The sequence below is a fragment of the Thermoactinomyces sp. DSM 45891 genome, assembly GCF_900119485.1.
Classification (GTDB): domain Bacteria; phylum Bacillota; class Bacilli; order Thermoactinomycetales; family Thermoactinomycetaceae; genus Baia.
In genome coordinates this window covers 1-57,671 of sequence record NZ_FPJZ01000009.1, presented here as the reverse complement: position 1 = coordinate 57,671, position 57,671 = coordinate 1, and the positions used below count along the sequence as shown (strand labels likewise).

The 57,671-nt window shown below is 39.7% G+C and carries 65 protein-coding genes and 1 pseudogene (1 of these 66 running past the window's edge); 53 read left to right on the top strand and 13 right to left on the bottom strand.

Going from position 1 to position 57,671, the window contains the following annotated elements; translation table 11 throughout:
- Positions 1 to 330, bottom strand: partial view of a tyrosine-type recombinase/integrase gene (locus BT147_RS09040; RefSeq protein ID WP_072333945.1) — the 5' portion only. It extends 222 nt beyond the left edge of the window; the window shows 330 of its 552 coding nt (coding positions 1-330); the start codon lies at positions 328 to 330; the stop codon falls past the left edge of the window.
- Positions 331 to 418: 88 nt separating this feature from the next.
- Here BT147_RS09040 and BT147_RS09035 point away from each other — a divergent pair, with 88 nt between their 5' ends.
- The 4 genes from BT147_RS09035 (at position 419) to BT147_RS09020 (ending at position 5,255) form a co-directional block, all read left to right on the top strand.
- Positions 419 to 853, top strand: a complete 435-nt coding sequence (locus tag BT147_RS09035; protein WP_072333942.1) for a phBC6A51 family helix-turn-helix protein — start codon at positions 419 to 421, stop codon at positions 851 to 853.
- Between the two features lie 15 nt (positions 854 to 868).
- The gene (gene terL / locus BT147_RS09030) at positions 869 to 2,626 is read left to right on the top strand and encodes a phage terminase large subunit (RefSeq protein ID WP_072333940.1); all 1,758 of its coding nucleotides are present in this window, start codon (positions 869 to 871) and stop codon (positions 2,624 to 2,626) included.
- Positions 2,627 to 2,842: 216 nt separating this feature from the next.
- Positions 2,843 to 4,330, top strand: coding sequence for a phage portal protein (locus BT147_RS09025; RefSeq protein ID WP_286119283.1), 1,488 nt, complete (start codon positions 2,843 to 2,845; stop codon positions 4,328 to 4,330).
- The gene (locus BT147_RS09020) at positions 4,308 to 5,255 is read left to right on the top strand and encodes a phage minor capsid protein (protein WP_072333934.1); all 948 of its coding nucleotides are present in this window, start codon (positions 4,308 to 4,310) and stop codon (positions 5,253 to 5,255) included. The genes BT147_RS09025 and BT147_RS09020 overlap by 23 nt, the downstream gene beginning before the upstream one ends.
- 56 nt (positions 5,256 to 5,311) lie before the next feature.
- Here BT147_RS09020 and BT147_RS09015 read toward each other — a convergent pair whose 3' ends face one another.
- Both BT147_RS09015 and BT147_RS09010 read right to left on the bottom strand, forming a co-directional pair.
- Complete coding sequence (locus BT147_RS09015) at positions 5,312 to 5,833, bottom strand: GNAT family N-acetyltransferase (RefSeq protein ID WP_072333932.1); 522 nt, start codon at positions 5,831 to 5,833, stop codon at positions 5,312 to 5,314.
- 74 nt (positions 5,834 to 5,907) lie between these two features.
- Positions 5,908 to 6,225, bottom strand: a complete 318-nt coding sequence (locus BT147_RS09010; protein ID WP_072333929.1) for a hypothetical protein — start codon at positions 6,223 to 6,225, stop codon at positions 5,908 to 5,910.
- A 172-nt stretch (positions 6,226 to 6,397) separates the two neighbouring features.
- On the opposite strand from BT147_RS09010, the gene BT147_RS09005 reads away from it, so the two are divergent.
- The 43 genes and pseudogenes from BT147_RS09005 to thyX all read left to right on the top strand — a co-directional run bounded on the left by BT147_RS09005 (position 6,398) and on the right by thyX (position 44,390).
- On the top strand, positions 6,398 to 7,033 hold the full coding sequence (locus BT147_RS09005; RefSeq protein ID WP_072333926.1) for a phage scaffolding protein: 636 nt from the start codon (positions 6,398 to 6,400) through the stop codon (positions 7,031 to 7,033).
- A gap of 56 nt (positions 7,034 to 7,089) precedes the next feature.
- Entirely contained in the window at positions 7,090 to 8,199 is a 1,110-nt protein-coding gene (locus tag BT147_RS09000) for an SU10 major capsid protein (RefSeq protein WP_072333923.1), read from the top strand.
- A gap of 54 nt (positions 8,200 to 8,253) precedes the next feature.
- Complete coding sequence (locus BT147_RS08995) at positions 8,254 to 8,457, top strand: hypothetical protein (RefSeq protein WP_072333921.1); 204 nt, start codon at positions 8,254 to 8,256, stop codon at positions 8,455 to 8,457.
- 167 nt (positions 8,458 to 8,624) lie between these two features.
- Complete coding sequence (locus BT147_RS08990; RefSeq protein ID WP_072333918.1) at positions 8,625 to 9,023, top strand: hypothetical protein; 399 nt, start codon at positions 8,625 to 8,627, stop codon at positions 9,021 to 9,023.
- Positions 9,023 to 9,343, top strand: coding sequence for a hypothetical protein (locus BT147_RS08985; protein WP_072333915.1), 321 nt, complete (start codon positions 9,023 to 9,025; stop codon positions 9,341 to 9,343). The genes BT147_RS08990 and BT147_RS08985 overlap by 1 nt, the downstream gene beginning before the upstream one ends.
- Positions 9,340 to 9,768 carry an HK97 gp10 family phage protein gene (locus BT147_RS08980; protein ID WP_072333912.1) on the top strand — a complete coding sequence of 143 codons (429 nt, stop codon included), beginning with the start codon at positions 9,340 to 9,342 and terminating at the stop codon, positions 9,766 to 9,768. The genes BT147_RS08985 and BT147_RS08980 overlap by 4 nt, the downstream gene beginning before the upstream one ends.
- A 47-nt stretch (positions 9,769 to 9,815) precedes the next feature.
- On the top strand, positions 9,816 to 10,142 hold the full coding sequence (locus tag BT147_RS08975; protein WP_143187963.1) for a minor capsid protein: 327 nt from the start codon (positions 9,816 to 9,818) through the stop codon (positions 10,140 to 10,142).
- A 30-nt stretch (positions 10,143 to 10,172) separates the two neighbouring features.
- Entirely contained in the window at positions 10,173 to 10,700 is a 528-nt protein-coding gene (locus BT147_RS08970; RefSeq protein ID WP_072333909.1) for a hypothetical protein, read from the top strand.
- Positions 10,701 to 10,754: 54 nt separating this feature from the next.
- Positions 10,755 to 11,126, top strand: coding sequence for a hypothetical protein (locus BT147_RS08965; protein WP_083426479.1), 372 nt, complete (start codon positions 10,755 to 10,757; stop codon positions 11,124 to 11,126).
- A gap of 83 nt (positions 11,127 to 11,209) precedes the next feature.
- Complete coding sequence (locus BT147_RS08960; protein WP_143187962.1) at positions 11,210 to 11,413, top strand: hypothetical protein; 204 nt, start codon at positions 11,210 to 11,212, stop codon at positions 11,411 to 11,413.
- A gap of 19 nt (positions 11,414 to 11,432) precedes the next feature.
- Positions 11,433 to 14,438 (top strand): phage tail tape measure protein, encoded by a 3,006-nt coding sequence (locus BT147_RS08955; protein ID WP_072333901.1) that lies wholly within the window; start codon positions 11,433 to 11,435, stop codon positions 14,436 to 14,438.
- Positions 14,432 to 15,973 (top strand): distal tail protein Dit, encoded by a 1,542-nt coding sequence (locus tag BT147_RS08950; RefSeq protein ID WP_083426478.1) that lies wholly within the window; start codon positions 14,432 to 14,434, stop codon positions 15,971 to 15,973. The genes BT147_RS08955 and BT147_RS08950 overlap by 7 nt, the downstream gene beginning before the upstream one ends.
- A gap of 34 nt (positions 15,974 to 16,007) precedes the next feature.
- Positions 16,008 to 18,995 carry a phage tail spike protein gene (locus BT147_RS08945; protein WP_072333895.1) on the top strand — a complete coding sequence of 996 codons (2,988 nt, stop codon included), beginning with the start codon at positions 16,008 to 16,010 and terminating at the stop codon, positions 18,993 to 18,995.
- Positions 18,996 to 19,005: 10 nt separating this feature from the next.
- Positions 19,006 to 19,347 (top strand): hypothetical protein, encoded by a 342-nt coding sequence (locus BT147_RS08940; protein WP_072333893.1) that lies wholly within the window; start codon positions 19,006 to 19,008, stop codon positions 19,345 to 19,347.
- Positions 19,348 to 19,351: 4 nt separating this feature from the next.
- Positions 19,352 to 19,495: a CD1375 family protein gene (locus BT147_RS15995; protein ID WP_353640710.1), complete on the top strand. Its 144-nt coding sequence runs from the start codon at positions 19,352 to 19,354 to the stop codon at positions 19,493 to 19,495.
- Between the two features lie 199 nt (positions 19,496 to 19,694).
- The gene (locus BT147_RS08935) at positions 19,695 to 19,880 is read left to right on the top strand and encodes a hypothetical protein (protein WP_072333891.1); all 186 of its coding nucleotides are present in this window, start codon (positions 19,695 to 19,697) and stop codon (positions 19,878 to 19,880) included.
- Positions 19,881 to 19,886: 6 nt separating this feature from the next.
- Complete coding sequence (locus tag BT147_RS15860) at positions 19,887 to 20,621, top strand: peptidoglycan recognition protein family protein (protein ID WP_143187967.1); 735 nt, start codon at positions 19,887 to 19,889, stop codon at positions 20,619 to 20,621.
- Positions 20,622 to 20,654: 33 nt separating this feature from the next.
- On the top strand, positions 20,655 to 20,885 hold the full coding sequence (locus BT147_RS08925; RefSeq protein WP_072333886.1) for a hypothetical protein: 231 nt from the start codon (positions 20,655 to 20,657) through the stop codon (positions 20,883 to 20,885).
- Between the two features lie 521 nt (positions 20,886 to 21,406).
- Positions 21,407 to 22,369: a hypothetical protein gene (locus BT147_RS08920; protein WP_072333883.1), complete on the top strand. Its 963-nt coding sequence runs from the start codon at positions 21,407 to 21,409 to the stop codon at positions 22,367 to 22,369.
- A 147-nt stretch (positions 22,370 to 22,516) separates the two neighbouring features.
- A complete protein-coding gene (locus BT147_RS08915) occupies positions 22,517 to 23,539 on the top strand; it encodes a ParM/StbA family protein (RefSeq protein WP_072333880.1) in 1,023 nt (340 codons plus the stop codon).
- 16 nt (positions 23,540 to 23,555) lie between these two features.
- Positions 23,556 to 23,813 carry a hypothetical protein gene (locus tag BT147_RS08910; RefSeq protein WP_072333875.1) on the top strand — a complete coding sequence of 86 codons (258 nt, stop codon included), beginning with the start codon at positions 23,556 to 23,558 and terminating at the stop codon, positions 23,811 to 23,813.
- A 129-nt stretch (positions 23,814 to 23,942) separates the two neighbouring features.
- Positions 23,943 to 24,233, top strand: coding sequence for a hypothetical protein (locus BT147_RS08905; RefSeq protein ID WP_072333872.1), 291 nt, complete (start codon positions 23,943 to 23,945; stop codon positions 24,231 to 24,233).
- A 526-nt stretch (positions 24,234 to 24,759) separates the two neighbouring features.
- Positions 24,760 to 24,828: pseudogene (locus BT147_RS15855) on the top strand (helix-turn-helix domain-containing protein); the annotation flags it as partial.
- Positions 24,829 to 24,843: 15 nt separating this feature from the next.
- Positions 24,844 to 24,975 (top strand): hypothetical protein, encoded by a 132-nt coding sequence (locus BT147_RS15850; RefSeq protein WP_286119295.1) that lies wholly within the window; start codon positions 24,844 to 24,846, stop codon positions 24,973 to 24,975.
- Positions 24,976 to 25,172: 197 nt separating this feature from the next.
- Positions 25,173 to 25,547, top strand: a complete 375-nt coding sequence (locus BT147_RS08890; protein WP_072333866.1) for a hypothetical protein — start codon at positions 25,173 to 25,175, stop codon at positions 25,545 to 25,547.
- Positions 25,548 to 25,557: 10 nt separating this feature from the next.
- Positions 25,558 to 26,343: a P-loop NTPase family protein gene (locus tag BT147_RS08885; RefSeq protein WP_072333862.1), complete on the top strand. Its 786-nt coding sequence runs from the start codon at positions 25,558 to 25,560 to the stop codon at positions 26,341 to 26,343.
- Between the two features lie 11 nt (positions 26,344 to 26,354).
- On the top strand, positions 26,355 to 27,701 hold the full coding sequence (locus tag BT147_RS08880; RefSeq protein ID WP_072333859.1) for a P-loop NTPase family protein: 1,347 nt from the start codon (positions 26,355 to 26,357) through the stop codon (positions 27,699 to 27,701).
- Between the two features lie 11 nt (positions 27,702 to 27,712).
- On the top strand, positions 27,713 to 28,708 hold the full coding sequence (locus BT147_RS08875; RefSeq protein ID WP_072333856.1) for a toprim domain-containing protein: 996 nt from the start codon (positions 27,713 to 27,715) through the stop codon (positions 28,706 to 28,708).
- A gap of 572 nt (positions 28,709 to 29,280) precedes the next feature.
- Positions 29,281 to 30,012, top strand: coding sequence for a hypothetical protein (locus BT147_RS08870; RefSeq protein WP_072333853.1), 732 nt, complete (start codon positions 29,281 to 29,283; stop codon positions 30,010 to 30,012).
- Between the two features lie 90 nt (positions 30,013 to 30,102).
- A complete protein-coding gene (locus BT147_RS08865; protein ID WP_072333850.1) occupies positions 30,103 to 30,840 on the top strand; it encodes a hypothetical protein in 738 nt (245 codons plus the stop codon).
- 64 nt (positions 30,841 to 30,904) lie between these two features.
- On the top strand, positions 30,905 to 32,716 hold the full coding sequence (locus BT147_RS08860; RefSeq protein ID WP_286119275.1) for a DNA polymerase: 1,812 nt from the start codon (positions 30,905 to 30,907) through the stop codon (positions 32,714 to 32,716).
- Positions 32,713 to 33,810, top strand: a complete 1,098-nt coding sequence (locus BT147_RS08855) for a DNA polymerase (RefSeq protein ID WP_072333847.1) — start codon at positions 32,713 to 32,715, stop codon at positions 33,808 to 33,810. Before BT147_RS08860 ends, BT147_RS08855 begins: the two co-directional genes overlap by 4 nt.
- On the top strand, positions 33,811 to 34,428 hold the full coding sequence (locus tag BT147_RS08850; protein WP_072333845.1) for a 3'-5' exonuclease: 618 nt from the start codon (positions 33,811 to 33,813) through the stop codon (positions 34,426 to 34,428).
- 261 nt (positions 34,429 to 34,689) lie between these two features.
- Positions 34,690 to 34,998 (top strand): hypothetical protein, encoded by a 309-nt coding sequence (locus tag BT147_RS08845; RefSeq protein ID WP_072333842.1) that lies wholly within the window; start codon positions 34,690 to 34,692, stop codon positions 34,996 to 34,998.
- Between the two features lie 70 nt (positions 34,999 to 35,068).
- On the top strand, positions 35,069 to 35,755 hold the full coding sequence (locus BT147_RS08840) for a DUF5819 family protein (protein WP_083426476.1): 687 nt from the start codon (positions 35,069 to 35,071) through the stop codon (positions 35,753 to 35,755).
- A gap of 26 nt (positions 35,756 to 35,781) precedes the next feature.
- Positions 35,782 to 36,744 (top strand): HTTM domain-containing protein, encoded by a 963-nt coding sequence (locus BT147_RS08835; protein WP_143187961.1) that lies wholly within the window; start codon positions 35,782 to 35,784, stop codon positions 36,742 to 36,744.
- A 238-nt stretch (positions 36,745 to 36,982) separates the two neighbouring features.
- Positions 36,983 to 38,074: a serine hydrolase gene (locus BT147_RS08825; RefSeq protein WP_072333833.1), complete on the top strand. Its 1,092-nt coding sequence runs from the start codon at positions 36,983 to 36,985 to the stop codon at positions 38,072 to 38,074.
- 116 nt (positions 38,075 to 38,190) lie between these two features.
- Positions 38,191 to 39,249, top strand: coding sequence for a hypothetical protein (locus tag BT147_RS08820; RefSeq protein ID WP_072333830.1), 1,059 nt, complete (start codon positions 38,191 to 38,193; stop codon positions 39,247 to 39,249).
- A 10-nt stretch (positions 39,250 to 39,259) separates the two neighbouring features.
- Complete coding sequence (locus BT147_RS08815) at positions 39,260 to 39,730, top strand: crossover junction endodeoxyribonuclease RuvC (protein ID WP_255404683.1); 471 nt, start codon at positions 39,260 to 39,262, stop codon at positions 39,728 to 39,730.
- Between the two features lies 1 nt (position 39,731).
- Positions 39,732 to 42,017, top strand: coding sequence for a ribonucleoside-diphosphate reductase subunit alpha (locus BT147_RS08810; RefSeq protein ID WP_072333827.1), 2,286 nt, complete (start codon positions 39,732 to 39,734; stop codon positions 42,015 to 42,017).
- A 174-nt stretch (positions 42,018 to 42,191) separates the two neighbouring features.
- Positions 42,192 to 43,226 carry a ribonucleotide-diphosphate reductase subunit beta gene (locus tag BT147_RS08805; RefSeq protein ID WP_072334076.1) on the top strand — a complete coding sequence of 345 codons (1,035 nt, stop codon included), beginning with the start codon at positions 42,192 to 42,194 and terminating at the stop codon, positions 43,224 to 43,226.
- Between the two features lie 16 nt (positions 43,227 to 43,242).
- Entirely contained in the window at positions 43,243 to 43,692 is a 450-nt protein-coding gene (dut, locus tag BT147_RS08800; protein ID WP_072333824.1) for a dUTP diphosphatase, read from the top strand.
- Positions 43,693 to 43,694: 2 nt separating this feature from the next.
- Positions 43,695 to 44,390, top strand: coding sequence for an FAD-dependent thymidylate synthase (thyX, locus tag BT147_RS08795; RefSeq protein ID WP_072333821.1), 696 nt, complete (start codon positions 43,695 to 43,697; stop codon positions 44,388 to 44,390).
- 67 nt (positions 44,391 to 44,457) lie between these two features.
- On the opposite strand, the gene BT147_RS08790 is transcribed toward thyX, so the two are convergent.
- A complete protein-coding gene (locus BT147_RS08790; RefSeq protein WP_072333818.1) occupies positions 44,458 to 45,021 on the bottom strand; it encodes a hypothetical protein in 564 nt (187 codons plus the stop codon).
- Positions 45,022 to 45,169: 148 nt separating this feature from the next.
- Here BT147_RS08790 and BT147_RS08785 point away from each other — a divergent pair, with 148 nt between their 5' ends.
- From BT147_RS08785 to BT147_RS08765, 4 genes are all read left to right on the top strand, one after another.
- Positions 45,170 to 45,727 carry an AAA family ATPase gene (locus BT147_RS08785; protein ID WP_083426475.1) on the top strand — a complete coding sequence of 186 codons (558 nt, stop codon included), beginning with the start codon at positions 45,170 to 45,172 and terminating at the stop codon, positions 45,725 to 45,727.
- A 349-nt stretch (positions 45,728 to 46,076) separates the two neighbouring features.
- Positions 46,077 to 46,427, top strand: coding sequence for a sigma-70 RNA polymerase sigma factor region 4 domain-containing protein (locus BT147_RS08775; RefSeq protein WP_072333812.1), 351 nt, complete (start codon positions 46,077 to 46,079; stop codon positions 46,425 to 46,427).
- A gap of 9 nt (positions 46,428 to 46,436) precedes the next feature.
- A complete protein-coding gene (locus BT147_RS08770; protein WP_072333809.1) occupies positions 46,437 to 46,862 on the top strand; it encodes a hypothetical protein in 426 nt (141 codons plus the stop codon).
- Positions 46,863 to 46,987: 125 nt separating this feature from the next.
- Entirely contained in the window at positions 46,988 to 47,629 is a 642-nt protein-coding gene (locus BT147_RS08765; RefSeq protein WP_072333806.1) for a hypothetical protein, read from the top strand.
- A 10-nt stretch (positions 47,630 to 47,639) separates the two neighbouring features.
- Here BT147_RS08765 and BT147_RS08760 read toward each other — a convergent pair whose 3' ends face one another.
- The 9 genes from BT147_RS08760 to BT147_RS15990 all read right to left on the bottom strand — a co-directional run bounded on the left by BT147_RS08760 (position 47,640) and on the right by BT147_RS15990 (position 55,344).
- Positions 47,640 to 48,350, bottom strand: coding sequence for a hypothetical protein (locus BT147_RS08760; protein WP_072333803.1), 711 nt, complete (start codon positions 48,348 to 48,350; stop codon positions 47,640 to 47,642).
- Between the two features lie 184 nt (positions 48,351 to 48,534).
- Positions 48,535 to 48,762: a hypothetical protein gene (locus tag BT147_RS08755; protein WP_072333800.1), complete on the bottom strand. Its 228-nt coding sequence runs from the start codon at positions 48,760 to 48,762 to the stop codon at positions 48,535 to 48,537.
- 608 nt (positions 48,763 to 49,370) lie between these two features.
- Positions 49,371 to 49,652 (bottom strand): hypothetical protein, encoded by a 282-nt coding sequence (locus BT147_RS08745; protein ID WP_072333794.1) that lies wholly within the window; start codon positions 49,650 to 49,652, stop codon positions 49,371 to 49,373.
- A gap of 348 nt (positions 49,653 to 50,000) precedes the next feature.
- Positions 50,001 to 50,342, bottom strand: coding sequence for a hypothetical protein (locus BT147_RS08735; RefSeq protein ID WP_072333787.1), 342 nt, complete (start codon positions 50,340 to 50,342; stop codon positions 50,001 to 50,003).
- Between the two features lie 129 nt (positions 50,343 to 50,471).
- Entirely contained in the window at positions 50,472 to 50,858 is a 387-nt protein-coding gene (locus BT147_RS08730) for a hypothetical protein (RefSeq protein ID WP_072333783.1), read from the bottom strand.
- A gap of 60 nt (positions 50,859 to 50,918) precedes the next feature.
- The gene (locus BT147_RS08725; RefSeq protein WP_072333780.1) at positions 50,919 to 51,482 is read right to left on the bottom strand and encodes an antirestriction protein ArdA; all 564 of its coding nucleotides are present in this window, start codon (positions 51,480 to 51,482) and stop codon (positions 50,919 to 50,921) included.
- Between the two features lie 887 nt (positions 51,483 to 52,369).
- Entirely contained in the window at positions 52,370 to 53,170 is an 801-nt protein-coding gene (locus tag BT147_RS08715; protein ID WP_072333774.1) for a hypothetical protein, read from the bottom strand.
- Positions 53,171 to 53,300: 130 nt separating this feature from the next.
- On the bottom strand, positions 53,301 to 53,756 hold the full coding sequence (locus BT147_RS08710) for a DUF4274 domain-containing protein (protein ID WP_072333771.1): 456 nt from the start codon (positions 53,754 to 53,756) through the stop codon (positions 53,301 to 53,303).
- 73 nt (positions 53,757 to 53,829) lie between these two features.
- The gene (locus tag BT147_RS15990; RefSeq protein WP_072333768.1) at positions 53,830 to 55,344 is read right to left on the bottom strand and encodes an AHH domain-containing protein; all 1,515 of its coding nucleotides are present in this window, start codon (positions 55,342 to 55,344) and stop codon (positions 53,830 to 53,832) included.
- 446 nt (positions 55,345 to 55,790) lie between these two features.
- Here BT147_RS15990 and BT147_RS08700 point away from each other — a divergent pair, with 446 nt between their 5' ends.
- Both BT147_RS08700 and BT147_RS08695 read left to right on the top strand, forming a co-directional pair.
- Positions 55,791 to 56,315, top strand: coding sequence for a hypothetical protein (locus BT147_RS08700; RefSeq protein ID WP_072333765.1), 525 nt, complete (start codon positions 55,791 to 55,793; stop codon positions 56,313 to 56,315).
- A gap of 277 nt (positions 56,316 to 56,592) precedes the next feature.
- Positions 56,593 to 57,312 (top strand): Rha family transcriptional regulator, encoded by a 720-nt coding sequence (locus tag BT147_RS08695; protein ID WP_072333762.1) that lies wholly within the window; start codon positions 56,593 to 56,595, stop codon positions 57,310 to 57,312.
- Positions 57,313 to 57,671 lie beyond the last annotated feature (359 nt).

Here is a 57,671-nt window from a genome sequence, read left to right as displayed (position 1 = left end):
ATATCGTGTACAGAAATGTCCGCCTTTTTGAGAAGGGAAGAGATATTCTTCTGGATCTACATTTTTGAAGTACTTTAGCTCACGAATGATGCTTTTGTTTAATGGGAATTCTTTAATTTTATCTGTCTTTTCTTCTCGAAGACTGACTCTCTTTCTAGGCTGTCCGTTCTTCATAACATCCTTGACTTTTAATCCTACTATATCTGAAATTCGCAGAGCTGAATTCAATCCAAACACGAATAGCAAACGGAACTTGGGATCAACCTTCTCAAGTTCTTTTTTCATTTTCTCAAGATCCTTTTTAGTCTTAAATGCTTCAACACGAGCCATGTAATCTACTCCTACTGCGATTTGTTGTGTATATAGTATCGAGTGAGAATTCCAGCGTCAACCATAACTCTCGGAAAGGAGGACGAAAATGAACAGAAAACAACTAGAAGCGAAACTAACCGCCCAACAACGGAGAGCAGCCATTCTTCTCGTTGAAAACGAACTTGAAACGGAAAACAAGAAGACCTATGAAGAGATAGCCGAAGAAGTCGGTATAACCCGAATGGGTCTCTACAAGTGGAGAACACAAAATCGAGCCTTTATCGAATATAAGAACCTCTTAGCAGATGATATACTTTCATCGATGCGCCCCCTTGTATACAAGCAATTATTACGAACTATCATGGGTTCACAGCCGTCCATTAAAGGTATCGATATCTTTATGAGAAGGTTTGCTCTTCTGACAGATAAGCAAGTGACAGAAGATCATGGAAGTAGCGAAAAACGTAGTAATGAAGCGATTCAGAAGGAATTAGAAGAACTCGATTCGATGTTAGAAGAAAAGAAGACTGAACCTAAGTAGAGAGGGGGGATTTGAGTGACATATATAAACGGTGAGTGGCTAAATAGACAAGAGCGAGAAGAGCGAATTCAACTCGTTACGGATCGACTTAGAAAGCTACGTGACATCTACCAAAATGGACAAGCTACCGATCATCATGTCGACATGATGTTGGATGACAAACAGGAGCTTGAAAGGCTTACACGGATTCACCGAGCCGAGTACGACACAGCCTACTTTGCTTACGAATATCTATCAGACCAGGACAACCCACTTAACGAAGATAACATCATTCGAAACAGTGATGACGGTACTTCACACCAACCACTTGAAGAATTAGCCCCTATCCATCGAGAGTTTTTCGACCTCTGTGATTATGTTGATCATACTGATCCGTCCGCTCGTTTAGCTATTGCTGCACCCCGTGGACATTCAAAGTCGGGGATGTTCACGAACTGTTTCCCCCTACATCAGATTGTCTACAGAAAGCGCCCCTACATACTCATCATTTCTGAAACCGATTCTCTCTCGAAGAAACTCGTATCATGGAGTAATAAGCAGTTGAAGTTCAACGAGAAGCTACGTCAAGATTTTGGAGAGTTACTAAACGTGGCAAATACGAAGAATGAAAAAGATAACGAAGAAGCTTTTATTACATCAACTAATTGCTTGGTAGAAGCATCTTCCGCAGGGAAACAGCTTCGTGGTAAAAGGCATGGTGCGCACCGTCCATCCCTAGTATTGATCGACGATCCTTCTTCCATCAATAACGAAGGCACGAAAGAAGCCCGTGAGAAGCTAGTTGAATGGTTTAACTCTGTTGTTATGCCTATTGGTTCAAAGTCTACAGCATTCGTTCTTGTTGGAACTATGGTCACTTCGACTGGGTTATTGTCCCACACGTTGAAGCGGAAGGACTTCAAGAAGTCATTTCATGATGCCATTAAACGAGAACCTGACTTCCCTGATCTATGGGACGAATACCTTCAAGTGTATAAACGGTCGGAAGAAATGGAAGAAGTAGACGAATTCTACAATCAGCATCACAAGCAACTAGAATCAGGGGTCGAAACCGCATGGGGATGGCGATGGGACTATAGGGATTTGATGCATGCAAAGGCAAACATGGGAACTCGATCCTTCAACTCGGAGTATCGGAATAGAGCCTTTTCAGAGGATGAGCAGTTTTTTAAACCGGATCAGTTTGCCTATTATCGATATAAAACGAACGAGTTTGGTGAGCGAGTAGTGATGTTTGAAGGTGTAGAATATCGACTGAATGACATGACTATCTCTGGAGCGTGGGATATCGCTATGGGGAAAAGCTCAAGGGGCTGTTACAATGCCTTTCTTACTGTAGGAAGACATGAATCTTCGGGTTACATATTTGTCTTAGATGAATACAGTTCCAAGGAGCAACCCCATGCCTTCATGGAGACGATTATTCAGAAGATACGGCAGTTCAATCATCATGTTATCTCGGTTGAGACAATCAATGCACAGCACGAATTCTATAGGCAATTGATGGAGAGGTCTAGGGTTGAAGGCTTGTATTCTACTCGTATTCAAGATGTTAAGTCGCATAAGTCTTCAAAGGAACAAAGGATCGAATCACTTGAGCCGTACTGTTCGAATCGAACTCTAGTACTCAACGACAACCACCGAACTCTGATCGAACAAATGGAAATGTATCCTCAAGGGGACTATGTGGATTCCATTGATGCCCTGCAATTAGCTGTGGAGAATGTAGCACGAGAGAGGAAGAAGGTCGTCTTAAAGCCATATTGGTTGTGAGTACAAAAAAACGGCTAGTAGTCATCTATAGTATTGAGAAGAGAATTTGAAAGTACATACCTCAAATTTGAGGAGCGAAGGAGGGAATAAAACATACCACTATTTGACGAACCGAATTACGAATTTGACCATACATCCGCTTCAAGTCGCCTTTTCGAAGTCGGGAAGATGTTCCCTCCGGAAGACCACCTCGAACGGCTTGCCAAATACAAGAGGATGCGAAAGCTGTTCGAAGGAAAGCACTGGGAAGTTTTAGATCGAGCTTCTTCTATATATCAGAACCACTTGAAAAAGCAACAATTAAACACGTTGTATATGGCCTGTAACATGCTCGGTATTCTAACTTCGAAACCTAGCGACCTCATGTTTGGTAATCCACCGATCTACGAAGTTAGTAAGGATTCCAATTCTAATGAGCAAGAGATATTGAATTCAATTGTAGAACGAAACCGACTAAACTTACTTGGTCGAGAGATTACTGCTGGTTCTGGATATCGTGGTGATTCTTTTATCAAGGCTTATTTTGACTATAGAGATGATGTTTCCGAACTTCCCTACGTTCCTAGTTCGATCAAAATGGAGCCTATAATCTCAGCCCAAGACCCAAGTACAGTCTTTCCAGAATTGGCAAGAGGAAGCCGAAAGCGATTCAAAGCCGTAAATATCGCCTATATCGAATGGATTTCGAAGGGGAAAACAGAGATACCGATCCTGAATGTGGAACGACATATACCCGGTTTCATTGAGTATAGTCGGTTCAGGTTATCTTCGAACGGACCCGAAGGATATTCGACTCAATACGGTATTGGTATCACTACCTATACGATTGAAGAGAAGATTCCAACGGGTAGAGAAGAAGATCTTGTTGAGACAAGTATCCCCCATATCCTCATCTACCATGTTCCACATCAAACTACTGATGAAAACTGGGAAGGTCGTGGAACTGTTGAGATGATCGAAGATCTCGTTGCAGGGGTGAACGATAGACTTGTCCAGATTGACTACATCCTATATAAGCATTCCGATCCGAACATGTATGGTCCTGATCTAGCCGATTCAAAAGAAATGTCTTCTGGTGGCATCTATATACCTGTAAGGAAAGATGAGATACCTCCAGCCTACATGGTGTGGAATAGTCAGCTTGAAGGTGCTTTCCGAGAACTTGAATTACTTCTTTCAATGATCTATCAAGTAGCTGAGACACCTCAGTGGCTTTTTGGACAAACTGTAAGCCATACAGGGGGGACAGGGACAAGTCATACAGATCAATCTAGTATCAAAGCTAGATTCATGCCGATTCTATCGAAGGTGCAACGGATACGAGACCATGTAGATTATGCTTTCCGATCTGCCTTACGAGATGCTTTGCAATTAGCTAATCGAGGGAATGTCGAGATGGGCGGATTTCAGTCGGTCGAAGCAACACTGCCAAAAATACGTTGGAATGATGGGCTTCCGAAAGATGAGAAAGAGATGGCTGAGGTCATGCAAATTCGTACAGGTGCTAAGGCTACTATTGATGTTCTTTCAGCTATCAAGCAATTGGATAGTATAGATGATTCCGCAGCAGAAGAAATAATCTCCAGGATTAAAGACGAAGAGGAAGAAGCTCTCACTGTTCAATCGACTGTGTTTAATGAAGAGACCTCGCATGTTACAGACGATAGGGGGTCAGAGGTAGATGGCAAAGTATCTGACGATTGAAGGACGACAAGTTCCCGAACCTAACTTTGATCGTGATGTGGAACGTTTGATGGGTGTATATAAAAGGGCCTATTGGAATATAAAACTGGAACTGCATCGTGTCGATTTGATTGATTTTCAGCGATCCAGTTTAATTGCGGCTATGAAAAAAATAGAAGAGATCCTAAATGATCTTGATCAGTTTGTTATAAATTGGGTTTCTACTACCATACCAGCAGTAGCCCGACAAGGTGTGGCATCTGTATTAGTTGAGTTAGGAGCTTCTAGTTCGTTTAAGGAAGCATTGCGAGTCGCTACCTTTAACAGAACGAATAAGAGTATGGTTGATCTATTTGTTTCAGATACCTCTACAGACGTACTGGAAGTCTCAAGGAACGTCAGACAACGAGTCAGGAACACCATGCGTAAAGTTTCAGGAGAAGTCATGAGAAATAACATGGCACGAGGCATCAACGGTCAAGATACACAGAGTCGGATGATCTTACAACGATTACGAAAAGAGTTATCGGACTCAGTTAAAACAGGAATCATAGATGCTGGTGGTCGTCGATGGAAGCCCGAAGACTACGTTGATATGCTGACTAGGACGAAGTATTCCGAGATGTATCGGATAGCAAAGACCAATGAAGCTATGGCTAGAGAAGCTTACTATGGCATTATTTCTGGTGGTCCTGCGAAAGATGCATGTAGATTCCATATCGGAAGGATCATCAAATTAACCCCCGAAGCTCCTGGAGATTACCCCACATATGAAGATTTGAAAGCATCTAATCAGATCTTCCATCCCCGCTGTGTTCATCACTTTACCACCTTTTCGAAGATCGAACGATTATCCGAAGGTGTACGACAAATTGCGGAGAAACAGAGTAAGCGAGGGGTGATAGCAGTTGATTCAGGGAAACGGAATCCGATTATAGATGAATAAAAGCATCCGCTCAATAAGAGAACGAATGCTGTGATAATCACCTTTTATTAACTCGTTTATTTTTTAAGTTTGATCATCAATACACGTTGATTCATATCTAAGCCTGCTTGTATATCACGTTGGATGATTTCTTTCAATACATCAGTATCAAAATCATCATTCATATACCCCAACTCTTCAAAACCTAATTTCTTATATAATTCAATCGACCAAAATGCATTCTTAAATGTCGTAAGTGTGTACCCCAGAATACCATTTTTATTACCTGATTCAATGTAAGTGGAGAGAAGGGTTTGACCAACCCCCTTTCTCTGATAAAGAGTGGATACCCCTACTTCTTCAAGATGAAGATAAGGTCCATTTTGAAAATAGCTGATATATCCCATGACATTGCCTTCATCGTTTTCAGCAACAAGAACCGTAGTTTCCTTGAGTAACTGTTCTAGATCTTGCAATGTCCGAGCTGTAACATCCTTCATATCAAATCCTGATTGATGATATAAAGTTGTTGCTGAGATTTCCGTATGATAAAGGGCATCTAAGTCTTGCGCATCCGAACCTCTTATGTGAATATTCATAAAAATAGTCCTCCTTTCTCTTTTTATCATGTTGTTTCCTTAATAGGATGGGAGCCGTTCCACTAGTAGTTTTTTTAATAATTTCCACTTGAATAGACTACCTGCCATTGATAGAGCATTACGAAAGTAGCTACTGCGAAGCCAAAGGACATAAGCAAACTAAAGGTTGTAGAAGACATCTTCTTGGCAACAGGATCACGTCTTGCAACTAAGTAGGTGTCCAAGCAGACCAAGCTTGTAATTGCTAGGAGAAGGATGAATAATATCCAGACCCAATCGGGTCGGTCGTGTGGAGGATAGTCCTTCAATAATGTATTACCTGTAATCATGATGGTAGGAATCAACAGAAAGATCGATGAGATTTGAAAGATAGCTCGATTTTTTTTGCTCAAAGTGTATTCCTCGCTTATGGATGATGGGTTAGTTACGTCACTATTTATGCATAACACAGATAATTATAATCGCTAGAGTCTTGGAATTTCTAGCGATTTTTTATTGCCTACTCATGGGCATCTAACACATGAGGACATAACGTCAACTGACGGTAAAAGGAGAATTGTTTATATGGATCAAAACGAAATTCAGGAATCAGACGTACAGTCAGAGAAGAAAATTAAAACTCTGAGGGAGGATGAAGTCAACGAGATTGTTCGTAACAGAGTAAACAAAGTTAAAGAAAAATATTCCGATTATAATGATCTCAAATCTCAACTTGAAAAGCTTATTGACGAAAGAAAGATGCAGGAAGAAGCGGAAATGACCGAACTAGATCGGTTGAAGAAAAATCTAGGTGAAAAAGATGAAGTGGTTTCTTCTCTGCAAAAAGAACTTGAATCAATTCAGGAGCAGGCTCGAAAGCAGCGAGTTCAAATGACTTTCCGAGAGAAAGCCCATCAAGCAGGGATTGAGTTTGTTACAGATGCCTATCTTTTAGCAGATCTTTCTTCTGTAAGTGTAGAGGGAGATGAAATTCGAGGGATTGATGAAATCGTTAGTAAGTTAGTTGAAGAAAAGCCGTTCCTCATGGCTTCGAAACCAAAACAAAAACCGATCGGAGGACCATCAAATCATGAGCTAGACAAACATGATAAAAAAACGAATGAAGATCTTTTGAAGGCAGCCTTTGAAACAGCAAGGAGTTCAGGCCGCCTAGAAGACCGTGTTGCTTATGCAACCTTAAAACGAGAGTTAGGAAGATAGTGGAGACCATAGAGGTCTTTTTTGTTTGACCAAATTTGAAAGGAATGATCATGTAAATGTCATTTGGTAAAGTTTTTTCTACCGATCTGATCGGTAAAAGAGAATCGGTGGTTGATGAGCTTCTTTTGTTGAATCCTCATCAGACACCAATGCTAAATTTAGTAGGATTCGCCTCCCCTATTGGAAACGTTGAGCATAACTGGTTTGAAGACGAACTTTTTGGAGACGAATCTACAGTAATGGGTGCGCGGACAGCCGAAGATACTTCGATTGTTGTAGTAGACGTTGAACCTTTTCGTACTGGTCACGTAGTCAAGGTTGGTCAAGAGTTGATGCTTGTTACATCTGTCGACGTAGCAAATAAGACTATTTCAGTCGTTCGTAGCTATGCAGGAACAGCCGCTATTGCGATCACAGACGGTTCAAAAATAGAAGTCATGTTCGTGGAAGGTGACGAGGGCCGCGATGCACGTCAAGCTCGCTATAAGCCGAGAAAACGTGTGTCCAATATCACACAGATCTTCGATGACACCGTAGAAATCACGGGTACGACACTAGCGATCAATCAGTATGGGATCGACAACCTGTATGAGTCCGAAAAGCAAAAGAAGTTGTTAGAGTTGGCTCTACATTTAGAGAAAGCGATTATCAACGGCTTGAAATATGAGAACGGTACGAAACGTCTTATGCGGGGTATTCGTTCGTTTGTTGAGACTAACATCGTCGACGGTTCGACAGTTGGTACAGGTACTATTACCTATGATTCCGTGTTAACTGAGTCGTTCCGAAAGATCTACGAATCTGGTGGTATGGAATCTGGCGGTCGATATGTAATCATGGTCGGTGCTAGACAGAAAACAGGTCTCTCTAACTTTGACCGAGATAAGATTCGTCTTACTCGTCAAGAGAACACTCGTGGTCAAGTAGTCGATCATTGGATTTCTGATTTCGGTGCTGCTGAAATTGTTTTGAACAACAACCTTGCACCGGATGAGCTTATGGTACTCGATGCCAACCGGATCAAAATCAGACCACTACAGGGCCGTGAGTTTGCGCATGAATTGTTAGGCAAAGTGGGGGACCGTCTTGCAGGAATGCTTGTAGGAGAGTATACTCTAGAGTTTTTCCAAGAGAAAGCTCATTCACGTATCGTAGGATTGAAATAGTGAGGTGGGGTAACTTTTTGTTACCTCATCTTTTTTATTGGAAAGGAGAGTTTTATGGCAGAGTTTGAGAGTATGTATTCCGAACTAACGTTTTTTGTAGGAGATGAACCTCGGTACTTTTCAAGAGGTAGGTATGTTACGAAGAATAAAGATGAGATTCAAGCACTATCAAGTTTGGCACATGTAACCCGAGTAGATAGAGAATCTGAGGGGGAGACATCGGCTACTCGGACACGACGAAAAAGCTCCACTAAGTAGGACTTTATAAATATAAAAAACGAGCACTAGATTTACTAGACACTCGTTTTTTATTCTAATAGAAACGTCCAATTCCTATTAGGTGATTAACTTATTATAAGAATCATAAGGGTATTTCAATTTTATTGCAAGATTTTTTTAATCTATTAAACAGAGGTGAGACTGTAGTGGCTACAATTCAAGAAGCGGATCAGTACATCTCTACGAACGTGATCGACAACACTGACTGGGTCGAAGCAGAACCAGAGAAAAAGCAACGAATCCTAAACGTGTCACATCGAACACTCACACGAAAATACCCGAGGTATCAGATTCCAGATCCGGCCATCTTTGAACTTGCTTCTACTCTCGCCACTGTGTTTAATGATACGAACAAGCTCCAAAATCAAGGAGTCGCAGGCTTTGCTATTACAGGTGTTGGTAGTTTTACTTTTAAGGAAAACAACGTGAGAAATGCAGCAGGCTTGTCCCTAGAGGATTTCATTACTCAAGAAGTTAGAAGCCTTGTCGGAGAAGCGAATGGAATCGAACTAGGCTCACGTAATGTAAAAGTGGTGGTCATGTAATGGCGATTATACCTTTACGTCAGATCATTAAAGTCAGCCGATCAAGTGGAAAGCTGGACGAGTGGGGTAATCCGATCCCTATTGAACCATTTTCGATTAGGTGTCGGGCGGATGAAGGTTCATTTGTAGTTGAGGATACAGGTGGAAAAGTGGTTGTCAGTAGCCTAAAGGTTTTACTCGACAAACTTGCAGATATTCGATATGACGATGAGATCGAATACACCAACGAGATAGGAATCACTATCAAACGTGCTCCTAAAAGAGTAAATGTGAAAAGAGACTATGTAGGTAAGCCCGTACTGACGGAGGTATTTCTATGAAGTTGGAAGTAGACGATCATGAGTTTCAGTTAAAGATGAGAAAGATTGACGAGCAAGTACTTGAAGAACTGATTGATGCTATGAACGATGCTGTAGACGATCTAGTTCGAATCTCATCCAGTATCGCACCTATCGACAAAGGAATTCTTAGAAAATCATCTGATCGACAAGTGAAGCAATCGGCAGATGGAATTCAAGGCGAAGTGTCCTATCAAGCTGTAGAACAATCTCCGAATTATGGGAGATTCGATTATGCAATCTGGACGCACGAGTATATGACTGGGCTTGGTCCACGGTCTCAGGCATCTCCCGGAACGGATGGTTATGTTGTAGGAAGAAAATATTTAACTCGTCCACTACAGGGTGAGTCTCCTAAGTATGTAAAGTGGTTTCAAGAAGCACTAGAGAAGGGAGTGGATGGTTAATTCGAATACAAGATCTAATTAGATATCTTAAATCGTTTGCGAACTTCGTGTACTATCCATTCCTCTTTCCGACGACTAGTGAAGATGAATGTTGTGTAGTATCCATTCATTCAGGGATGCCCGAAGACCAATACACAAGAGTCCAATATCCAAGTTTCCAGTTGTTGATTCGAGGGAAGCCAAATGCATTAAAAGAAACAGAAGATAGAGCTTATCAACTATATAAAGTACTATCAAACAAAACAAATCAGACCATAGGAGACTCTTCTGTCGTAGTAATACGGTCAGAAAGTAGTTCTCCTATTTTTTTAGGAACCGATGAAGCGAACCGTCCGATCTTCTCTTTGAACTTCGGAATGGTGGTTCGTCCATAGGCTCCTTTTCTATTTCAAGGGAGGTTAAAAATGGCTAATACAACGATTAACGTGTCGATTGGCCCTGCAATTGTCGAGTTCGGAAAGACAAATACTACCGTATTTGACGTTACCAAGGGCGGAATTCAATTTCAGATGTCCACATCTATCCAAGAGATCAAAGTCGATCAGTATGGAGAAACCCCAGTGAAAACGATTATGAAAGGACGAAATGCCACGGTAACGGTTCCTTTTGTTATTCAAGACTTAGAGAAGATTTCAAAGGTCATGCCGAACTCAGCTTTCACTCAGTCGGATGGAAAACTTCGACTAAACGTAAAAGCGAATTCGGGTTTCGATATGTTGTCAATTGCTGACCAGTTGATTATCAAACCAACCGCACCTGGGACGACACCGAACGACTACATTACGATCCCACTGGCAGGACCTACCGCGGATATTGAATATACCTATGATAACGATAATGAACGGATTGCAAAAATCACCTTCCAAGCATATCCAGACTCAGAAGGTCTATTGTTTATTATGGGCGACTCCAGTGTGTCGAATGGAGCATAATCTGACTCCTCAAATTTGAGGAGTGAACCCCACAAACTTTGAGAGGGGATCTATATGTTTTCGATCAAACGAGAGAATGAATTGAAGCTCGGAGATAGGCGAGTTCGAATCGAAAAGATCACACCGAAGAAGTGGCGTGAACTTTTTGGTGTTGTAGACATTCTTCCCAACATAATTATCAAACTTGTTCAAGTACCACCCGATCAGTTTGTGACCTATTTCCTCTCGGCCTTAGAGTTTGGGATGGATGAAGTTATCGAGGTTACTTCGAAGCTGACAGGTATTGAAAAGACATATCTAGAGGATCATGTTGGACTAGACGAGATTATTGAATACTTCCGAAGGATGGTTGAGAAGAACAACCTTGTTTCAACAGCAAAAAACATCAAAAGCCTTCTACCGATTCCGAAAGATTCGAACGAGTAGAGGGCTTAACTATTGATCAAATGCTTATAAACCTTTCAGTCGAACTTGGTGTTTCTCAAAAGGTTCTCGAAGAAGAATACTATATGGTCGATCTTTTCGATCTGATGAAACAGAAACGGAAGAAGGAAGCTCGAAGTCGACTAAATTTACTTACAATAATTCACTCTAAACAGATGGAAGAACAAGACTTTAAGAAATTCGTCCACAGCTTATCCACAGAAGCTGGAATGCAGGAAAAACAGAAGTTTGACCGTGATCGGTTTGAACAGCTTCGAGAAATGATCTGATGAAAAGGGAGGGGATCAAATGAGTGGTTTTAATGCTGGTACGGTTCGGGCTCGTCTGATTCTGGAAAACTCCCAGTTTCGTCGGGGGATGGCACAGGCTCGCCAAGACATGTCAGGTCTGTCTCGTGATGCTATGAATGTTCGAAAATCAGGGCATATGGTACAAGAATCAATGCTTGCTGTTGGTGCAGGAATCATAGGTATTGTCGGAGCTTCCGTTGTTGTTGCTGCACGATTTGAGCAAGAGATGGCTAGGGTCAAGGCGATCTCTGGAGCAACAGAAGAGGAATTTGCTTCACTAACTGCCGAAGCTCAACGACTAGGGGCTACAACAAGTTTTAGTGCTTCGCAGGCGGCACAAGGTATGAGCCTACTTGCAAGTGCTGGATTTAAGACCAACGAGATTATAGGAACAATGCCTGCTTTACTTAATCTTGCTGGAGCTTCGCAACTTGATCTAGCCACATCCGCTGACTACTTGACTTCGATCATGTCAGGTTTTGGGTTCACAGCTAAGGATTCGGGAAAAGCAGTCGATGTTCTGGTTCAGGCCATGAATGATGCAAACACAGAGTTGCCGGATTTAGCCGAAGCAATGAAATATGTGGGTCCCGTGGCTAGTTCGGTCAAGATGGATTTTGAAGATGTCGCCGCCGCGATTGCCTTACTCAGCAACAACGGAATCAAAGGGAGCATGGCAGGGACAGCTATGCGAATGGCTTTGATCCGTCTTGCTTCACCAACCCGAGAAGTAAAAAAAGTCATGGCAGAATTAGGGCTACAGTTTACGGATGCACAGGGGAAGATGAAACCCTTACCGGAGATTATAGATCACCTTAATGATCGGATGAAGCATCTAACCGATTCTCAAAAACTCGATAAGATCGCAACAATCTTCGGTACCGAGTCAGCTACAGCCATTACTTCCCTTATGAAAGCTGGAGGGAAGGCAATCGACGACTTTTCGAATAGACTCGAAAATGCAAATGGAGCAGCAGCCGCTTTCTCGAAGACAGTGAAGGACACGACGGTTGGTGCATGGGATCAATTTCTATCGGCTTTGGAAGCTGTCGGAATTAAATTAGGAACTCAGTTCCTTCCAGAAATCCGGAAGCTTTTGAGTGCTGGAACGGATCTCTTGAATTGGATTGGAGAATTGAATCCGGCCATGATTGAATTCGGTTTGAAAGTTGCCGCAGGAGCAGTTGCACTTACAACCTTAGCATCAGCCTTTCGACTAGTTGGTACTGGAGTAAGAGCTATGCAACTAGCAATGGGTCCGCAGGGTTGGTTGTTACTAGGATTAGGAGCGCTTGCAGGAGCCGTGTGGGGAGCTTCCGATGCTATGGAAGAAGCGGCGAAGGTAGATTTAACCCGTGCTGAATCTCTCCAGAAAGTAGCAGACTCAACTAAGACCCAGATCGACCGTTTCGATGCACTTCGGACAAAGAATAAGCTGTCTAATGATGAGATGCTTCGATTCCTTGACATACAGGCACAGTTAAATGCTGAAACCGACTCGCAAGTAATTAAAGCCTTGCAAGAAGAGATGGATGGTCTAAGGAAGAAATCCGGACTCACTAATGAAGAGTTTAATGAGCTTATCAAATTGAATAGTGACTTGTTATCAAAGATCCCATCTACTGAAACGGCTGTTTCGTCTCTTGGTAATCAATGGGCTAAGACCACGGATGAGATGAAGAAATATAATGCGGAACAAAGGGAAGCAGTTCGCCAAGAATTAATGATCCAAAAAGACAAGGCGGATTCCAAGTCCTCAAGCATTGCAAAAGATCTTGGTGAGTCTGTCGCAAGGATGAAAGAGTTAAATCAACAAGCAGATTACTGGCGTCAACGAAGAACAGAAGCGCTGGATGCCATAAAAGTAAAAGAAGCAGAATTGGCGGAAGCTCGAAAACGTGGAAATTCCGAAGAGATATCGGCAATTGAAGAACAGTTGGCTGCTCAACAAGCAGTATTAGGAAATGCGGATGATCGACTAGCCCTAGCTGCCCAAAAACGTGAAGCCGAAAAGAATGTAACTGACGAACTTTGGAAACAAGTCACTGCTGCTCAATCTCTGTACGATAAAATGATCGCTCTTGAGATGGCAGAAGTCGGTATATCATATCAACGTGGCGAAGGAACTCGGCAGATTGATGAAGCAATCAGCAAAACTCAATCTCTTTTGAGTGAGACAATTCGACTTGCTGATGCTGATGGAGTTCGCAATGACAAAGAACGTGAAGCTATCTCCCTTCTTCAAACTCAGTTGGAAAAGCAGGAAGCGGCACGTCAAAAAGTTCGGGATCTAATCGCAAGTCAAGCAGATCTAAGGCAAGCACTGGCGGCCGCAGGAGTCTCAGCAGAAGATCTAAACCGTATTCTCGGGAAGCCCACGTCAAAAAGTGTAACAGTCGATCCCGGTGGTACTGGGAAGCAAACTGCTGATGCCTTGCACATGAATGCATCAAAACAGGCAACGAAGCCCGTTGATATAACAGATCCAAGATACACTCTTCAAAAGATTATCTCTGACATTCGAAAAGGCGAGACCAAACCTGTAACAGCCCAAGTTGAAAATAGGAAGTCATTTTTAGCGGATCTGACAAGCCGAGTAACGAAGTTCGTATCGGTTGTCTGGTCATGGGTCGGTGGAAGTCCCGATAGCAAGCGACATAGTGGTGGTACTGTCCACGAGCTACCGAAGTTCCACTCAGGCGGATCACCTAACTTTTCGATTACATCCGCGCCAAAATTTGATGAGGTAGATGTGAGATTGCTTCGTAATGAGATGGTTCTGACGCAGGCACAACAGGCGAATCTCTTCCGGATGATACAGACGTTTAGTTATGAAAAAGCAGATCAGTTCAAAGAAACACGTAATCCAACGATTGAATCAGTCAGAAGTGTAGTGATTCAGATCGGTTCGATGGTAGTTCGTGAGGAAGCTGACATCAAAAAGATAAGTGAAGAACTAGACCGACTCGCTCGCCAAAAATCAAGGAGTAGGGGGGAATACTGATAGGTATACGAGGTTTTAAATTTGCAGGTAAACATAGCTCTGAATTTCATATTCTTGTGACCAACATCTCAAGATCTATACTGCCACCTCTTACCGAGAAAACCGTCAATGTCCCCTCTAGGGCTGGCGGTTATTTTTTTGGTACAGAGATTGGTATGCGTGAATTTCAAGTTGATATAACTATCTCGGGTAAGACGGATACGGAGATGATGGAGAAGTTTCGTGAGATAGGTGTTTGGCTACGTTCGGATGAAGAACAGGAGCTTATTTTTGATGTGGAACCGACAAAGACGTATTTTGCATATCTAACAGGATCAACCGATTTACAAACAGTAGGTACTACAGGTTTTTCAACATTACGATTCCTCTGCCCTGATCCGTATTCTTATGGCCCACTCATTGAATCTCCAGTGATTACCTCGTCTCCTGTTGAAGTGAAAGTTGAAGGAAAAGAAAAAACCTATCCTGTCATAGTAGCCAATTTCAAAGAGAATTCCACTTATTTCTCTCTAGCTACAAAAGACCAGTATATACATATTGGCAACCCAGAAGGACTAGATCAGATAACGATACCACCAGAGGAAAAGTTGATTGATGATGAGATGCTTTCAACCTCGGGATGGACAAGCTTTACTAACATAGACGAGGGTAGTGTCGGGGGAGTTATTACCCCTGATGACTGGTCTTTCGTGGCTTCGGATTATGGAAAGGGATCAGAGTGGCACGGTCCTGCATTGCAAAAGATGTCTACAACCTCCGCGAAACATTTTCGACTTGAAGCAATCGTAGGTTTCTATTCTGTGTCCCAAATGGAGATGGGACGGATTGAGTTCTATCTATTAGATACGAACGGAGGGGTTGTCGGAAAACTAGCTCTGATGGATGCATGGGTAGGAAGCGAATCCACGAAGATTGAAGCTAGAGCAGGGACGAGGGATGACGGTCACTATTTTGCAAACACAGTAGGTAGCATGTCCTACAAGAAAAAGACCACATATGTAAAGAAAAAAGTCCGTGGTCGAACGAAAACGGTTGCCCAAACTCAAACGGAAGAGTACGGTCAGTACTCGGATTTCTACGGGAAGATCACCATCGAACGAATAGGTCCCGTATGGAGAGCGCAACTGATTCGGTTGAGTAAGTTTTTCGGTCTTGAGGTTGCGAGTTCTCGTGTAGAATTCCGATGGGTGAATCCAGATATAGACGATTACAATGAACCAGTATCCGGAGTTGCGATTCACTTCGGACAACATAGTAGTTATCAAGTTGTTCCATCTATGTATTGTTCTCAACTAACCCTAAAGAAGATTAATCCCATTACAACCATAGCGGTTCCAGAAATCATAGAAGCAGGGGACGAAGTGGTTATTGATTGTGAAGTAGGAAGTATCTATAAAAACGGAACCGTGTGGTTGAGTGAGCTGAACATGGGATCACAATATCTCTCTCTAGAAGGAGACGTTGTTAATAATCTAGCATATCAACCAGCAGATAAATGTGAACTGAAAATATATCATCGAGGACGGTATCTCTGATATGGTCTTTTTTTCGTTGTAAAGGGGGATTGCGATGATCTATGTACTAGACGTAACTGAACGAATTGTAGCTACACTCGGGGATGGTGGACAATCAAGCCTTTCATATTGGAACGACCGTCATCGCGAAAACCTGTATGATGTTCTTTCTACATATGAGTTTGAGACCGATTCCACTCATCCAAACTCTCTATTTCTAGTGGCCGAGAACTTTATTGCCAGAAGAGATTTCGACAACAACATCATTCTATTCAAAATAAAACGTGTTGAAGAGAACCAAAGTGAAGGAAAGTATATCAAAAAGGTATATTGTGAAAATGCAGCTACTAGTGAATTATTAACTGATATAATCCGACCGAGAATACTTTCAGGATACACAGCTTCACAAGCTCTTGACTATATACTCAATGGATCTCAATGGGAGAAGGGGGAAGTGTCATTTGTAGGAGCCGAGACTATTGAATTTAAAGACTATGAGACAGCCCTTCAAGGTCTTCATTTACTCAAGAAAAAGTTTTCAGCAGAGTTTTACTTCACGATTGAGATGAAGAATAACCGAATTAATAAGCGATACGTACACTTCATTGACCGTCGTGGAAAACGTACAGGGAAGCGGTTCGAGTACGAAAGAGACATCCAAGGTCTTAGACGAATTGAAGACTCGTCCGAGCTTGTGACCGCCCTGATCGCACTTGGTCCCGAAAAAGATGGGAAGAGAATGACAATCCAACCCGTCAACAATGGTATCGATTGGATTGGGGATAACGAAGCAAGAGATCGTTGGAGTCATTCAGGGAAACATCTCTTCGGAGTATTTGAATCTGACACTGCCACGAGTCCTAGAGCATTGAAAGATCAAGCATTAAAAGAGCTAGAACGAAGAAAGAAGCCTTTATATAGTTATGAGGTTGATGTTATTCTACTTGAACACGTTGCAGGTTATGCCCATAAATCTGTTAGACTCGGTGACGGACTTGATACCATAGACCGAGCCATAATCCCCGAAATATACCTTTCTTCGAGGATCATTGAACTGATTCGATCCTATACAGATCCGACTCAAGACTCCTGTATTCTTGGTGAACATATCCCTCAATTTATATCCATCCCTTCGAAAATATCCGAACTACAACAAAACTTACGAAATAAAGCAATAGAGAATATCATCGAAACTGCGAGACGTATCGGGACCCACTTTCGAATACGTACCCCCCGATCCGAAGACACTGGTGATTTCCACAATGATGTCAAAGGGTACGGTATACATCTTCGGGTGAGTGAACCGATTCATTTAGGCACTACGATACTAATAAGTGATTCAGATAATGTGTTAGGAACTATTTCTCTTTATGCAGAGGCTACGAATTCCATAATATCTAGTCGATCTGTTCTTCTGAAAAAGGGAGAGAATCTAGTAGACCTAGACCTACAAGTTCCGGATGTCGGGGATTACTGGATCGGCGTAGATGGCGGTTGGATTGGTGGCATGGTCAAGAGATTCGAGAACAAATCCGTTCAATATCCGATTGATGCTGGAAGTCTTTTGATAACGGGTGCAGGACAGAGGGATGGAATCAATGATAGTGATCATTATTATTATTTTGCTGATCTCAGTGCGAAGGGATTAAACATTGAAGGGGATCTTCCTTCATCTTTCACGTTACCAGGAGAAAATATTTCGGGATCTATACAGGTTTCTAATGACCACAAAATTGTTGTGCTAAATGGTGAAGGGAATCGTGTTATCGATGCGAATTCGGATGACTTAGGTGTAAAAAAAATCATCGCAGGCGAAGTCGTTAGTTCTTCTGTAGTTTCTGCTAGTAAAAAGAACAGAACGATCCATATCCATTGCTCTGATGGAAGCGACGAAACAGGGAACGGAACACCAGAGAAGCCATTTCGTTCGATCCAGACAGTTATCGATGCTTTACCGAAGTACAATGAAGGTTTTGTCGAACTGAAAATTTCTGGAACAAATACAACAGAAGACCTTTCGCTATATGGCTTCTTTGGCCCAGGAGTTATACGTTTGGACTTTACACCATCTTTTGAATTGATGGGGACTTTAACAGTACTTAATTGTACATCAGAAGTAAACATATTTAACCTTACTGTCAACCGAAAGCCTGGTGAATTTAAGACACCTGTTCTTGTTTCTAGAAGCTTGTATGTATATTTCAAATACTTAAAAACGTATTCAGATTATGAAGCAATTTATGGAATTCATATGAACGACAACTCTATGGTTTTCTTGCATAAATGTGAGTTTTGGGGAGCTAAAGAGTATGCAATTCTGGCAGGGTATGCATCTCAAATTGTGGTCATAGATGCAATCGGTGGCTCGCTTGGATCAAACAAATCTGATGATGAAAAACGTCCCGATTGTTCTGTAGGAGCTTTTTTTGGTGCTACAGTTTCCATAGACGGGACTATCCCAGTTGGAAAAGTTCTTACTCGAACAGGAAACAGTGGTGAAATCCGAAATGCTCCGTCAAGTGGGAGTGCAGGTGGTACTGAAATTCCAACTCCACCACCGCAGACAGTCAAGGAATATACAGATACCTTTTCTTCAACATCTTCAAAATCATGGCGTACAAAGTATGGATGGAGATCGGACAACTCCTATGTTTATCAAGGTTCGTATGGCTACGGAAACCACATGGGACTCTGGTTCTTCAATGACGCATCTATCCGATCTACTCTTTCCTCTTCCAAAGAAATTACCTCTATTCGGTTACGTGTATCTCGTCGATCCGAGGGCGGAAACTCTTCTTCTAATACTCCTACTTTTCGAACCCACAACTATTCTAGTCCACCGAAAGGAGAACCTGATCTATCAAGTTCAACATCTCCGACAGGATTTAAATGGGGAGACGACAAGTGGGTTACACTTCCTACCTCGTGGGGAGAGTCCTTGAAAGATGGAGATGCAAAAGGTATCGCGATATTTGAAAAGGATGGCTCTCCATATATGATTTTCAATGGCTCCGCAACTCTAGAAATCAAGTACAAGAAATAGGAGGATGCATATGACATATACTCTCCTCATTTTTGAGGGCAGTGGCCTTGTATTCGATCGAATAGATAATATTTCATCGCCCGAATGGTCAGCCGATCCAGACGGGTCTTTTCATGTTTCATGGACAAACGGATCACTAGGAAAATTTGATATGGATTTCTGTTTAATCAAATCTATTGATCTAGACGGAATGGTAGAGATCGAAAAGGGTACGAATGCGGATCTTGTTCTTTTGAAATCATTAGACAAAAAATCCGAGCTTCGAAAGGTAGATCAATCAAAGGAAAGTGTTATTGCACTCCAAGCTATAGCAGAACTATACGAATCGCTTGTCAAAAAAGGAGTGATCTAGTGGGGTGATTCCGAACGTGGTCGAAGTGTACGTAATTCTGATTATTAGGGGCTACAAAAAAATAGATGATGTACCCGAAAGGTTGCAACAAGAAGTGAAGACAGCTTTGATCCTTCTTGGGTACATAGAATTGGTGGAGAGAGCTTAAAAAGGCTCTCTTTTTCTTATGTAGAGGGGGTGATTTCATCGCCACAATAGACAACGAGATTCTACTAGGTCGTGTCGATTATGTAGAGAAAGAACACGAAAAGATTCGGAAAGACTTATCAAGTTTAAGGAATCAGATCAGTGAAGTAGGTAGCGAAGCTTCCGATGCAGTTCTTCGAGTCAACAAGCTCGAGAGACGTATGGATGAGATCAGAAAGACAGTAGATGAAGTGAAAACAGAAGTAAAAGCATTCGGGCCACGTCAGGAGACATTTCTCCAGAATACGTGGTCCTTAGTTTTTAACCTTGTCCGAATCGTCGGGGCTTTAATCGTAATCCTCGGAGCGATCATCGGGATCAAGCTGGCAATTCCAATTTTCAACTAGGAGGAAATATCTATCAATATTCAACAAAAAATCATCCCATCTAGTAACAGACGAAATAGACCCCAAACCAAACGTACTCCAAAATACATTACGATCCATGAAACGGATAACACAAGACGTGGAGCCAATGCTAAAGCTCATGCGAATTTACAATATCGAGGGAATGATAGAACGGCTAGCTGGCACTATAGTGTCGATGAAAACGAGATCTGGCAAAGTGTCCCTGATAACGAAATAGCTTGGGCATGTACCGATGGTGCTAATGGAACAGGAAATCGCTTTTCTATTAGCATCGAAATTTGCGTAAATGCAGATGGTAACTTCTCGAAAGCTCAAGAGAATGCGAAAGAACTTGTTCGTCACCTCATGAAGAAGTGGAGCATTCCATTGTCCAATGTCGTACCCCATAGTCGCTGGACAAAAAAGAATTGTCCACGAAATATCCTTCGTAATTGGGATTCATGGGTGCGATCAATCGGTTCTTCTTCGACTGTTTCCACTTCTTCAACATCTTCAAGCCAACCGTCTTATATGGACACAAACTTTAGTCGTAATATGCGTCTACGATCTCCAATGATGAGAGGAAATGATGTAAAACGAGTGCAACACAAAATTGGAGCCAAAGTAGATGGCATTTTCGGCAGGGAAACGAGGGCTAAGGTTATCGCTTATCAGAAAGCCCGTAAGTTAGCGGCAGATGGAATAGTCGGAGTTAAAACTTGGCGCTCCATGTTTTGGTAGGACGGTTAGTAACGAGGGGAGGTGAAAATGCATATGTCATACAAAGATATCTTGAGTCGTTTAACAAATAAAACAACCCTGTTGTTGTTAGGATCGTTAGTGATCGGGCTTTTAGTAAACCTCGGAGCAATCGATGCTGTAGCCGTTCAAAAACACACGGATACTATTAACATAGTGATTGGTATTCTGTGTGCGGTCGGAATTGTTCGTGATCCTAATCCAGTTCCAACACCTGATTCGGACAAAAATAAAATTATCGAATAGAAATCGAAAGGACCCTGTGCATATTCGCATGGGGTCCGTTTTTTTGTATATGTAGTGGTGTAGCCTACTGCATGTGTACGACATCACTTGTATGGAGGAAATATTCCGCCCAGTAGGCTACATTTTTGATTATATCAAAGTCTGAAAACCTCAGCAAATAGTAATTGACCAGTAAATTGAGAGAGTGATATATTCAGATCATATCGAAAAAGCTCGGAATGTGGCGCATCCCAAGCTTTTCGTTGAACGTTTCTTTGGCAAGAATCGTTCGAATATCTGCCCTTGGATTGCACTCTAAGGAACAGAAGGTCATTCAGCACACAAACAGTAGAATCAATTTAGCAAAGTTTCTTCTGTTTGATACTCGTATTATATTTATGAGATGAGAAAGTTGTCAACAGTAACAGCCTATTTAGGTATGTTAATAAGTTGACTATGAAATCTTTCTTAAAATAAATGTCTTTTTTTGACGACCTTCTGCGCTTAGGTAATTACATGGGCTATTCAGGAGGTTTTTTCGTATGCAAATAAAGACAACTAGATTAGACGAACATATCATTCACAAGTTGGGTCTACAAGTATTTGATTCAGTAAAATCAAAGGACTTATATGTTGATACGGTAGTAAAATATACGGATCTTCTACCATGTGAGATTGATGTACTATATACCATCTCTCGCTACTCTACGAAAGTACCTGGTGTTTGTTGGGCCACAGTTCCTACGATGTTGAAGGACAAGCATGTCAAAGTGAAGGAGCGGGCTTTTCGTAAAGGAATCAAAGGGTTGAAAGAGAAAGGGATCATCATTGTTCACGAAACTCGCCGGATGCATGCAGGAGGAAAGGGAACGAATATATACCAGTTTAACCTAGAATACATATCATCTTTAGAATCGAAGGAAGAACCTATGCAGGTCGAAAATGCAGGTCGTGTGCAGGTCGAAGATGCAGGTCGAGAGATTGGCGAAACCCCTTGTCCTACCTTGGGCGAACCTACTAATTTCGAGGCTAAAGAATCTTTTAATAAATCATTAACAAATCTATCTAATATAAATAAAGCTATTAGCAATATACCTGAACATAAAGTGTCAGATGATAGTATTTACGAAACAGAAAAAGAAAAATACTGCTTGGCAAGTGGAGTTCCACAAGATGTTGTATATGAGTTGAAACCTTTCTTTCAGACTGATGAAATTATCTCTCTATGGAAGTCTATTAAAGGTGCTCTAAGAAATGTAGGAGAACACTATGAGCTTCATGTACAGGAAGTGGTTCAGGCAATTCGTAAGTCAGTAGCTAAGTTCAAGCGTAAAGAGATCCGTACAACCTTTGGAGCGAATCTAGTTGGCACTCTGAAGGGCATGATATCCGACAAATATCAAGCACTAGAGGACTCCTTTATTGAACGAGAGATGGAAGAACGTAGGGCTTTCTATGGGATTTCTAGTGGTGTAAATCCTATATCTCAAGGTGGTTTTTGCTAAAGAACACTTTGTATAAATAAGTATAAAAAAATATACAATTTACCCTATTTACATATTTAAAAATCCGCGATATTGTTTCACTATCGGGTTTTTAATATAGATAAATATACTTTTTTATATTAAAGTATATAAAAGGAGATAATTAGTATGGAGAAGATGATCTCATATGCCTATCAACAAAAGCAGACAAAAGTTTTAGGATTTGAAGTAGCCAATTCTTATGTCAAAGGGCGTAGTTCTATCGGTAGAATATGTTATCTGAATGCAGTGAGGGAACGTTTGAAAGGAGAAGAAGTTTTTGGACGAAGATCGAAAAAATCCGAAGATCTTATATTTGGTTACGGAGATTCTTTTTATACAGTAGGGGACCCGATGGAATCGGTATTTTCGACAGCTCGGGATATTGACCGTTACTCCAATCACTTCTACAAATTATCTTCTATTCTAGCTATCACTCAATTAGTAGATGATGGAGACCAAATAAAAGTGACCACGGGTGTCCCTGCTAATCATTACAAGAACGAACAAGTATCTCGGTATATACAGCAGGCATTGTTGGGATCACACCGAGTAGTAGTCAATGGTGGAATTCGGCGATTTGAAATTTCTGACGTTGAGATAATCCTCCAACCATTGGGAACGTTATTCAATCTGATGGTGAATGATGACGGGTCATATACAGAAAACGGACATGATATCGAAACTTCTCGGAGAAAGCTTATCGTTGATGTCGGGTTTGGCTCTACTGATGTGGCCGTTCTTGATGGGATGACATTATTAAGGTATTTCACTCTTAATTACTCGATGGTGGACGCCTATAAAAGGATTCTGCTTGAATTGGGTCTAACAAATCAACTCAAACCCCTTGAGATTGAACAACCACTTCTCTCTGGTGATAGTATCCGATACGGGGGAAGAATATTCGAAAAGCCACAGGTAGATGAAGTGAAACGAAAAGCCTTCGAAATATTAGCGCAACAGATCATGGGAAGTTTGAAGGGAATGGAGTCATTAGATAGTTTTGACTATGTTATCTTTACGGGTGGTGGGGTAGAAGCTTTGTATGAGCCACTAAAAAGCCACTTGATTGGTGTTCCAAATGCAGTTAAAGTAAGTGATAGCCAAAGTGCAAATTCCGAGGGATACTATTTGTATAGTCTTTATACATAGTATCGGGGGTGTTACGATGTCTGTAGATGATAAACCAATTCATATCAAGCTAGAGATTACAATGAAAGATGATCCAGAACTTTATGAGTTTCTAAAGAAGCATGACATACCACTAAAGTGGTTTGCAATGACGGCCATGTATCGGTACAAGAACGAAAGCAAATATATAATGTCTCGTGATACTGTTCGGGTTTCCAATGACGAAAACAAAGTGATCACAGAGGTAGTAGATACAAGTCAACCACTACCTATAAAGAAATTTGATAAGTTTTAAACAGTTATGATAAAAGTGTTATGAACCAGTCATGGTCATAGCACTCTTTTTGTTAACCAAATTAAATATTGAAAATTATATATACTTAGGTATAAAATTATGTGATTAATGATTTAAAGGAGAAATAATATGCATACTCGGATTAATATTCAAAAACTACTTTTTCGGTTCGGTTTCGGTGTGTTAATAGTGGGCTTTCTCGCAGGCATTATTTTGGCAAATGTATCAGTAGTGACACCAAGTCTAGTACTCCCGGAATTGGGCCCCACAACAAAATCTAAATTCGTGTGGTCCATAGCTCTGATGTGGTGGATAGGATCTGCAGTGGGTGGAGGAATATTATTGGGGATTTCGCAACTGATCGAAAATCAAATGGAACATACTGAACAGCTACGAAAAAGCCAAAGCCGATCCTTTTAGGGGTCGGTTTATTTTTCTTACTATTCTTTTAGATTCCTCCACATTGCGATCACAATAGGAAGCAAAAATAATGCCTGACCAAGAATAGCGATGGGGATAAGAATGACTGTATGAGTTGCCATGCCCAATAGAATCAAAAGTGGCAATAGGATTCCTATAGCTAGTCCTTTGCGACTAAGAAATTTGGAAAAGATTATGAGAGTGACCAAGAATAAAATTGCAGCTACTCCCGCGCATAAATTTAATTTGAAATCGGAAGACATTATATGTACCGCCAATCTTCGTTTATTTATCTCAATTATTGTCTCGTCAGTCCTTCTTAATACGCTTTTATATGTTAGGAGGGGATATATTTGAACAAAAATTATGTATCTATCCAAACCGAACGGGAATTCGAACTCGTCGGTGGAGAGCAAAAATAAAACCAAGGATCTTTCTTAAAATGTATGTTGATGCGGTCCATGACGGACTTGTTAGCTCTCTCGGTCCCGAACTATGGTAGACCCTTTGTGGAATTGCAGCCTTTATGGACGAAGAAGGACGTTGCTATCCGTCACAGTCACTATTAGCTCAACGGCTAGGAATATCCAGACAAACGGTGGGAGAGCGATTGAAGAGGTTAGAAAACTTCCAGTGGAAAGGGCAGTCGATTATTAAAAGGGTTAAGCGTCGGGGCAAGAATCAGAAGTTCGACAATACGATCTATACCATCATGCCTGTGTCCAGTCTAGAGATCTTTTAACCGTGTTAATTACACCCGTGTCAGATCAAGCCGACACCGTTCAGCCTTACACTAACAATAACTAACTTGTAACAATAACTAAACATAACTAGATAAAAGATTGCGATGTCAAAAAAAAGATTAGACATCGCGATTTTTTATGTCCTCTTTTTGATACCTCATGCGCTTAGAGAAGAGATTATTAAAGGAGACGATCTATGAAAAAGAAACCGACTATTACTTGGAGAGAGAAGGCTATCGAAAAATGGAATGCAACGACCTTCCGTCAATACCTATCAGATCAACACGAAGAGCGATTTGGCATTCCGTATGTTTGTAACAGCATCCCTATGGAAGCAAAGAATATTCGCAGAATGATTGACACTTATGGTCCCGAAATAACAAAGACTTTTATTGACGAATGCATACGTCAACATAGCCCAAGTCATCAATACCCAGGCATCTCGTTTTGGTTCATGTTTGCTTATAAACGTGAAAGTATTCTTCCTAAAGTACTGAAAGCACATCAAGATAAAAGCGAAGAACTAACTACTCAAACGATGTCTATAGAAGAAGCAACTGATTGGTTCTAGGAGGTATAACATGGACAGCAACAAAACAAACGAACAAAACTGTATTATTTCCACACTCTGCACCATAGCAGGTGTTAAAGGGAAATGTCATGTGCTTTGTCCTCATTGGATCACGATCCATGGAGCTACTGGAGAAGGTGGTAGACTCTTTGCTGCTAACATTCCACGTCAATACATGCATACGACATTGGCAAATTCACCTGTAGAAGAATCGCAACCCGAAGCTTATGCAGTCATTGAAAAATATGTTGAGTCATTTAAGAAAATGTTTGATACTGCTTTACCTGAAAAGGATCGAATCAAATCACTCTACCTGTGTTCACACATCACTGGAACAGGAAAGACGACAACAGCAATTGCGATTGGAAACGAATATCTCAAGTATCAGTATGTTGGTAGCATTAAGAGAGGACTGAAACCGAAGAGACGGCCTGTCTATTTCATGAGCATGAATGAATTACAAACGTTATATAGCGAAGCTACTAGACCAAACGTACCGAAAGAAATTGCAGAAAGGGCAAGTGGTAGATACTACGAAAACGTAGAGTCAATGAAGAATGTTGATCTCTTAGTGTTCGATGATATTGGTCTTAGGAGTTCAACAGAAGCCTTTACTTCGGATATTCATAGCATAATTAACTATCGAAATACAATGATCAAACCGACAGTCTATACCTCAAACATCCCTCTTCAAGACATAGGAAGTATGTACTCTAAACAAATATGGGATCGCACCCGTGATATGTGTCTAGAAATTGCATTCAGTGGTGAATCGAAGAGGGGATTCCGTCGATAGGAGGTGGTCAAATGAGCCGAGCAGGAGAAAAGCTATTATCCAAGATATTAGATCTACAAGATGCACAAGCGATTAAGCGGTTTAATCTTAGAGATCATCATTTCAGCACGACATCTGAAAGAGAAGCTTTACGTTTCATTCAAGATTATGCTGATAGAAATAAGGGGCAAACACCTGACTATCTTACCGTAGTAGAGGAAACAGGTTTGTTGTACGAACCGACATCAGATACATACGAGTACCTAGTCAGCCAAGTCAAAGAGTTCTCACTCGGGGTACGAACCCATGAGTGGCTACAAAAAGAAGTAGCTCCGAAGTTTAGTAGTTCATCGAATTCCGAACGAACCAAGTTTCTTGAATGGTTGAGGGAGGAAGCAGATCACCTACTTAACGAACATAGTAATCGTACTAGTGTCGGAACCAACTTGAAACGAGACGTTGATAAGTTTCTACAGGAATACCAACGGCGTAAGGATGGCGACAGTTTCCGAGTTTGGAAAAGTAGGTTCGACACCATTAATCAAGAGATCGGAGGTTATGCATCTTCTTCACTTATTGTATGGTTCGGACGATCAGGTCGAGGAAAATCGATGGTTACGACTTCCGAAGTAGTATCGGCTGCTCAACAGGGGGCCACCGTTTTAGTTTGGGGCATGGAGATGACCGTATATGAGATCCTAGCGCGTATCCTTTCTATTGTATCTGCTGATCAAGGAGTATTTTCTACCAATTACAATGGACAAGTGCTACATGCTGGATTTCGAAATAAGGATCTTCTTCTAGGTTCGCTACATGATGAACAAGCTTTACAGGGATTTTTAGAAAAACTCAACAATAGTATTTCAGGAACAATCATAGTTAGAGGGATTGATGACGAGGATTTTATGGATCGAGGAATTCGAACTTTAGAACACGATATTATTACAACGAAGGCAGACGTGGTACTCGTTGATCCATTCTATTATTTAGATTATTTACCCGGAGATGGTACAACGGGGGGAGCAGCGGCACAAACTTCGAAGAAGTTACGTCATTTGGCAGGAAGGACGAGAACCGTAATACATGCAATTACTCAAGCCGAAGAAACATCGGCAGAAATGGACGAGTCGGGTACTCGTTCTATCCGACCACCTCGACGATCCGAAGTGAAAAAGACAAAACAACTTCTCGAAGACAGTACCTTATTAATCGGTGTAGACACACTAGCTATGCAAGGAGAAGGCATCATCCAGCTTGGCAAGGGACGTAACGGTGGAGAGGGTGTGGAAGTTGATCTCATTTATCTACCAGGGCTCGGAATTATTACAGAGGTTCCTACCGGAGAAAATGTAGCCAATCAATTTCTGGATAATTTCTAGGTGGTGGAGAGATGGCATATGTGAAGGTACGACATTCTAGAGTTGATGTGGATATAGAACGGGAACTTTCTGGGTACTATTGGCATAGAGAAAGATGGACTACTAAAAAACTTATTGCCTGTTCCCCATTTCGGTATGATTTTAGCCCTTCATTTTTTGTAAGCCTTAGCAATGGATCGTGGGGAGATTCAGGTGGTACAGGAGAATATAAGAGTGGGAACTTTGTTAAGTTACTAGCTTATCTGCGTCAAGAAACTGAGTATGAAACAGAAGCATATCTACTTAGCGAGTATGCCCGAGAAATCACCGAAGAGGACCGTCTAAAGGTCGATTTCTCCCGAATACGGTTTCAAAAACAAAGAATCGGGATACCACAAACGTTCCTAGATCGATTTACTCAACCTAATGACTACCTTAGAGGTCGGGGGATTTCGAAAGAAATAGAAATAGAGATGAACATCCGATATGATCCCAAAAGAGATCGGATTGTTATACCCTGGTATTTCCCTGATGGCCGACTTGCATCTGTGAAGTATCGGCACTGTGGATCAAAGATCTTTTATTACGAGAAGAACGGATACCCGATTCGAAAACTCCTATACGGGATGGATCGGGTTCACAAGAAGAAGTCCAAGATAGTCGTGATAGTTGAGGCAGAAATCGATGCTATGTATATCATGTCTGTAACCAATGATTCTGCAATCGCACTAGGAACAAGTAGATTATCAAAAGAACAGGTTGACTTAATCACTAAAAGCCCACTAGAAGAGGTGATTATCATGGCAGATAATGATGATGCAGGACGAGAGATGAGAGAGCAAGCTATTAAAAGTCTATGTCCTTTTTTGAAGGTAAATGTTGCATCAATACCTAGAGAATATAAAGATGCAAATGAAATAAAGGAATTTCATATTCTAAGTAAGATCATCGAAAATAGAGTTATTCATCAAGGTTTGGGTTTAGTGCCCGTACATACAGGGAATATAATCTATGGCGATATACGTTGAGTGATGCTGAAAATATATAATTATATACAAAATTTAAATGAAAATAAGTTGTTTAATCCTTAAAAACTATTTACATTTAAAGAGTAATGTGTTATAATCAAAATCTTACATGATTTTATACGACTAGTTTAATGAAACTGCAAATACTCCACCAGTAAAATACTAGTGGAGTACACAAGAGATGTACCATAGAAGTCTGCGCAACTTTGGAGAGTCTGCGCTTTATAAACAATATAATTTGGAGAGTACATTGTTTATAGAATTGGAAATATACGGGGTCCCTCTGAAACCACGTACACAATATAGAACTGTCAATATCTTTTTGGAGAAAGATATATAATAGTCTGTATATTTTTTACTCTGGTACATATTAAACAAATGTGTTCTTACTGTCCACGCGGAGAACGTATGTTCTCTTTGTGTGTCCATTTGCTATGTCTTAAACATTATCACATAATCTGTTCTATTAGCAATAAGAACATATGTTCTTTTAATGTATTTAGTATTGTGTGGAAATAAGATATTTAGGGATCTCGTGTGTTTCCTGACCGAAAATCTGGAAGGGGTAACACATGATAAATAACATAGTAGATGCATTGTACTATAAAGATCTAACTACACTAACCACAACAGAAATTAACAAATTAGCATTTGCTACCCAGAGCGATATCAAACGGCTTAAAAGAGAAGGAAAACAGGTACGTGAAGAAAACTTTACTCTTCCAATGTGGTATATCCTTGAAGTGTTCCGAAAGGACATGATGAGACTCTATTACCAGCATGGATTATGTTTTAATCGGACAAGAGATGAGCATGGAGAAACAGCATATGAGCGTCGGTTGAAGAAAAAATTACTTCTAGCAGCAGAGCGATACAATGGTAGGTATGATTTCTCTGCCTTAGTTAGCAAAGCTTTCCGTCAAGCAACTAGTGAATACTATCAACGTCGCTCATCCTTGGCTAGAAATGAATTTTCATATGATGATGTTACAGAAGAAACAGATATGAAGGTGCGACAAAAGGTCACGATGTACATACCTGATTCTCATGAAGATGTTGAAAAGACGATAGTTGGTGAAGAAATAGTACAAGCCCTTATTAATAGATTTGGTAAGTGTTCAAGACGTATTTTTATTCTCAAACGGTTATACGATCCGGACTACCCAACTAATGTGACTGTTGCTCGGGATATGTGTATCAGGTTTGGAACTAAAGAAGAGTCGAACAAAAAGTTTATTCAACGGTTCAAACTTGAAGTCCAAGCTTTTATTCAACGGGAATATGAAGATAGATTAGTAGCCTAATAATTAAGATGTCCTTTTTAGAAGTGTTCATGCGCTTAGATAAGAGTCTCTCTCGGAGAGTAGTAGTTTAAATAAAAGGAGCGGATATGATTGAGTTACATTTTAAAAAAAGGTAGCGATGCTGTTAAGGATGCACTTACAGAAAAGGTGGATTACTCTAAAGTTCTTGGATCTCTATCAAACGGAAAAAGCTATGCAATCCGGCTAATCCCTAACTGTGTTTCTTCGTATAAAGCGCACAATGTGTACAATGTGTTCAACACAACTCCCTGTACTAAAGAAGCTGGTCAGATTGACCTCTATGATTTAGCTTGTGATTCTTTGTATCAGGAAGCGGAATCCCTAAAGAGATCAGGTGCATCTGATAGTGAAGTTAAATTGGTTAGAGATCGAGCATATGCTGTCAAAGCCAAAACTCGCTATTTATTGGGTGCTGTCAATTTAGATGGCAAACAGCCAATTGTTTTAGATTTCACTTCAAACCAAGGAAAAGAAATTATGACCTTGATGAAGAAGCAGGCAAAGAAGTTAGATAGATACCCCTTCTTTATTTCTAAGTCCAGTGAAGGAAAGGTTTCGCTAGACATTGTTCTGTATGATCCCGAAGAGGACGATGAGGATGCACTTACACCACAGCAACGTAAGAACTTTGAAGAAACGAAAGGATTTGAGTTTGATGATAATCTTTTCGATAAGGTTCTTAGAGTGAATAGCACGGAGCAACAAATCGAAGACCTCCGTAAGTTTGGATTTGATGTCTCTCGAATCGGAATCGGATCTCCAGAAGTCGAATCTGATAGTTCACCTGATGAAACTCTTGGTTTCTAGTCCTCTTTTTCGTACCCCATGCGCTTACTAAAGTGTGTGGGGTTTATATTTTAGGAGGATAACTATGAATCTAAAACTGACTTTGAATATGAATATTGACCGAGAAGAAGAGAAACGAAAACGAGCTAGTTTGGCAAGGGCGAAGAAAAAGGCATCAGAAGAAACGATTGAAGATGCTTTTGATCGTATAGGTATTATGAAGCTTTCGGATAAGGAACGAGAGATATTTCAGCTTGCAAAGGAAGCCTTCTTTAAAGGTAAGATAGGCCGTCTGTCAAACGGAAAGATGAGCAAGGGTGAAGTTCTTTCAATGGGAATGAAGATCCAGAAAGAACAAAACCAACAGGATCGAAGCCAACGAATCCGTGAAGTACTTGAAAACAAGCCTGCTAATTTTCATATTCTGACGGAAGACCGACAGCTATCAATTTTCATAAGTCGAATTCGGGAAGAATGTCGACTACAAATGAGCGATTGGAAAGATCGCTTTAAGGCACTTGGAGTTGAAAGCATGACAGCAGGAGACTTTGAAGGTTCAGGTGTTGACTCCTATATGGATCTCTCGATCGGATTTGGTATATGGCTTCCGTTGTTGCAGGAAGGTTACTACTTGCCGTATGGTCATGTTGATCTTCGTAATGATCTCGATATATCAAGTAAGTATGCCTTTAGATCTGGTGATAAGCAACTTACTAGATCGAGAGTTATCGAAGTTATAGCCCCATATTTAAAAAGCTCGAAACATGGAAAGACCTTTCATATGGGATCAGCACGGTATGATTTACACATTGCCCAGAATGACGGATATACCATCCGTGGATGTAAATGGGACACACTTGATGGGATGTACTTAATGACAGAGCATCTTCCTTCTTATGGTTTGAAACCACTTCTTAAAAGATACGGAAAGCATATAGACCAGTTCTATCAAGATCGTTACGGTTACTCTTTAGGTCTTGGAGAGAAAGAAGTCTATACCTTTGATGACCTATTCGGAAAGGGCTCTCCAGCACCGTTCAATACAGAAATAGTAGGCATCTATGGCATATGGGATGTTCTATATGGATGGGCTTTGTTCGAATGGCAGTTTGAGACCATGAAACAAACAGTAAGGCTAATCGACTGTTACTCGGAGATTGATAGCTACTTGCCAGAGGTGGATGTATTCATGGCCCGATGCGGTTTTGAAATAGATATGGATGGTTTGTCGGATCTTGAAGAGGAATTCCAATCTAAGTTAGATGTAGCAAAGAAAGATTTATTTACTTCGTACAAAATTGATGATGAATTTCTCTATGAAATGTCGATGTGCGTGAACGGCGAGAAGATTCTAGCATGGCAACAGAAGCAGAGAAATCGAAAGAAGAAGTTATTAGATCAGATAGCTCGGTATGAATCTGTAATAACTGATTGCATTCGAAATAAGAAACAACATTTGAAGAAGTACAGTAATGCAATTGAAATGATAAATAAGTATAAAGAGCAACTTGCGGAGATTCGGATGGAGGAACAGGATGCACCTGACTTCATCCATTCCTTCGAACTCACAAATAACCGTCATATTGCTTACTTGATCTATGACTTTGTGGGAATCGAGGACAGAACTTCAAGATTCAAGAGGGGAAAGAAGCGATCTACATCTACTGACATTTTAAATATGTACTACAAAGATGAAGAAGCTTTAAAGCCCCTTCGAGTTATAAGCGAATACGAGAAATTGCTGAACACGTATGTGCGTAAAATTCCTACAGCATTCGATGCAGATGGGCGATTCCATACGGAATGGAAGTCTGGTGGCACTTCTACGGGGCGGTATAGTTCATCAGGATATCGAGGGAGGCCCATTGATCTGCTAAATCGGAGGTCCAGCATATGATTAATGACCAAAACTATCACGAGATAGTAAGGAAGCTAGTGCTAAGTAACGAGAAAGTTCCGAAGGGGAGTAACCTTCAAAACATCCCTTCTCGTGGTGATGGGATACGTGTTCGAAATATGTTCAAGCCCCGGGATGGATGGGTATTTGTTTCAGCCGACCTCTCACAAATTGAGCCGAGGATTATGGCCCACATCATGTACGAACGATACAATGACAATTCTCTTCGTCAGATCTTCTTAGATGATCGGGATTTATATACTACGATGGCAATGATGGTTTTTGGTTTGGACGAAAAATACTGTGTGGATAAGGCTTACGACCCAACAGGAACTTTCCAACCACGGAGGATGATGAAGACGGGTGTGCTTGCTAAGTCATATGACCAGAAGGCGCATAGTTTTGCTCGTGGTATGGGAGTGTCACAGCATGTAGCTGAAATGTTTTACGATAAGTTTGATAACACATTCGTTTCATTTACAACGATGGTTCAGGATATACGGGAGTTCATGAGACAGAATGGATATGCTGAAACCTTATTTGGACGTAAAAGGAGATTTCCTAACTTCAAGTTACTGGAACAACAAGTAAGGAAAAAAGAAGGGAAACTTCGTAGTCTATATATTGATCGATCGAGGTTGCAGAAGAAGAAAGTCAAAACCTCTAACGATGAAAGGAAATTGCAAGAGATTGAAATCATGATTGAACCACTTGCCGAGAAAAGAAACGAAATGGAGTATATGTTGAGAGCTTGTTTTAATGCTGTCATCCAAGGTTCAGGAGCCGACGTTCTAAAAAAGAATATGATTCAGATCTTCGATATTTGTAAGGCAAAAGGTTGGGAGCTCAATGCTTCAATTCATGATGAGGTGAAGATTTCCATGCCTTTTACCAACTTAACACGTAGCCATGTGGATCTGATTACTCAAGCAATGTCGGATACAGTGAAGCTATCTGTTCCATTAAAATCAGATACCGTAATCGAACCGAGATGGATGATGGAGTATTCATCAGATGAGTGGGATTTCGAAAGTGGTCGGCCTTACGAATTGAAATATGGAGAATCCAAAGGACTATACATGGGGAGTGTTTAGATGGCTAAACAAGCAAAAGAATTATTTACAGTGGTCGATATTGAAACTACGGGCTTAGATCACAACACAGATCAGATTATCGAGTTGGCTGCAATTCAAACGAACCTTGAGAAGGAAGTGGGAAGGCTTCATCTCCGCATTAAACTTCATGAGGGACAAGTCATACCAGAGAAGATTACGAAAATGACAGATATCAGAGAAGAAGACCTTACAGACGGGTACCCAGAAAACCTAGCGGTTGTGCTGTTCGGGATGTTTTCGGCAGGATCAACAATAGTTGCTCACAGTGCATCGTTTGACTTTTCATTTTTAGAGAAGTTTGGAGTACAATCACCTATTTTCCTATGTACGAAAACTATGGCAAAGCTAGAAAATCCAGATGAAAGTTCTTCGTTGGAGGATGTGTGTGGTCGTCTTGGGATCGAATTAAACGGTCATCATCAGGCTATGAACGATGTAAAAGCAACAGTAGAGGTTCTTGCAGAGCTAATACGACGATTAAATAAGAAGGAGATACCTAGAATCAAATATCATAATCTTGTCGTTCATAGTGAAGAAAGACCTTTGTCTTTCGTGCCTAAATATACTCAAATCAATAAAAGAACATGGGGCTCCTAATTTTCTGGAGTCTTTTTGTTATATTTTAAAGTTAAACGAGTGCTTTATATTGAAAAAATACTCATATATTTATCAGTTGGGTGATTTGTATTTGAATTTAAATATATATTTTTTTAATTAAATCAAAAAAATGATTAAAATACACATTTGGAACAATATAACATTTGTTTTTTTAATACATATATTATATTGACAATTAATTCGAACTACCATATATTGATTGTAGATTTAAAATATAAAAAATATAAAGGAGTTTTTACTATGAAAAAGTTTGCACCTATCGCAATTGCAGGAGCCCTATTTTTATCTGCAGGAGCATCGGTTTATGCATCAGACAATTCCGGAAGTAATCTTGATTTTAAATCTCAAAAGATTGCGGTAGAACAACCAGAGAAACAAGAATCTTATAATCCTAATTGGGTAAGAGCAGCTTGGGCTGTGGGCACAAATGCTGCGAAAGCAGTTTGTAGAGCAGCAGATGAGGTAGCTATGTATGGAAGCCTGTATGGAGTTTCACCAGCAGAGAAAGATATCTCTAGTAAGGATGCAGAAGTTATTTTCAATAAGTAATAGGTGTTGCTTAATCCCTACTTCTTTTCAAAGAAGTAGGGATTAAGACATATAAAAGAGGAGGGAACAAATGATGAAAGATAATAGGGAAGTTAAAGTTAAGTGTTTATATGGGAAATTCTCACTAATAGTTTTTTTATTTGTCCTTTTAATTGTCCACTATTTTGTAATTGTGTTGGATGTAGGACCTAGTAACCCTATATCTATAAAAGTGAATAAATATACTTCATTCTATACTAAAACAATATTTGCTCAAAATTGGCATTTATTCGCACCAGATCCCTTGATAGATAATCAAAAAATCTATGTTCAGATAAAGCAGAAGCAATCATCCAAACCGGGAGAATTCGAGGACTGGATTGATATCTCAACACCTTTAATCAAAATGAATGATAAGAGTGTTTTTACACCTTATAACAGAATCCTCCGCTATAGTGATGGATTAGCTGGATCATTTTATAGTGGTAGTAATACAGATTTAGTTACAGATGTGATCGAAAAAACAAAAGATGAAAGTCTCAAGAAAAACCTTTTAGATAAAAGTGAGGAATCACGAACAGAAGCCAAAACTGCTATATATCGGTATGCATCATCCTACGCTCTATATTTGACAACAGACCCCGAAGAAATAAGGGTGAAGCTTGAAGCAACCAGACCCCAACCTTTTTCAGAGAGAAATACCAAGAACTATGTAAAGAAAACAGAGTCAAACACTTTTGAGTGGAAAAAAGTAGACAAGGTTCTTCCATTCAGATAACAAATTAAGGAGAGGAAGGGATAGAATTGATGAAGGCTAAATTCAACCAATGGATCATAGCTGTAGTTGAAAACATGTCTAAAGAGAAATTTTTAATCGGACCTTCAATTTTACGGATCGTTTTAGGAGTTATCATGTTGTACAACTATTTTATTCACTATTTTCAAAGACATCTTTTGTTTAGTCACGAAGGAATTGGATTATTTAATGCAAATTATTCTCTATACGATCTAGTCAAGTCCCCTTTACAGTTTGATATTATTTATCACTTAGCAATTTTAATCACAATGTTGTTTATCATTGGCTATGGCAATAGGTTTATCACAATACTCAACTTTATATTTTATCATTCATTCTATCAACGGTTGAGTTATATGGCTGATGGTGGTGATAATCTTCTCTACATAGTTTTGTTTCTTTTGATCTTTGTAAACGTCACTACATATTTTTCTGTTGATAACGTATTGTACAAAAGGAGAGGAAAGCCTTTCAAACATTCCTCTTGGAGTATAATTATCCATAATATATTTGTTGTTGCTATCATTATTCAGATGTGTATTGTTTATTTTACATCTGCTTGCTATCAGCTTATGGGAGAGGTTTGGAGTAATGGAACGGCTCTCTATTACATTTCACAAGTTGATGCTTTTTCAAGACCATCACTTACGTATTTTGTTGAGAATTTTATGTATTTGAGTGTTCTGTTCTCTTATCTGAGTATCTTTATCAAGTTAGCTTTTCCATTCATTATTCTGAACAAAAGGCTAAAGCTATGTGCTGTACTGGCACTTTGTAGTTTTCATTTTGGCATTCTAGTAGGTATGGGGCTTCTCAGTTTCTCTATGGTTATGATTTCAATGGAGTTTCTAATATTTACAGATCAGGAATATAAAAAGGTGTTTTCTCTAAAAGAGTCACTAAAAATTAATGTAGTGCGACTGATATTCTCATTTAAACAGAAATTCGGCAGGAAAACACCTAGTCAATGACTAATATGGTTATGTACAATTTAGTGAGAGAGGGGAGTATGTATTTGAAATTTTTTATTTGGCTTGGAACCGGACTTTTGATCATTTTTTGTCTTATTCTTATTATAGAAGGAGGAAGCAAAACGAAATATTTCCCTTATTCCTTTCTTTGGGGACCTTTCGTAATATCCAGTGTTCTTGCATTCATCTATCACATGGTTAAATCAAAGAAGAGCGGGGCAGAAGGAGATAAGGTAGAGTGAATGTAGTTTATTGGCTTTTCATTATTTTGTTCTTACTATTATTTGGAGTTTTGGTCTTGAAGTATTTATCAGGAAGTTCCTATCAAATTCTCGAACAAATTAAAGAAAAACCAGAGAACTTTTCTCTAGTGGTAAAAAAAAATGGAGAAAATTTCATTTCCCACAATGCTGATAAAATCATGTCATTGGCTAGTACAGTGAAAGTTATTGTTACTATCGCTTACACTCGTCAAGTCGAACAAGAAATGATAAATCCTACTGAATCGATTCCATTAGTGGAATTGGAAAAGTACCACTTCCCTACTACAGATGGTGGTGCGCACCAAGAATGGCTTGATAAATTGGTAGGTACTGACAAATCAGTACCACTAGAAAGTGTAGTAAGAGGGATGATCCAATTTAGTTCGAATGCAAATACAGAGTATCTATTAGAACGGTTGGGAATTCCTTACATCAATCAGATGTTAACGGAGTTTAATTTGTCATCGCATGACCCGCTCTTTTACTTAAGTCCTTCTGCACTCCTAATCCCTCAATACATAGAGAGAGAATATCCTTCTCTTAATGATAAAGAATCAATTCAGCTACAGATAGAAAGTATGTCTATAGAGGAATACAGGAAAACAGCAGAGAGAATACATAAACTGCTTAATAGTGATGAAACTGTTTTTGATATAAAAAGTGTGAACAATTCAATGTCACTACAAAAATGCTGGTCAGATAAGCTTCCTCATGCATCTGCCAATGATTATGCAAATTTAATGAGCCATATTAATCGAGGAAAAGGGTTTAGTGAAAAAGAGAGAAATCGTCTTTATAGTTTATTAAAGCGAGATTGGCTTTTAACTGATCGAATAGCTAGGATTGGTGGCAAGGGCGGATCTACAGCTTTTGTTTTGACCTTTGCATTGTATCTAGAAGACAGAGAAAAAAATCTGGTTGAGATAGTCTTTTTTTCGAATCAGTCAGATCCAACCGTAGCACGTTTAGTGGAAAAGTCTTTCAGAAATTTTATTAAACAAATGATTGATAAACCGTCATTTAGTCAAAGTTGTAAAAAAGCTCTGCATTCTAGCCATCTAGGTTAGATGATTTTACTAGATATAACTTAACCGCATCTCGGCGGTTATTTTTTTTTGTCCTCATTCGGTCTATCCATGCGCTTGTATAAGTATAGGGCTGTAAGCCTATATAGGAGGACAATATGAAACTTACAAATTTAGTAGATGAAAGCTTGCTCCGAGATAGCTGTAGACAACCAGTAGCAGGAAGCGAACTTGCGCATGATTTTCTAACAATGATGGACAAATGGCACTCCTACAAGGAAATATGGGATGACGATCTTGATGCGGACATCCTACGAATGAACCTCGAGATTTTGACGACTAACAGAAAGAAATTAGATTGGGGACCGAAAGGGACTGGATATTTCACACCATCATCTTCGTCTAGTGATGCCCGAGAGCTTTATATGAAGCTAACTAAAGCCCCACGAGACGAGCAAGAAATAGCACCTCATCAAAAACGTTGGCAGAGAGCAGGTACTGCATTTGGTGACATCATTCAAGATGATCTTCTGTACATCAATAAACACTATATTAGTGAGTTCAAAGAGCAACCAACATACAGACCAGAGTTTGTTGACTTGAATGGCAAACTATATCCATCATGGGAACGATTTGCTCGAAAGATCATGTGGATAAAACATCGTGGTCATCAGATCCCGATACTTGGACAGCCCGACGGTATCCTTTGGCATCACACTGGAAAACGAGTAGGGCTAGAGATCAAAACAAAGCAGACGACTGCTGCACGGACAAGCCATTACTCTATGAGAGAACCGAGTCAGGATCACATCAAACAATGTATTTGTTACTCGATTATGTACGGAGTGGATGATTATCTAATTGTTTACGGCAATCTAGCGAAAAAAGCTTGGAATATGACAAAAGAGGATTATGAGAAAACTCCTGACCTTCGCGTATTCCATATCAAGATTACGGATGAGGATCGGAAAGGGCTACTAGATTTCTTCGCAGATATATTGGACTGTATTGATGCAGGAATCCCACCGAAGTTAGACCTCGATAAATGGATGTTCAATAACTTTAAAACCGCCTGTGCCTTATCGCTCTCCCAAGATGAGCTAACTGAAATTACTCAGCAGGTTTCGAATGTGTCTAAATCCCAACTCCCCGAATGGAAGAAAAGACAGTATACCGAAGCCCTAGAATTTATTAACGAGGTTCGATCAAATAGCTAAGTATTTAGGATTGGACCTTTCACTCAGTTCTACGGGGATGGCTGTGGTTGAAGTAAAGCAAGGAAGGGCTAAATTAGCCCAAGCATTCCGAGTGAAGACAAATCCAAAGCTTTCACATGGAGATCGGTTAAATAACATTACCGAACAGTTAGAAGCACTTATCAAAAACGAAGGACCCTTTGACGTTGTAGCGCGTGAAAGGGGATTTGTCCGCTTTGCTGGAGCTACGCAGGCGATATATAAGGTTGTTGGATGTTCTGACTTAATCCTACGAAATTATGAAATTGTGGAATATTCACCTATGACGATTAAGTCTATTCTAACTAGCAATTCAAGGGCATCTAAACAGGAAGTAGAGTTGTCTGTCCGCCGGATATTGAAGTTAAAAGATACGTATCAATTTGAAAGTGATGATGCTTCGGATGCTGTGGCAGTTATCCTTACACACTTACTAAAAGAAAAAATAATCGGGAGGAACTAGGATGACTATTATCACGAAAGACGATGGGGAAAGAAAATTGCTCTATGATGAAGTACGATTACGAAGATATTTAGAGACTATTACCAAGCGCTTTCCACATGTGAAAACCCAAAAATACATTACTAATGTGATGCAATATGTTGCAAATAAAGATGAGATTAAAGCAGATCAGATCATTAAACGAATGATACACGAAGCACTCGATCGGGTAGGGATCGGAAATTCCCAACATCCTGATTTTACTTACATCGCATCAGAGATTTTATTAAGAAATTTGTATAAACAGGTATCACAGACACGTTGTTACGACAGCGAAGATAAGTATGGAGACTTTTATTCTTTCATCAGATCTCTTACTACAAAGGGAATTTTCTCTCCCAAGCTACTCGAAGTCTATACGAAAGAAGAGATCAAGGAACTAGGGGGATTCATTGACCCATCCAAGGATTTGCTTTTTACTTACATTGGATTGCAGACACTTATGGATCGATATCTTGCTAAGGGATTTACTGGAGCCATCTACGAGCTTCCCCAAGAAAGATTCATGATCATTGCTATGAATCTTATGTCTAATGAAAAGCCAGAGAAAAGAATTTCTCTAGTCAAAGAGTGTTATTGGGCGATCTCTAACCTGTATATGACTGTAGCTACTCCGACATTAACCAATTCAGGCAAGGCATCTGGTCAATTGTCATCTTGCTTCATTGACACAGTAGACGATAGCCTTCGGAGTATTTATGACACCAATACAGACATCGCAACTCTCTCTAAATGGGGGGGTGGAATCGGCATTTATTTAGGAAAAGTACGTGCAAGGGGTTCCGATATTCGAGGATATAAAGGTGTATCATCGGGAGTAATTCCATGGATGAAGTTGTATAATCAGACGGCTGTTAGCGTAGATCAGTTGGGTCAGCGAAATGGAGCGGTTGCGGTCTACCTTGATGTATGGCATAAAGATATACTTTCATTTCTAGATGCCAAGCTGAATAACGGTGATGAAAGATTACGTACGCATGATCTTTTCACTGGTGTTTGTCTTCCGGATCTCTTTATGGAGAAGGTAGAGAAGCGAGAGGACTGGTATCTGTTCTGTCCGCATGAAGTTAGAAAAGTGATGGGTTTTTCTCTAGAGGATTTCTACGATGAATCAAAGGGTAGGGGTTCCTTTCGAGAGAAGTACGAATCATGTATTCAGAACAATCAACTCTCAATGGTAAAAGTACCTGCTATTGAGATCATGAAACGAATTATGAAAAGCCAGCTTGAAACAGGCACACCGTATATGTTCTATCGAGACGAAGTAAATCGCATGAATCCGAATAAGCACGAAGGAATGGTCTACTCTTCTAACCTCTGTACGGAAATAATGCAAAATATGTCTAGCACAAAGGTGATAGAAGAGGTATCAGATGGCGAAAAAATTAACGTTACAAAACTATCAGGAGACTTCGTAGTTTGCAATCTTTCTTCGATCAACCTTGGACGAGCTGTACCAGATGATGTACTTGAGCGACTAATCCCGATTCAAGTCCGTATGCTGGACAATGTGATCGATCTCAATGAGAAGCGGATCGAAGTTCCACAGGCTGTAATGACTAATCAAAAGTATAGAGCGATTGGACTTGGTACATTCGGATGGCATCATTTACTTGCTTTGAAGGGGATTCGATGGGAATCAGATGAAGCAGTTGAGTATGCGGACGAGCTTTATGAAAAGATAGCATACTTAACCATCCAATCCAGTATGAACCTAGCCACTGAAAAAGGTTCATATCCTGTCTTCAGAGGTAGTGGTTGGGAGACAGGGGAGTATTTCAAACAGAGAGGATATGATTTTTCTGATCGATTCAACTGGGCAGAGTTACGGATGAAAATCGCACATCATGGTATCAGGAATGGGTATCTACTAGCAATAGCACCAAATGGATCAACAGCATTGATTGGAGGGTCAACGGCTTCTATCGATCCTATATTTTCAACCCAATATGTGGAGGAAAAGAAGGACTATAAAATCCCTGTGACTGCTCCGGATCTCTCACCTAAAACGATGTGGCATTACAAACCGTCCTATCATATAGACCAGAAGTGGTCGATCTTTCAAAATGCTGCTCGTCAGAAGCATATTGATCAGGCACAGTCATTTAATCTATATGTGACACATGACATACATGCAAAAGACTTTCTAGAGCTTCACTTATTAGCATGGAAGAGTGGGTTGAAGACTACGTATTACGTTAGAAGTACATCTATTGAAATCGAAGAATGTGATGCATGTGCATCATAGGAGGGGACATATTTGTCCTCTTTTCTTATAGCTATGCGCTTGTATAAGAGTAGGGCCTATTGGAATCCTCTCTTAATTGAATATGTCGTTCATCTTCATACTCTCCGATTTATCCCTTCAAATTTCTTCGTCCAATATCCAATAAGCCCTACAAATAAAAGAAAGGTGGATGTTATGACAAAGATTACAAAACGAAAGTTATATGACATCACTGCTCCAAACCGATCCACAGGGATTGTAAATGGTAAATCATCAAACGTATTAAATTGGGATGATGTTGCCTATGCATGGGCATATCCGACATATAAAAATATGTTGGCAAACTTCTGGATTCCCGAAGAAATCAACATGTCTCATGACATAAAGCAATGGCAAACACTAAGCGAAGATGAGAAATTCGCATTTAAAAGGATTATTGGATTACTCGCTTTTTTAGATTCTATCCAGTCGGATTTTAGTCATCAAGTAGCTGAATATCTAACGGATTCGTCCCTATCTGCTTTGATGACGATCCTTGCTTTTCAAGAAGTCGTTCATAACCAGTCTTACTCATATGTGTTATCCTCGTTAGTTCCAAAGAAGGAGCAAGAAGAGATTTTTGAGTATTGGAAGCATGACGAAATTCTCCGAGAGCGTAACGAATTCATTGCGAAAGGATACGAAGAGTTCGCCCAACACAAAACTTCAGAAACATTTCGAAATGCAATCGTATATGACGTGATATTAGAAGGTTTAAATTTCTATTCGGGATTTGCTTTCTTCTACAATATGGCTAGAAATAACAAAATGAAAGCAACCTCGGACATGATTAATTACATCAATCGGGATGAGCAGATTCATGTCACTCTTTTTGCCCAAATATATAAAGAACTACTGGCAGAAAGACCCGAATTAAATACGGAAGAGCATCGTCGGTGGGCAACTGAGACTTTTCGAGAAGCAGCCGAGTTAGAAATAAAATGGTCAAGGTATGTCATCGGTGATCGGTTTGATGACATTGATCCACAGGACTTGGAAGACTATATTAAATTCATCGCAAATAAACGAAGCAAGCAGTTAGGATTAGAAAAGCCATTCGAAGGTTATGATCGAAACCCCTTGAAATGGATAACGATTTATGAAAATCCAAACTATGGAAAACAAGACTTTTTCGAAGGTAAATCAAGACAATATGCTAAAGCCTTTGACAATGGCTTTGACGAACTATAGATGGGATGATTAAACAATGAATAATCAAGTTAAGTTAAAGCTTCGTTACCATGACGCCAGTGTGCCGAAATATGAGACTGAAATGGCGGCGGGTATGGATATATCTGCTTATCTGGATGATCCAAATAAACCAATAGAGATTAGACCAGGAGAACGGAAGTTAATTAAGACTGGATTGTCTATGGCTATACCGAGAGGTATCGAAATGTCGATCCGCCCACGGAGCGGACTAGCCTTGAAACACGGCATCACTGTTCTTAATTCTCCTGGAACAGTCGATGCGGATTACCGTGGTGAGATCGGTGTGATCTTAATTAATCATGGAGATCAACTATTTAGTATCCGGCATGGTGATCGGATAGCACAGGCCATATTTAACAAAGTAGAATCCGTTTCCTTTCGATTCGTGTCCGATCTAGATGAGACAGAACGAGGATCAGGTGGTTTCGGTCATACGGGGGTATAGGCATGGATAAAAAAATAGACGTGTTAGATAAGGGATATGTACGACTTGTTTCAACTATGGGGAACGATCTGACGGTAGTCAACTCAGCTCGGGTGTCGTATGACAAAGCTAGTCATGAGATGGATGATAAAGATAAACGATTAATTAGGTTTCTTGCAAAAAATCTACATACGAGCCCATTTCGTCATTCCATGTTGCAATTCGAAGTATATAGTCCATTGCTAGTGGCCCGACAACATTGGAAGTATATTGTGGGCTCGGATTTCCGTGATCCACTTACTGGGGCATGGAATGAATCAAGTAGGCGCTACATTACAGAGGAACCCGAATTTTATGTAATAGGTTCTGACCAATGGAGAAATGTACCTGAAAGTTCGAAGCAGGGAAGCGGAGAGTGCTTGTCATTGGAGATAGGGGATAAATGGACGAGGGAGCTTACGGAACACTATGACCAGAGTTTAGAGAAGTATGAACAGGCCATGAAAGACGGTGTATGTGTCGAGCAAGCCCGTGTCTTCCTACCTGCTTATGCTCTGTATGTGCGATACTATTGGACAGCGAGTCTCCAAGCCGTAGCACACTTTATAAATCAACGGTTGGCACATGATGCACAGAAGGAAATTCAGGAGTATGCGAGGGCTACTTTATTACTAACACAGAGTGAATTTCCACATAGTATTGAAGAATTAGTTGGATAACCCCTATTCAATTCAACCCAATAACCTAGGCATTAAAGAGAATCGTAAATTGATTCTCTTTTTTGTCTTAGATGTCTTCAAAGCGAACAATCGTTGTCCAAGGTATAGTATATTTCTCATCTAGGTATTGTAGGATTTTAGAAATGTTTTTAAGTGAACGATTTTCAGATGTTTCATTTAGATACATTTCTAGTGTTTGGTGGGGTATTCCAGTGGCTGCCTTGATCTCTGTGTCTGAAATGTCTAGTTGATTAACTACTGACTTTAAATCGATAGAAAGTTTCTTTTTTGGTATGAGTGGTTCGACATCAGGTTTACGTTTTCGAATTTGCTTCCGATTCGGATCAATGGGTGGAATGGTGGACACATCTACGAATTTGACCACATCTAACCAGTTAATATTATGATGCTCTTCGAGATATTGAAGAATCATAGATAGGTTATCTAGGCTAATCCGATCTTTCCTATTGCAGATATTTTGGATGGGCTTAATATAAATTCCGGTTACATGCTCCAAATGACGTTGAGATAGCTCCAACTTATCAAGAGTGGATTGTAAATCAATAAAAAGTAATTTTGTGGGTGTAATAGACTTTGTATCTTGAGCAAAATCATTTGAGTACCATTCCATCTTAGTTACTCCTTATCCTAGTTGATTTTAATAGTATATCTTATTATTGACTATTTTACATGAATGTAAATATAAAAATAAGAAATATTAAAGTCCTTTTTTGTTGCTCCTATGCGCTATATAAACTAAGGAGGTGTACGAGATTCAAATGCCAATAATTTCAATATACGGAAAGGCGAGGAGTGGGAAGTCCACAGCTTCTAGCTATCTTGTAATGAAGTACGGTCTAAAACGATTGTCATTCGGATCACGATTAAAAAAATACTATCATGAAATATTCGGAGTTACAGGCGAAGGGAAGGATCGTGAGGGATATCAATGGTTCGGGCAACTTATGCGGAGCCGAGATCCCGACGTTTGGGTTAAACAGGTAGATGCATCACTCTCTAGCTATCTACAAAATGAATACTCGGTTGTCTTTGATGACATGCGTCAACCTAATGAATACAAGTATCTAAAGCAACTTGGAGCCATAATGATACGGATTGATAGTCCATTAGATATCCGGCTTGAGAGGATGGTTCATGCGGGAGATATCATATCTGATACGAGAGTACTCAACCACGAAACAGAAAGTTATCTAGATGATTTTGAACCCGACTATGTGATCACTAATAGTGGAGATCCCAATAGCCTTTATTATCAATTAGGTAAAATAATACGAGAAATGGAAATGAAAGATCAATCAATTTCTTGGAACGAATAAGAACCGTTTGCTTCGCCTATGAACATATATTTACTAGAATAATTAATGCCGAACTTGTCCAAATATCGTTTTGATGGGCAATAACCCGACTTTAAATTCAATTTAAATGTTGTTTCATTGTTTGACTCTTCTTCCATTACTATAACCCCGATCACTTTCCGCACCACATCATACCCCAACCGCAAATAACATGTTCCCTCCGTAGAGAGATGCATTAATTCCCGAGTGCTTTTGTTTATGTAAATTGTGTTTGGATAGATCGAAAGAAAGGACGTCTTATTACTAATGCCTGCCATAATCATTACCTCGCTTTACTAATACTATTTCTATATGAAAAGGAGATGGTCCTTTGAGTCACATAATCGACTCTGGTCATCGAAAATACGAGCAATCATACTCATTTTACACTACGAAAGGAGTTAGTAGACTCCTAGCAGACTTGCCAAAGATAAAAATAAGAGCTTATGAGAGGGGAGAAACAGCAGCAATTGATATTTGTCTCGATCTACAGAAGGCCATCCAACTTGCCAAGCTGACACCAAAACAGAAGGAAGCTATCAGACATCTATATGTATATGATAGGGGAATTGTAGAAGCTGCTGAACTTCTAGATATTGATTATTCTACTTTATCACGAACACGAAAGACTGCACTAAAAAAAATAGCAAAGGTATACAAGAGATGGAGATACCTAGAATAGAGGTTGAATATGGGACGATTTACATGCAACAACCACCAGGAATTATTTCAACAAGAATCATCTAAGCTTGGGTACAACCGTATCGAAAATCGGTCGGAACGAATTCAATTAATTGATCAACTTATCGAAGAGTACGTTAATGATACTGGATTACGACCTGATCCACGTCAATTAGAAAGGCTTGCAACATCCATACTCTATGAAGATTTACAAGGGGATCGGAGACCAGACAAGGTGGCGAAAAGCCGAGATCCTATTCTTACTCTAGCCCAAGTAAAGCGAAGACATTCAAAGGAAGTCGGATCAGGAATCCTTGAAGTGATCGGTTCAGATGGCCGTTATTATGGTATCGATAGTGACCGTCATTCAGGAAAGGAGATGATGATAATTAATCCTAAAAAACTAAGTTTACCTATACAAAAAGAGAATCCTTAGAACAAGTTTAAAATACCTTTGTTCATTGGATATCTATTAAATTAATGAATAATTATTTTAAATAATATGTCTTCATTCTTTCTTCCCGTGCGCTTAAAGAAGTAAAAGCGTCGGGGAGTGGATATATGGCTAGAAAGGCACGACACTTAAAAATCTATCCAGGAGGAGTGATCATTGCCAAGCTTTGTGGAACGTGTAAGACTATGAAAAGACTAAGAGACTTCCATAAACATAAGGACAAGCTAGGGGGAGCTGATAACCGTTGCAAGGTCTGTAATAAAGCCAACCATCAGGCATGGGTCGCAAATAATCGAGATGAAGTTCGTACACATTCTCGGAAGTATCGGACTATGAAAAGATATCTCAGATTTGATTGGTCGACTGAACAGGAGCGATTGTTAATGAAACATGGATGTATTCTCACAGGTGAAAAAGAAGATATACATGGTGATCATTTTATCGCTTTATCAACAGGACATGGTGGCACATATAGAGGTAATATGATTCCGTTATACAGTTCGCTAAATACGTCGAAATCCGATATAAACCCCTTTGAATGGGCCAGAAATAGGGATGATATAGATCCCAATAAATGGGGAGAAGTGGTTTCTATGTTAGCTGCAAGAAACGGATTAACAACGAATGAATTTCGGGATTTCGTGTATTGGTGCTACGGTAATCGTCGCTCCATATCCGAAGTGAAGCGAGATCCAACCCCTTCGATAGAATTATGGAGAAGGGCGAATTGTATCGCCCAGATTGCATAGTGTGCCTGATTCATAGTTCATAGGTTTTAGTTTGCTTTTTCCCCGTTCCCTTTGTATAGGGACGAATCCATCTCATTTCCCCCGATTTCAACTTTCGGTAGTGGCCACGTACACCCCACATTTCAGCTACACGTCTAATCTTTCTTTTTTTTGGCTTTTTTGTAGGAGAACGAAGGACATACGATTTAGGTTCAATTTTCACGACAGATTCCTTATTTTTTCGTTTTGGTTGTTTTCCTTTTTTCTTTTGAGGTGTCGGTGTTTCTTTCGGTTCAGCTTGGACATATTTTCGATTTCGAGAATGCATCTCCATGTAAGCCATAAGGGTATGATGGATTCGAAGAACGTAATTCTCAATTTCCTTGAAATCAATATCGCTAACTTTAGTAGTATAGACTTTTTTGAATCGGTATACTTTGTTTTTTTCATCCCATGATGCACGGAAAATGTAGAGTATAAATGGTTCCGTATGATATGTATATTGGTAGTCTTTAGATCCAATACGATCGAATATATAGGTTTCATCTCGTTCTTTTATTGAGATTACTGCTGTTTCTAGAACAGGTCGGAAGTTCTTAACTTTATCAATATTTCCATTTCCCCATCGAAGTATTCTTTTTAAATCTTGAAATGATACTTTAATTTGATCCATTTCTTCAATTTTTTTGTTTGAATGAAAGGCTTGTGTGATAGTAGGGACGTGCATATTTCCAAATCTCATGTTGTCGTTCCCCTTTTGAAGTGTTGTTATTTGATCTCCTTACACTTTTATCATATCGAGTTAAATTAAAGTAGTCAATAAAAATAGTATCGATAAAATGTGGACTTATTACTTGATGAAGAATATAAAAAAAGCCCACAGGCGAACCGTAGGCTTGGTATTACTTACTTACAAATATAATTTTTCATATGGTGGGATCTTCTTTGTGTTTCGATTCGCATTCTTTTATTTTTCGAGCCAATACATCGAATAAATCTTTTTCTGAACCACTACCGAGTTCAAGGTCGATTTCTGCTAGGATTCCGAGAACATCTTCTAATTCTCTTTTTTCGGCATCCTTTAAACCTCGGTCTTCTTTCATTTCACATACTGAAGTGAAAACATTTTTAACTACATTGTTATTAAAGCTCATTGTGTAATCCTCCTTAGATTGGTTAATATGTTTAATCACCTTACATTTATATAATATAGAGTTAAATTAAAGTAGTCAATAAAAATAGTGTCGCTAAAATGTGGACGTTTGGAACGAAAAAAAAGAACGGAATTAAATCCGTCCCTTGTATTTTCGCCTATCCCCCTTTTGTGTCATTATAGTAGTTTCGAAATAGCCACTACGAGGTTTTGTAATAACCCATAGTGTCACAGGTAGATTAAAGCTGATAAACGTCCTACCCCTTTCTTCGTTATCTATATCCGTAATTTTTGTGTCCCTTCCTGCTTCAAAAGCTATAAATCGTTCACCCTCGTTGTAACATAAAACTTCTGCTGCCATTCGCATAATCTGGATGTACAATCCATCGATGTTTAATCTTTCGACCTCTGGGGCTATGATGTGCTTGTGCATGTTCCTGTTCCTGTTCATTGTATAGGGCTCCAATCGGTATGTATTTGTGTGCCATCCAACGTTTTAATCATATCGAGTAATTGGTTAGGTAATTCGAGATAATATCGCTGTATTGTGGACGTTGTAGAAGGAGGTGTGAACATCCATACCCCTTTTACTACATGTGTGTATATGACCTAAGTTGTTGCCTGGATTGATATAGTGGTTTCGTAGCAATCATGGTGAAATTCTGTAATAACCGATAGGGCTACAGGTAGATCAAAGCAGATAAATGTATGACCTAATCTATCGCCCTTTTGATTTTTAATAGTCGTCTCTTTTCCAGCTTCGAATACCAGGTGTCGTTCGCCTTTTTTGAAACATACGTCTGCCATTGCATGTATGGCGAGTAGGTACACCAGGTTGATATTTAACTCCATGACTTCGGGAGTTATGTTTAGTTCATACGATTTTTCCATAATGTAATTCCTCCTAAGATATGTTAGTGATTGTCGTATCACTCTTTTATCATATCGAATTTAATTAAAGTAGTCAATAAAAATAGTATCGATAAATTGTGGACGTTTATGATTAAAAAAAAGAAGCCTATGAGCTTCTTTTCTTAACTAATTCTAGGGCTTTGTCAAATTTGAAATTCTGATTCAGCAAAACCTGTAAGGCTAGGAGTTGATTGATGTCAAAGTGCATAACATCATGAATCTTTTGGTTGACTTCCTCCAAATGTTCAAACGTATTTACTCCAAACGGTATGTGATCCATGTTTCCTGTTATGTTAGTTATCATATCTGTTCTTTTTTTACTTATCATTATATGTTTTTCTCCAGGTTCATAAAAGTTAACAAAGCTTTATGCATCCGTTTCATTTCTGCCTTAATGTAATGTGGGACTTTAAAATGGTAATAAGAATGGTTATAGAATTGGACAACCCCTGTGTCGGGATAGAAAATGTATTCGACTTCTCTGCCTGATTTATTATGAAAAACAACACCACACATTTCGTAATGTTCATTTTCTTGCATAACTACATTCCATTTTTCATTCTTAGAGGTCCAATCGATTTGTGGGGTATGTGGGGGAATATCATCACTGAAATTCCGGAATATATACTTTTCCGTTTCCATAATAGTTAAAACCACTTCGTGTTCCATAATGTATTTCCTCCTAAGATGTGTTAGTGATGTCGTATCACTCTTTTATCATATCGAATTTAATTAAAGTAGTCAATAAAAATAGTATCGATAAATTGTGGACGTTTATGACGAAAAAAAAGAACGGTATCAAACCCGTTCTGTTCCAGTCAAACTATAGTAATCATCTAAACTAAACCCTTTAACCTGGGAAAGTTCCAAACTGTATCTCGCATAGTACATAGTTTCACGATGTGTTTCGTTCGTTTCTTCGCCTTCCTTATTTTCTAGGCGATCAAAGAGAAGGCATTCGTTGTTTTCATCTATAATCCATTGCTTTAAGTCAGAAGGCAATCCATATCTTTCTAGGTGTATTTTCAAACAGTCGGCCACTGCACAGTGTGAAAAAATATGAAAATAGCTATTATTCGTCTTTATTTTTCGAGAATCTTCGCAAAAAGAATAACCGATACCAAAATCCGGATGATAGTATTCGCAATCCTTATGCAACACTACATATATGTTGTTGTTGTCCATTCTATATCCTCCATTTATAGGAAGAGGGCGAACACTATACGCCCCCTTGATGTGTGTGATCTAGTTGTAATACTCCAACCACAAGCCACTTTCCATTCGAATAAATGTGCCATTGATCTTCATATCTCGCCCTACACTATCCCAGTCTACATACATCATTAGAGGGTGATCGTCATCTATAGATCCTGTTTCTTCATAGAATGCGTATGCAATGTCACCCATATCATCTTCATGCCACAAACGAAAGTTGCCATCCTTTAAGTCCTTAAATGCATCATCCCAAGTTAGACCAATATCATTTTCAAGGGTAATAGCTACCTTTTTTTCTTCCTCTTCCAGCTCGTCCAGCTTTTCAGCAACCTTGTTAAGCTCATTTAGACATTCGTATTCATGAATTTGAAATGGTGCTTCGTAATCATGAATCGCATACTCTTCGTAACAAACACCATTCTCATATATACCATGATGATATTCTCCATCTTCATCGAAGTACCCTAACCCAATCCGTGTAAAGAGATTATGTAACTCATCTTCGGTATACGGTAGGTCGATCCATTCTCCTACTAGTTCATTTTCATTGTACTTACCTAGATTTCTGATTAAAATTCTGATTTCTGTATCCATGTTGTAGTTCCCCCTAGTGGTTTGTAAGTGATTGTCGTATCACTCTTTTATCATATCGAGTTTAATTAAAGTAGTCAATAAAAATAGTATCGATAAAATGTGGACGTTTCCCGTAAGGAATTCCATTATTTAAAGGTCATATTTTGTATAGCGCATGACTACGAGAAAAGAGGACGTAAACAATTAAAGGGATTCGTATTCTATCTATTAATAGGGTCATACATTAGTAGAAATAAGTAGCCATAATATAGGACGGTATAGGTCGTCATACCATAGGTAGGCATAGGGTTTAGGGGGTTTATAGACGATGGGGTAACATATGGTTTCGGATGTAGCTGCGAGAAGGATGGGAAGGGGAGAAGAAGGGTTTACGTTGGTATTCGAAAGGTGGCGAATTGTGAGAATAGGGTGGACCGTCATCCACTCCAACACCTGGGCGAGGATGGCCCGTCAAACTCAGGGGGTTACATATGTAGATATACGGTTATGTACTTACAGATATAGGAAGGGTATGCGCATATTCAGTAGGAGAAGGAAGGGGGAGGGGAACGGTAGATCAAGGGTTTCAGGCTATGCATAAATGAAGCAAGGTAATTAAGTTCACTATTAAACGTTAAAGTCCTTGATAATAAAGGGATTGAGAACACACAAAGAAAGTCACTTTAGATGAAAAAGTGACATTTTTTATTCATTAATAAGAATATTTATTCAGTTGTAGAAAGGAAGGAGGAAAAGAAACTCTGGAAAATTCCGCAACCCCCAAAGCCCCCCTCTGGTACGTCTGCGACTAGTGGGTGTAGGTTACGTAATATATTTTTGAACTCGGGTAGTCCTTGCGAACTCTGTACTCCTCAAAATTGAGGAACATTGAATGCTATAAGTTAAGTTCATTTATGTTTCAGGTTTAGAGAGTCAATATCTTGTTCAATTTCTTTTAATTTCATCTCGTATTTTATGACTGCTATATCATGTGATGCCCTAACAATTAGCATGTTTATATTAGCAAAAAATCCATCCAGTGGATTAGTTTCGATGTCCCTATCCAAGTTTATGTAACCATCCTCATCTGCCTTAACAATGTTGAAAAAATGATGTCTAAATTGCTTTGCATCTCCTATTAGATAATCAATTCTGTTCGAAATATACTGTGAGTATTCATAGCAACTATTAACGTAAATTTTCTCTATTTCTGATATAACATCACTAAATACCTTTATACACTCTGCATCTTTTTTGATTAAAAGCTCCATATTTCTGTCTATACGAAGATTGTTACGAACATTGGTACTAATAGACTCCAGAGCAGGCTCGAAATTACTCAATGATTTTAACAATTTTCGATAGGCAGGGAACCGCTGTTTTAAAACCTCATCTCGTAAAGTTGCCCTTGCTTGAAACCGCATGGCTTCCATATTCATCTCCTGAATCTTCAACTGTAACTGTTGATTCTCCTGATTCATCTTAAGTGCCATACGTTGAGTCTGCATATTAACGGCAACCGTTACCCCGATTGTCCCGACTAGAACGACAATACTGACGATCCCTGTTACCACTCCTGCATCTAACTCCGAGCTATGTTCGAACCATTTCGGATAATACCATAATGCGAATGAAATGAGTGATACAAGCACTATAATTATCGGAATACTTAACAACATACCTACGAGTGTCCATTTTATCCATTTCATTTAAATATCTCTATCCTCTCGATTCACTAATATACGAATCTTATACCCAATCACGAAATGTTTAGGCTTCTTTGTTTTTAATGGAGAAAAGAAAAGGAGACGAGAGGGAAGGCTCATCTCCTAGGCATAACTATAGTGTTGGAATTTCTAAATTCATCCCCGAATTTCCCTGTAGAAACATATCGGGTATGTCCGGATTTTTTTTTCTAAGCTTAAATACTTGTACCTTAGACAACGGTGGAGCATATGAAATGTTCTTGTAATTAAATTCATCATTCACAATCCCTTTGTATAGAGAGTCAAGAAACTTCTTCCATGCACTAGTTGATTCCGCTACATCATCAATGTCTAGATCAAGCATCCGATAACCGTCAGCATCAAAGAAAATCATTAATGCTGTACCTAGATCACAATGGTCATTATTGATAATGGCTGTGGGTATCTCTACACCGTTATCCCAGTTATAGTTTCCTGCAATAAGATGAAGGGGTACTGAATCTTTCATCTTGTTGATTTGATCTTTGATATATTCAAGATCCTCATGATGAATCAGAGAACTCAATCGCTCTAGCTCATGACTATCCATATCTGTCATCCTTTCAAAAAACATACTACATCATTATACCCGAAACTATAAAATCCTTCATACTACGACTTCATCATTTATTTAGCCATCTATCCCAAAGGTCTAGTGACCCGCCTTTACTAGGGTATAGCGGCAATCCATTTTTCTGCAAGTATTTTAATCTTTGTTGTAAATCATGTACCTGTTTTTCTAGATCCCTTGTACTTTGATTGACATCTAGTTTATTCAGTTCATTTTCAACGGCTTGATTATAGCTAGAATGATAACCTCTATGTGTTGCCAACGAATGAACTTTATCATTTGGTACTGGTAAAAATATTCCATTAGAAGCATCATCAAAGTCCATACCAACCTTCTGGATTACTGGATGATTCCTCATTTCTGAAGGAATAATATGCTGTGCTTGGTATCCTTTTCGAGAAGATGAACGTGGAAGATCCATATCTTCTAGCAAATTCTTACCTAATTTAGTAGAATTTCCTCCTGTGACCCTACCGGGTGTTCCGGGAATTAATCTATCCGAGGAAATACTCGGACAATCAATCTTCCCTGCCAACTGCATCGAAGCAAAATAATGCCTTGTATCCTGAACCTGTTGTATGGCCACACAATCCGAGAACTTCATTATGTACGGTTCAATCTTCGGCCACACAAACGTAATCCCTGTAAGTAACATCGCACCTGCTGTAGTGGTAGCAAGTATTCTCTTGGCATTACCGAATAGATTATCGCCGAATGACTTTACTTTGTCACCGAATCCTTTGAATGAATCAGAGATTGCATCAAAAGCTTTACTTGCTAGAGGAAATCTACTAGAGATGCCGCCTGCCTTCGAAACAACAGAACCTGCCTTACCTGCTTTTTCTAAACCTTTTGTTCCAACGAATATACCGACAATTTGTGTCGTCGCATATCCTAACCACTCTGAACGAGAATTCGCATCACCGTTCACAACCATTCGATCCCACGATTCAGTTATCTCATTCCATACTCCGCCTACCATATTCGATATGTTGTTCCAAACTTCTCCCGGATGCGTAATCCAATGCCAGAGCTTTTTCCCTGACTCAATCGGATTTAGGATGATATATCCAATGAGCCCCAAGGCTCCTACCACTAAGTCAAAGACTCCGATCACGATGTCGGCCAGTCCTCGCAAGATACCTTTGATAAAAGAGAATGCCCATTCAACGACTTGAAGTGCTGGAATCTGCTTCTTCAACAATGCCCATGCAACTGTAAGCGCAGATCCGACTGCTAATCCCCATTTCCATGCAGTATCCATGATGTCTTCGATTTTAGCACCTAAATCGTCTAATATATTATTTACGTCATCCCATGTCTCACTACACCAATCAGTCACATCGTCCCATGTCTCACTGACCCAGTCTTTGGTATCCTCCCACCAACCTTCTTCTTTAACATTAGATGTGTTTGCGATATTCTCGTTGAATGTACCATTGATTGGTGTGTTGTCTATGAATTCTGCATATGTAACTCCTTGTCCTACAAATCCAAATCCGAGTAAAGCAATAAAGGTAACCATCATAATAAGTAAGAATTTCGATAATCTTTTTCTGTTTGTCATAGATGCGATATCTCTCCCATAACCCAACGAAAAAGGGTAGCATAAGCCACCCCCTTCGTATCGATACTATCTGCGATTTACATGCTAAATATAAAATTACCTATTCTAATATTATATAACAAAATTGGAGTTTTTTCAATATTTAATCGTGATAGACGGAGCCCAAAGTTGGGCTTAGTAATAGCTGTTTAATCCCCAAAGTTTTGCGGAGATTGAATTGATAGTCAGAATTTGAATGAATCAATTTTTGTTACGTGACTCCCCAAAGTTGGAGAATGTGAGTCGAGTAAGGTTCGAAGGATATTCTCACTGCTCAAAATTGAGCGGTGAACAACACGTAAAGGAACTGTAGATTGTAGACTGACTGGTAACATTTTTGTCCTCTTCTCTGTGAGTTTTGCGCTAATAGAAGTGAAGGAACTAAAACGTAGGAGGGACTAATTTATATGGAAGGTAGAACCATTCATCCGAACGACAAAGCCGAAACTATGGCGAATGAAAACTATGAGATTTACAAGCGAGAGGTAATCCGTCTAGTCTTTCCTCGCATCTTCCGAGAATCTAACGAAGCTAATACGAAAGCCAAGCTCGCAACAGGGGCAAAGAAGGTAGGTCGGCTTCCAGAGATTCGGGATGTAGTGGCATTCTATTTCTATATTCTATCGTATGTAAATGGACAAGCCTATAGGGAAAACGGAGAGCCTAACGAGAGGTATGGGGCATGTTTCGTAAGCTACGAAAAGATAATCGAGGATTTATGTATGGCGAGGAACCGTATTAAGCATCTTTCTGATATATTGGAAGCGAACGGGTTACTATTAAAAACTGTTCAGTATTACGAGGGAATGAAGAGGTACAAGCTATATTATCCGAGTTGGGTTCCAAGAGTTAGCGATGACGGGTATTTAGTTAGTCCAGATGGAGAGAAGATCATACCCGATCCATCCGTTTATCTTCCCAGGAGATACTAACGGTAATCTCTCCTGCGAGTACTACGCATAGTATCTCCTGTAGGTGCTGTAAAAAGAGCAAGTAATAAAAAGACTAAATATAAAAAGAGCAACAAGTAATTACACATGCAAGTTCACATGTGTATATTTTAAATTATGTGCCGTTGTTACATAGGTATAGATGAAAAAATAGATGCAAAAATAAATTTCACTTTCTATGTCCTCTTTTGGCAGGCCTGTGCGCTTAGAGAATTATATTACGTTAGGCACAAACCAAAACAGAAGAGGATGATTTTCAATGGAAAACAACAACACCAACAGCCAACTAGTATTTATCGAGAACGAGAAGGTAGTGACGGATTCTTTAATGGTGGCCGAAGTGTTTGAAAAACGACATGATTCAGTTTTACGTGACATTCGAGAATTAGATTGTAGTGAGGAATTTTCACTCCACAACTTTGTGGAGTCAGATTATATGAACGATAGGGGGAAAGTGTATCAGAGATATACACTTACGAAAAACGGACTTATGTTCCTTGTGATGGGCTATAGAGGAGAAAAGGCAGCGGTCATGAAAGAACGTTACATTGGAGAATTTGACCGTATGGAACAGTTCATCAAAAGTGGTGGTTTCTATGTTCCTTCCACATTGCACGAAGCTTTGCGACTTGCTGCTGACTTGGAAAAAGAGCGTATGTTGTTAGAAGACAAGTTAACCGAACAAGCTCCGAAGGTGGAATTTCACGATAAAGTCCTTAGATCGAAGGAGCTTTTGACAGTTACGACGATTGCGAAGGATTTCGGTATGTCTGCTATCGAGTTTAATCGATTGTTACACTTACATGGAATCCAATATAGACAAGGCAACAAGTGGCATTTGTACGATAGATATGCGGATAAGGGATATGTAGATTACGTGACCTACGAACAAGGGAATACATTGATGAGATGGACACAAAAAGGGCGGTTGTTCTTGTACGAGCTTTTAAAGGAGCAGAGGATACTTCCAGCATGTTAAACGAAAAGAGGACAATCGTTAATCAACGATTGTCCTCTTTTGGTGCGCCCGGCATGGGCGCAGTCTATAGGGTGAAAGTCCCGAATGGTGAAGGTAGCAGTAGCCATAGCTTAAGACAAGGGTGTCCACCGTGAGGTGGAATCTGAAGGAAGTCGGCGGCAAACCTCCGGTCTGAGGAACACGAATCTCATATAAGGCTAGCATTCGCTGGATGAGTCTGCCGAACAAGACAAAGTCCTTGCTACCGAAGGCGGATGAGAGTAAATGAGGCAGATGGATGGAGGGAAAGACTGCGTCCTTACCCGGGGAGATCTGCATGGCAAGCCATGCTCACATGGTAACCTAGACCGAAAGGTTTA

What these genes read in the sequence shown, in the direction of transcription:
- BT147_RS09035 (WP_072333942.1), top strand. Translation starts at nt 419, where the DNA reads ATGAACAGAAAACAACTAGAAGCGAAACTAACCGCCCAACAACGGAGA.
- BT147_RS09025 (WP_286119283.1), top strand. Translation starts at nt 2,843, where the DNA reads ATGCGAAAGCTGTTCGAAGGAAAGCACTGGGAAGTTTTAGATCGAGCT.
- BT147_RS09020 (WP_072333934.1), top strand. Translation starts at nt 4,308, where the DNA reads ATGGCAAAGTATCTGACGATTGAAGGACGACAAGTTCCCGAACCTAAC.
- BT147_RS09015 (WP_072333932.1), bottom strand. Translation starts at nt 5,833, where the DNA reads ATGAATATTCACATAAGAGGTTCGGATGCGCAAGACTTAGATGCCCTT.
- BT147_RS09005 (WP_072333926.1), top strand. Translation starts at nt 6,398, where the DNA reads ATGGATCAAAACGAAATTCAGGAATCAGACGTACAGTCAGAGAAGAAA.
- BT147_RS09000 (WP_072333923.1), top strand. Translation starts at nt 7,090, where the DNA reads ATGTCATTTGGTAAAGTTTTTTCTACCGATCTGATCGGTAAAAGAGAA.
- BT147_RS08995 (WP_072333921.1), top strand. Translation starts at nt 8,254, where the DNA reads ATGGCAGAGTTTGAGAGTATGTATTCCGAACTAACGTTTTTTGTAGGA.
- BT147_RS08985 (WP_072333915.1), top strand. Translation starts at nt 9,023, where the DNA reads ATGGCGATTATACCTTTACGTCAGATCATTAAAGTCAGCCGATCAAGT.
- BT147_RS08980 (WP_072333912.1), top strand. Translation starts at nt 9,340, where the DNA reads ATGAAGTTGGAAGTAGACGATCATGAGTTTCAGTTAAAGATGAGAAAG.
- BT147_RS08970 (WP_072333909.1), top strand. Translation starts at nt 10,173, where the DNA reads ATGGCTAATACAACGATTAACGTGTCGATTGGCCCTGCAATTGTCGAG.
- BT147_RS08965 (WP_083426479.1), top strand. Translation starts at nt 10,755, where the DNA reads ATGTTTTCGATCAAACGAGAGAATGAATTGAAGCTCGGAGATAGGCGA.
- BT147_RS08960 (WP_143187962.1), top strand. Translation starts at nt 11,210, where the DNA reads ATGGTCGATCTTTTCGATCTGATGAAACAGAAACGGAAGAAGGAAGCT.
- BT147_RS08955 (WP_072333901.1), top strand. Translation starts at nt 11,433, where the DNA reads ATGAGTGGTTTTAATGCTGGTACGGTTCGGGCTCGTCTGATTCTGGAA.
- BT147_RS08945 (WP_072333895.1), top strand. Translation starts at nt 16,008, where the DNA reads ATGATCTATGTACTAGACGTAACTGAACGAATTGTAGCTACACTCGGG.
- BT147_RS08940 (WP_072333893.1), top strand. Translation starts at nt 19,006, where the DNA reads ATGACATATACTCTCCTCATTTTTGAGGGCAGTGGCCTTGTATTCGAT.
- BT147_RS08935 (WP_072333891.1), top strand. Translation starts at nt 19,695, where the DNA reads ATGGATGAGATCAGAAAGACAGTAGATGAAGTGAAAACAGAAGTAAAA.
- BT147_RS08925 (WP_072333886.1), top strand. Translation starts at nt 20,655, where the DNA reads ATGTCATACAAAGATATCTTGAGTCGTTTAACAAATAAAACAACCCTG.
- BT147_RS08920 (WP_072333883.1), top strand. Translation starts at nt 21,407, where the DNA reads ATGCAAATAAAGACAACTAGATTAGACGAACATATCATTCACAAGTTG.
- BT147_RS08915 (WP_072333880.1), top strand. Translation starts at nt 22,517, where the DNA reads ATGGAGAAGATGATCTCATATGCCTATCAACAAAAGCAGACAAAAGTT.
- BT147_RS08910 (WP_072333875.1), top strand. Translation starts at nt 23,556, where the DNA reads ATGTCTGTAGATGATAAACCAATTCATATCAAGCTAGAGATTACAATG.
- BT147_RS08905 (WP_072333872.1), top strand. Translation starts at nt 23,943, where the DNA reads ATGCATACTCGGATTAATATTCAAAAACTACTTTTTCGGTTCGGTTTC.
- BT147_RS08890 (WP_072333866.1), top strand. Translation starts at nt 25,173, where the DNA reads ATGAAAAAGAAACCGACTATTACTTGGAGAGAGAAGGCTATCGAAAAA.
- BT147_RS08885 (WP_072333862.1), top strand. Translation starts at nt 25,558, where the DNA reads ATGGACAGCAACAAAACAAACGAACAAAACTGTATTATTTCCACACTC.
- BT147_RS08880 (WP_072333859.1), top strand. Translation starts at nt 26,355, where the DNA reads ATGAGCCGAGCAGGAGAAAAGCTATTATCCAAGATATTAGATCTACAA.
- BT147_RS08875 (WP_072333856.1), top strand. Translation starts at nt 27,713, where the DNA reads ATGGCATATGTGAAGGTACGACATTCTAGAGTTGATGTGGATATAGAA.
- BT147_RS08870 (WP_072333853.1), top strand. Translation starts at nt 29,281, where the DNA reads ATGATAAATAACATAGTAGATGCATTGTACTATAAAGATCTAACTACA.
- BT147_RS08860 (WP_286119275.1), top strand. Translation starts at nt 30,905, where the DNA reads ATGAATCTAAAACTGACTTTGAATATGAATATTGACCGAGAAGAAGAG.
- BT147_RS08855 (WP_072333847.1), top strand. Translation starts at nt 32,713, where the DNA reads ATGATTAATGACCAAAACTATCACGAGATAGTAAGGAAGCTAGTGCTA.
- BT147_RS08850 (WP_072333845.1), top strand. Translation starts at nt 33,811, where the DNA reads ATGGCTAAACAAGCAAAAGAATTATTTACAGTGGTCGATATTGAAACT.
- BT147_RS08845 (WP_072333842.1), top strand. Translation starts at nt 34,690, where the DNA reads ATGAAAAAGTTTGCACCTATCGCAATTGCAGGAGCCCTATTTTTATCT.
- BT147_RS08840 (WP_083426476.1), top strand. Translation starts at nt 35,069, where the DNA reads ATGATGAAAGATAATAGGGAAGTTAAAGTTAAGTGTTTATATGGGAAA.
- BT147_RS08820 (WP_072333830.1), top strand. Translation starts at nt 38,191, where the DNA reads ATGAAACTTACAAATTTAGTAGATGAAAGCTTGCTCCGAGATAGCTGT.
- BT147_RS08810 (WP_072333827.1), top strand. Translation starts at nt 39,732, where the DNA reads ATGACTATTATCACGAAAGACGATGGGGAAAGAAAATTGCTCTATGAT.
- BT147_RS08805 (WP_072334076.1), top strand. Translation starts at nt 42,192, where the DNA reads ATGACAAAGATTACAAAACGAAAGTTATATGACATCACTGCTCCAAAC.
- dut (WP_072333824.1), top strand. Translation starts at nt 43,243, where the DNA reads ATGAATAATCAAGTTAAGTTAAAGCTTCGTTACCATGACGCCAGTGTG.
- thyX (WP_072333821.1), top strand. Translation starts at nt 43,695, where the DNA reads ATGGATAAAAAAATAGACGTGTTAGATAAGGGATATGTACGACTTGTT.
- BT147_RS08790 (WP_072333818.1), bottom strand. Translation starts at nt 45,021, where the DNA reads ATGGAATGGTACTCAAATGATTTTGCTCAAGATACAAAGTCTATTACA.
- BT147_RS08785 (WP_083426475.1), top strand. Translation starts at nt 45,170, where the DNA reads ATGCCAATAATTTCAATATACGGAAAGGCGAGGAGTGGGAAGTCCACA.
- BT147_RS08770 (WP_072333809.1), top strand. Translation starts at nt 46,437, where the DNA reads ATGGGACGATTTACATGCAACAACCACCAGGAATTATTTCAACAAGAA.
- BT147_RS08765 (WP_072333806.1), top strand. Translation starts at nt 46,988, where the DNA reads ATGGCTAGAAAGGCACGACACTTAAAAATCTATCCAGGAGGAGTGATC.
- BT147_RS08760 (WP_072333803.1), bottom strand. Translation starts at nt 48,350, where the DNA reads ATGAGATTTGGAAATATGCACGTCCCTACTATCACACAAGCCTTTCAT.
- BT147_RS08755 (WP_072333800.1), bottom strand. Translation starts at nt 48,762, where the DNA reads ATGAGCTTTAATAACAATGTAGTTAAAAATGTTTTCACTTCAGTATGT.
- BT147_RS08745 (WP_072333794.1), bottom strand. Translation starts at nt 49,652, where the DNA reads ATGGAAAAATCGTATGAACTAAACATAACTCCCGAAGTCATGGAGTTA.
- BT147_RS08735 (WP_072333787.1), bottom strand. Translation starts at nt 50,342, where the DNA reads ATGGAACACGAAGTGGTTTTAACTATTATGGAAACGGAAAAGTATATA.
- BT147_RS08730 (WP_072333783.1), bottom strand. Translation starts at nt 50,858, where the DNA reads ATGGACAACAACAACATATATGTAGTGTTGCATAAGGATTGCGAATAC.
- BT147_RS08725 (WP_072333780.1), bottom strand. Translation starts at nt 51,482, where the DNA reads ATGGATACAGAAATCAGAATTTTAATCAGAAATCTAGGTAAGTACAAT.
- BT147_RS08715 (WP_072333774.1), bottom strand. Translation starts at nt 53,170, where the DNA reads ATGAAATGGATAAAATGGACACTCGTAGGTATGTTGTTAAGTATTCCG.
- BT147_RS08710 (WP_072333771.1), bottom strand. Translation starts at nt 53,756, where the DNA reads ATGGATAGTCATGAGCTAGAGCGATTGAGTTCTCTGATTCATCATGAG.
- BT147_RS15990 (WP_072333768.1), bottom strand. Translation starts at nt 55,344, where the DNA reads ATGACAAACAGAAAAAGATTATCGAAATTCTTACTTATTATGATGGTT.
- BT147_RS08700 (WP_072333765.1), top strand. Translation starts at nt 55,791, where the DNA reads ATGGAAGGTAGAACCATTCATCCGAACGACAAAGCCGAAACTATGGCG.
- BT147_RS08695 (WP_072333762.1), top strand. Translation starts at nt 56,593, where the DNA reads ATGGAAAACAACAACACCAACAGCCAACTAGTATTTATCGAGAACGAG.